This is a genomic window from Flavobacterium sp. GNP011 (assembly GCF_056428925.1).
Window position 1 is genome coordinate 57,672 of the sequence record NZ_JBWJVJ010000014.1, and the last position, 57,110, is coordinate 114,781.

A 57,110-nucleotide genomic window follows, 5' to 3' on the forward strand; every position below is an offset into this window, starting at 1 on the left:
TTGTGTTATAAATACAAAACGGTTGACAAACGAAAAAAAGTAACCAAACTTATTGCGAAAAACGGATTGGTTTTCGAGAGTAAAAAACTATATGAAAACCAAGTAGGCGATTGGATTAAGCGTGTACTCTCTGGCAAAAAATACATGATAGAGCCTAAAGCTGCAGCAATGCTTGTAGAGTTTTTAGGTACTGATTTGAGTAAAATAAACAATGAATTAGAAAAACTACAAATCATTTTACCTGTTGGTAGTACAATAACACCCCAACATATTGAGGATAATATTGGTTTTAGTAAAGATTATAATGTTTTTGAACTTAGAAAAGCACTTGGAGAGCGCAATCAGTTGAAAGCGTATAAAATAGCTGAAAACTTTGCCCAAAACCCAAAGGAAAACCCCATGGTGGTAACCACTAGCTTAATATTTGGTTTTTTCATACAGCTTTTAAAATACCATGGTTTAAAGGATAAAAACCCAAAAAATGTGGCAGCCGTAATAGGTGTAAACCCATTTTTTATGAAAGAATATGATGTTGCTTTGAAAAATTATCCAATGAAAAAAGTGAGTCAAATTGTAGGAGCACTTCGTGATATTGATGTCAAAAGTAAAGGTGTAGGTGCAAATGCAATTTCACAATCGGATTTATTACGAGAGATGCTTTTTAAAATATTCAATTAAAATTATAAAAATTCCGATATTTGCAACTCAAATCGTAACAAAACATTTATAAATAAAGTAAGTAACATGAATAAAAATACAATCTTAGGTTGGGCAACACTCATTATGATTTTAATGGGATTATTGCTTATTGCTCTGGGCGCGTTTCGATATGATGATGTTGCTGGATGGGGATTTGCAGCAGTAGGAATTGGATTTTTAGCAAATGCTTGGGTATTTAGTTCACTCAAAGGCAGGTTGTAAAAGTACAAACACAAAGAGAAAAATAAATAAAAAGATAACTGTAAAACATAAATTATGTCAGACGATAAAAAAGTAATATTCTCAATGCAAAAATTGAGTAAAACCTACCAAGGTGCAGATAAACCAGTACTTAAAAATATTTATTTGAGTTTCTTTTATGGTGCCAAAATAGGTATATTAGGACTTAATGGTTCTGGAAAATCATCACTTTTAAAAATTATTGCAGGTGTTGATAAAAATTATCAAGGAGATGTTGTTTTTCAACCGGGTTATACGGTAGGATACTTAGAGCAAGAACCAATTTTGGACGATTCTAAAACCGTTTTAGAAATTGTTCAAGAAGGCGCAGCAGAAACTATGGCTGTTTTAGCAGAATACAATCAAATTAATGATTTGTTTGGACTTGAAGAAAACTATTCTGATCCAGACAAAATGGACAAATTGATGGATCGTCAAGCGGCTTTGCAAGACAAAATTGATGCGCTGGGAGCCTGGGAAATTGACACTAAATTAGAAATAGCTATGGATGCCTTGCGTACTCCAGATGGTGATACGCCAATTAAAAATCTTTCTGGTGGTGAGCGTCGTCGTGTGGCTTTATGTCGTTTGTTGTTGCAACAACCAGACGTTTTGCTTTTAGATGAGCCTACCAACCACTTGGATGCTGAGAGCGTTCTTTGGTTAGAGCAGCATTTAGCACAATATTCAGGAACAGTAATCGCTGTAACGCACGATAGATATTTCCTTGATAATGTAGCTGGTTGGATTCTAGAGTTGGATAGAGGAGAAGGTATTCCGTGGAAAGGGAATTATTCGTCTTGGTTAGATCAAAAATCTAGCAGAATGGCTCTTGAAGAAAAAGTAGCTTCAAAACGCAGAAAAAACTTAGAGCGTGAGTTGGATTGGGTTCGTCAAGGTGCCAAAGGACGTCAAACTAAGCAAAAAGCACGTTTACAGAACTACGATAAATTGTTAAACGAAGATCAAAAACAATTAGACGAAAACTTGGAGATTTACATTCCAAATGGTCCACGTTTAGGAACCAATGTTATTGAAGCTAAAAATGTAGCTAAAGCTTTTGGAGACAAATTATTATATGATAATTTAAATTTTACGTTGCCACAAGCTGGAATCGTTGGGATTATTGGACCAAACGGAGCTGGTAAGTCTACTATTTTTAAAATGATAATGGGTGAGCAAGCTACAGATAGTGGTTCTTTTTCTGTTGGTGAAACTGTAAAAATTGCTTACGTAGATCAATCGCATTCTAATATTGATCCTAATAAATCTATCTGGGAAAATTTCGCTGATGGTCAGGAACTGATCATGATGGGCGGAAAACAAGTTAATTCTAGAGCATATTTGTCTCGTTTCAACTTTGGTGGTGGAGAACAAAACAAAAAAGTTTCGATGCTTTCAGGTGGAGAACGCAACCGTTTACACTTGGCAATGACTTTGAAGGAAGAAGGAAATGTACTTTTACTGGATGAGCCAACCAATGATTTGGACGTAAATACGTTAAGAGCATTAGAAGAAGGTCTAGAGAATTTTGCTGGTTGTGCTGTGGTAATTTCGCACGATAGATGGTTCTTAGATAGAATTTGTACGCACATTTTAGCTTTTGAAGGCGACTCTGAAGTGTATTATTTCGAAGGAGGTTTTACTGAATATGAAGAAAATAAAAAGAAACGTTTAGGTGGTGATTTAACTCCAAAACGTTTAAAATATAGAAAATTAATTCGCAACTAATTTTCTCCTATTTTATTGAAAAAGGCTGTCTATTTGGACAGCCTTTTTTATTGTAATAAATCTTTATGTAATTAATTAGATGAAGTTGCTTAACTTGTTTAAAATAAAACAATTAAGCGGCGTGTTCTAACTTAAAAATTTTGATTTATGAGCCTCTGTAGGCATCATACAACTTTCTTTTTTACCGTACCATTTGTATCTGTTTTTTGCAACATAATCATAAGCAATATTACTAAATGAAACAGGGAAAAATCCTAAAATACTTGCAAAAGTAAATACTCCTCCTAATTCCTTGGCAATTTCTAATGCTGCTTCTGCTTTGTAATAGTAAGCAACTCCTGGATGATACAAGATGATGCTATCCATTTTTTGCGAATCAATTCCTAAATAATTAGTGATCTCATGGCCTAAAGCAGATTGTAAAGCTACAAACCTAAAAACGTCTTTTGTATCATGCTTAATAATAAGCTGTACCGAGGTATCACACAAATTGCAAACGCCATCAAAGAGTATTATTTTTTTATTTTTTGGAAGATCTTGCATGTTGAAAAATCAGTTAAATTAGATTAATAAAAAATATAGAACAATTATTGTGTTGTTCCGCATGCATTTACTTTTTTCCTGCCTCAACAAATTCTAAAACATCTAAACTTGCTTTTGAAGTAAAAACACCATAATTGACTGTGGCTTTATTTTTTTCGATACTATCAATCGTTCCAATGGCTTTTCCGTCAAACATACGCACTCGATCGCCTACTTTTAGAACTGGTTTTGGCTTTTCAACCACTACTTTTTGTTTTTTCTCTTTCTTTTCTTTTCTGATTTCTTCTACCTGAACGGTTACTTCTTGGATGACTTCTTTCTTTTTTTCAATCTGCGCTTTTGTTTCTTTAGCAGTAGCTTTTTTACGCTTGGAATTTTCAATTTCAATAATTTTCAAAAACTCACCCAATAATTCTTTTTTATTTTTGTTGTTGAAATACTTTTCAGAAATGTCTTCAATCTTTTGTCCAATATAAATAGTCTTTTGATTGCTATCGTACAACTCTTGGTAACTTTCCAGTTTTTGCTTAATTTTTACGTTGATATTTTCCATTTTTTTGCCCTCTTCACGTGCTTTGCTTTCTTCTTCTTTTAGCGTTTGCGAAGTTTTTTCAAGCTTAGAGCGTTCCTTTTGTAAGGTGGCAATGGTTTTATCAAATCGGACTTTCCCAACTTCAATTTTCTTTTTGGCGCGATTAATCAAGCTAAAAGGAATTCCGTTTTTGAGTGCAACCTCAAAAGTAAATGAACTTCCTGCCTGACCCAGCACTAATTTATACAATGGTTCAAGTGTTTTCTCGTCAAAAAGCATGTTGGCATTCGTCGCAAAAGGTAATTCATTAGCAAGAATTTTCAAGTTCGAATAATGGGTTGTGATGATACCAAAAGCTTCTCTGTGGTAGAACTCCTCTAAGAAAATTTCAGCCAAAGCGCCTCCTAATTCAGGATCAGATCCAGTTCCAAATTCATCAATTAAAAACATAGTTTTTCTGTTGCATTTTTTCAGAAAGTAATTCATGTTTTTTAATCGATAACTATACGTACTTAAATGATTTTCAATAGATTGATTATCTCCAATATCAGTAAGGATTCTGTCAAATAAAAAGGTTTCACTGCGCTCGTGTACAGGAATCAACATACCAGATTGCAACATCAATTGTAATAAACCAACTGTTTTTAATGAGATGGTTTTTCCACCAGCATTAGGTCCTGAAATGACAATAATTCTATTTTCTTGTCCTAACTCAATGGTTTGTGGATGCGTTATTTCGTTTTTTTGCTTGTTATTTAGATACAAAATAGGATGAAAAGCATCTCTAAAATACAATCTGCGATCTTCAGTAATCGTTGGTAGAATTCCGTTTATTTTATTGGCATATTTGGCTTTTGCAGCAATAACATCGATGTCACTTAAGAAATCTTGATACTCAACCAATAAAGGCAAAAAAGGTCTGATTTGATTGGATAAAAGTTTTAGAATTCGGGTTATTTCCTCTTTTTCTTCATATTCTAGATTGCTCAATTCTCGGGAATATTGCAAAGTTGCTTCGGGTTCAATATACGCAATACTACCCGTTTTTGAACTGCCCATGATAGAGCCTTTTACTTTACGGCGGTACATGGCCAGAACAGCCAAAACTCTTCTGTTTTGTACAAAACTCTCTCTAATATCATCCAGGTAACCCAACGAATTATAGTGTGTCAGTGCTGTTCCAAAACTCTGATTTACTTTTCCGCGCACCGCATTCATACTCCTACGAATGTTCAATAAATCTGGCGAAGCATTGTCTTTTATTTCGCCGTATTTATCAACCACATCGTCAATCATGGTGATGATGTCTTTGGTCAATTCTACTTGATTAGCTCTATGATTTAAGTTTGGATAGTAGTCTTCGAATTTTTTTAAAAACTGCAATAAAAAATTCACGGTACTCGAAAGGCTTGCAATTTTTCTAAAACTACCTACTTCAAGAAAACTATCTTCAATAGCAAGAAATTTGATTTCGTGTGATATGGCTTCAAAACCGTGATTTGGGATGGCATTGTTATTTTGAAAAGACGAAACATACTCTGAGGTTTGCATTAAGGCTTGCATCAAGGTTTCTTTGTCTTTAAAAGGAGTTATTTCAAGTGCTTTTTCTTTTCCGATATCAGTATTGCAAATAGAAGAAATTGTTTCTAATACAGTTGGAAATTGTAAATCTTGTAATGTTTTTTCGGTAATGGAGATCATTTATGGTTCAGTCTTTTGAACTACAAAAATAGCTAATAGTTAAGACTATTTAACAGACTTTCACAAAGAATTAAATAATGTTTATAGCGTTTTATGGAGCTAGATTTCACGTAATTCAAAGTATCTTTGTGTTTTTAACGAAATCAAATGAAATACGATTTAAACCCTTCCTGGAAAGAAATTTTAAAAGATGAAATAACTAGGCCATACTTTAAAGAATTGATGCGCCATGTGGCATCAGAATACGAACAACATACCTGTTTTCCTCCTAAAGAATTGATTTTTGAGGCTTTTAACCAATGTTCTTTTGATGCTGTAAAAGTGGTAATTATTGGTCAAGATCCCTATCACGGAGTGGGCGAGGCTAATGGACTTTGTTTTTCGGTAGCTGATGGGGTGCGCATACCGCCATCATTAAGAAATATTTTCAGAGAAATGAGTGACGATTTAGGAACTGTCTTTTTGCCTACATCAGGGAACTTAGAGTCGTGGGCTCAACAAGGAGTTTTGTTGCTTAATGCTACTTTAACAGTGAGACAAGATAGCCCTAATAGTCATAAGGATTTAAAATGGAGTCAGTTTACTGATGCAGTAATTGAGTTCATCAATTTTGAAAAAGAAGGTGTTGTATTTGTACTCTGGGGCAGTTTTGCTCAAAAAAAAGGAGTGAAAATAGACCGAAACAAACACTTAGTTTTAACATCGGGTCATCCATCACCATTGAGTGCAAATCAAGGGAAATGGTTTGGCAATAAACATTTTAGTCAAGTGAATGATTATCTAGTAGCGAATAATAAAAAAGCTATTGTTTGGAATACCGAAAATTAGTCTGAGACAAGATGTTTAATTTTATTTGGTTGTTTTGCGTGACTGATGGTAGTGGAGCTCTTTTTAGGCGGGCTTTTTTGCCCGACTAGAAAAGCGGGAACGTACAGCAGGACCCGAAGCTTTTGCGTAGGGGCACGCCCAAAAAATGAATATGCTGAGAAAATTATTTTTTGATGATATCTTCTAGTATAGCTTTGTCACTGTAATTGATGATTTTTAAAACAACTTCTTGATTTTTGATTGTTTTGCCTTCAATGGTGTACATTTTTCCTTTTTTTACAATTAGGTTACTGTTGTCAAAATCAACATCACCGTATTGTAAAGAGTTTTTTATATCAGCGGTATCAATCCATTTTTGCGCTAGTATTGACGATGCTTTATCAGAGTAATAGAAAGGTTTGTTTCTCAAGTCATTTAAGACTCTCGCATTTGGGAAATAGTTGCAACGGGTGTCTTTTCCGCTGAAAACAAGGGCTACAAAAAAAAGTCCGATCACTAAACCAACTAAATAATAAGCAAAACGCTGAAAAAATTTCATAAAATATTTTTGTGCAAAGGTACTTGAAAAATTTCTTAAAAAACTATTAAATTTATATCGCTATGAGGCAAGTCAAACCAGTCTGCAATGGCGCTATTGGTGTGAATACCGTGGTACATATAAACTCCATTTTTTAAGCCTTTATCACAACGAATGGCGCGTTCGATGCCGCCATCTTCGGCAATTTTCATTAAGTAGGGTGAAATAATGTTGCTAATGGACAAGGAAGCCGTTTTTGAGTAACGAGACGGAATGTTAGGTACACAGTAATGCAACACATTATTCTTTATAAAGGTAGGTTTTTCATGTGAAGTCACTTCTGAAGTTTCAAAACAACCTCCAGTATCGATACTGACATCAACAATTACGGCTCCATTTTTCATGTGCTCTACCATTGTTTCTGACACTACCACGGGACATCTGTCTTTGCCTCTCATAGCACCAATGGCTACATCACAACGTCTTAAAGCTTTTAAAAGAGCTTTTGGTTGAATGGTTGAAGTAAAAATACGTTGGTTTAAATTGTTTTGTAATCTTCGCAATTTAGTGATAGAATTGTCAAAAACTTTGACACTAGCTCCAAGACCTATAGCTGTTTTTGCGGCAAATTCGCCAACAGTTCCAGCTCCTAAAATTACAACATCAGTAGGAGGAACTCCTGTAATATTACCAAATAACAAGCCTTTTCCAAGGTCATTAGTGATCATTAATTCGGCAGCAATTAGAATAGAGGCCGTACCGGCAATTTCACTTAATGATTTTACTGCAGGATAGGTGCCATCTTCATCTTTAATGTATTCAAAAGCTAATGCAATGATTTTCTTTTTCGATAAAGCTTCAAAATAGGCTTTTGTTCTCGTTTTAAGTTGAATGGCTGAAATTATGATCGTTTGCGGATTCATCATTTCAATTTCACTAAGTGTGGCAGGTTCAACTTTTAAAATCATGGGACATCCAAAAACTTTTTTGGTATCACTTGTTATTTCGGCACCAGCATTGCTGTATTCTTTGTCAGTATAACTAGAACTAAGCCCAGCTCCAGCTTCAATCATCACGCGATGTCCTTGAAAAGTTAAGGAGTTTACGGCATCGGGTGTAAGGCAAATACGTCGTTCTTGAAAACTAGTTTCTTTTGGAATACCAATAAAAAGTTCACTTCTATGTCTAGCAATCTCTAGCTTTTCTTCTTGTGGTAAAAGCTGCTGTTTGGTGAATGGCGTAGTAGTAATTGACATTTTTTTATGATGAATTAAGCGTCCAATTTACGTAAATTTTGCTAATTAAAGCACTACATTTTAGTAAATTAAAACTCAAATTTAAGCTATTATTTTTTCCATTTTGATATCGGCTCTTTCGTAAATTCCTGATTCGAGGGGAATTTCAGTAAAGCCAAACTTTTCATACAAGTGAATTGCTGATTTCAATTTTCTGTTAGAGTATAAAATGATTTTTTCTATTTCTTTTTCTTTTGCAATAGCAAAACAGTGTAGAATCAATTTTTTTCCTACACCCAATCCTTGCAATCCATCTGTTACCGCCATTTTACTCAATTCATAACAGCTGTTGTCTATTTTGATTAAGGAAACGGTGCCAATTATTGCATCGTTGTACTTGGCATAAAAAATCATTCCTCCTTTGTCAATAATTTCTTTTTTAGGGTCCGAAAGTACAATTTCATCTTTAGGCTCTACCTTAAAATATTTCTGCAACCATTCGAGATTTAAATCCTTTATTGGCGCTGCCAAATCATCAGAAAAAGGAATTATGGAAACCAAGTTATCTTGTAGCATACTTTTTTATGTCAAAGTTAATTTTCTAGTTCCATCTGCTAATGCAACGATATGGATCACAGAATGTGTTTCAGGAATTAAGTTTTCAATCTTTTCAGCCCATTCTATAAAACACCAATGCCCAGAGTACAAGTATTCATCAACACCCATATCAAGAGCTTCCTCTTCTTTGTTTACTCTATAAAAATCAAAATGATAAACTAGTTGATTTTGAGATGCTTCGTATTCATTAACTAAAGAAAAAGTTGGACTACTTGTAGCGCCTTGTACACCTAGTGATGTACAAAGTTGCTTGATTAAAGTAGTTTTTCCAACACCCATTTCACCGTGAAAAAGTATGACTTTATTCGGGTTCTGGGCAATAATTTGTTGTGCTACTTCTTCTAGCTGATCTATAGAAAAAATGATATCCATTCTGATAAAATTATTTAAAGTTGACAATTTAAGCTTCTGGTCTTAGACTGAAAACTGAGACTGATTGCTTTTTTACTTCGGATTAAAAACTAAAAACGGAATAATCATTTCTTCCAGAGAAATTCCTCCGTGTTGATATGTGTTTTTATAATAACTCACATAGTGATTGTAATTGTTAACGTAAGCTAAAAACAAATCACTTTTTGCAAAAATAAACGAACTACTCATATTAATAGCAGGTAAGCCAATATTTTTTGGATCTTTTACAGCATAAACATCTTTGTATTCGTACGTAAGGCTTCTGCCTGTTTTATATCTCAGATTAAGACTCGTATTTTTATCCCCCACAACCTTTGATGGGTTTTTTACATTTATAGTACCGTGGTCTGTAGTGATAATTAATTTGAAGCCCATTTTTTGTGCCTGCTGAATAATTTCTAGCAAAGGCGAATTTTTAAACCAACTTAATGTCAAAGAGCGATAGGCTTTATCATCAGATGCTAATTCTTTCACCACGTCCATTTCTGTTTTGGCATGCGATAGCATATCCACAAAATTATAAACAATGGTAACTAAATCATTGTCTTTTAAAGCTTTGAAACTTTCAGCTAATTTTTTGCCACCAGCAAGACTCGTAATTTTAAAATAATCTTCTTTAATATTAAGTCCTAATCGCTTGATTTGTGCGGTCAAAAATTCGGCTTCAAACAAGTTTTTACCGCCTTCTTCAGGATCGTTTTTCCAATATTGTGGAAACTGTTTTTCCATATCTAACGGCGTTAAACCCGAGAAGATTGCGTTCCTTGCATACTGCGTGGCAGTTGGTAAAATAGAGTAGTAGGGAACCTCTTTTTCTAATTTATAGTAATTACCTACCACCGTTTCAAAGGTTTTCCATTGGTCGTAGCGCAAGTTGTCAATCACAACAAATAAAATAGGCTTGTCTTTTTTCTTTAGTTCCGGTAACACGAGCTCCTTAAATAAGGTATGCGATTGTATTGGTCGGTCAGCATCGGTAACACTGGCGATTTTTTTAGGCATCGGTGCAAACCAATCTTCGTAATTGCGCTCTATAAACTTACCAAACTGCGAGTTGGCTTCCACTTTTTGAGATTCTAAAATTTGAATCATCCCTTGATCATCTATGTTTTCTAACTCAAGTTCCCAAAAAATCAATTTTTTATACAACTCTATCCAATCTTCAAAGGAATTTACCATACCCATTTCCATCGCTATTTTGCGAAACTCTTTTTGATAATCGAGTGTTGTCTTTTGAGAAATCAATCGCGAATGATCTAAGTTTTTCTTCAAACTCAGTAAAATTTGGTTTGGATTTACGGGTTTGATTAAATAATCTGCAATTTTAGACCCAATCGCTTCTTCCATGATATACTCTTCCTCACTTTTTGTAATCATAATCATAGGAATTGCTGATTTCTTTTCTTTCATTTCTGAAAGTGTTTCTAATCCGCTCATTCCAGGCATATTTTCATCCAAAAACACAATGTCAAAATTGTTTTCTTCAAATATAGCAATCGCATCTAATCCATTGTTACAGGTAGTAACCTCGTAGTTTTTCTTTTCTAGAAATAATATATGTGGTTTCAAAAGGTCAATTTCATCATCAACCCAAAGTATTTTTATCGCGTCCATAACTGTGTCAAATTTTGTTGAATAATAGGTAATCAAAGTGCCAAATTACATCATTTTGCCACTCCAATCTACTAATATTTTGATAAAATTTTAAGACATCTACTGGTAAACTAATCCATTCATTTTTTTTCATTTTCTCATTGGGCGTGCCCCCAAGTTCCGTAAACTCCACTTGGGTCAGGCTGTGCGCTGTATCTTTGCTTTTTTAAAGAAAAAAAGCAAAGGATGCCGCTTCCATCCTTCACGCAAATCACATTTTGAAATGAAAAATTTCCATTAATACTACTGAAATACAATATATCTATTCCTTTTTTAGTTAATTGAATTATATAAAGGAAGTTTTTTATGCTAAACTTTAATAAAAAATTAGGACTATCATTGTGTTATTAATACACTTTTGTTTACTAAATTGTAATTAGAAATAATTTTATTTTCAAAAACATTAAATATCACCCTAACTCATTGTTAATTAAAAAAGTACTACCATGACCCAAGATTTTATAACTATCGACAAAGAAGCAATTGCTGCACTTAAATTCCCTAATACTGATGTTTTAGAGGATAATGACCAAATAAAAATGAGAATTAGCGAAGTCAACAGAGCGTTATCATTAGGAAACCTGGAACATTCTAAAATAAAAATATTTTTTGAAGATGTTGAATCAAAGAAAGTAGTTGATACCACGGTTTGGGCTGTAACGGACAAAAATATCATTTTGAAACAAGGAGTTATGATCCCGATTCACAGAATTCATAAATTATTTTAAAAAAAAGAAACTATGCGAAACAAAATTTTTAAAATCTAAAACAAGGTGCTATTAATTTTGTTTCGCGTTTCAATCAATTTGTAAAAAGTTGTTGTAGCGTAAATGATAGTTAATATGTACCTTTGATACTCATTTATGCCAACAAAATTCCTATGAATTCCTCCTTGTTTTACAGTCTTTTACAGAGAAAATTTCCATTTCAGCCCACTTACAAACAAGATGTTTTTTTTCAAAAAATAGCTATTTTTTTGACTGAAACAGAGAATAGAACCATTTTTGTACTCAAAGGATATGCAGGAACAGGAAAAACTACTGTGATATCAACTATTGTTAACAGCTTAATAGACATTAATAAAAAATATGTTTTGCTTGCCCCAACAGGTCGTGCAGCTAAAGTGATTGCTAATTATTCTGAGAAGCCCGCTTTTACAATTCATAAAAAAATCTATTTTCCTAAAAAATCTTCTGGTGGGGGAGTATCTTTTACTTTACAACCCAACAAACACAAAAACACCATTTTCATCGTCGATGAAGCTTCGATGATCTCGGATACGAATTCAGATTCTAAGTTGTATGAAAACGGTTCCTTGTTAGATGATTTGATTTCCTATGTTTATTCAGGTGCGAATTGCAAAATGATTTTATTAGGAGATACGGCTCAGTTGCCTCCGGTGAATTTGGATATCAGCCCAGCCCTTGATATTCGAACGCTTGGAATGAATTACGATAAAGAAGTTGAACATATCGAACTAGACGAAGTCATGCGTCAAGAGGAAAACTCTGGTATTTTATTCAACGCCACAGAATTGCGCGAAGTACTCAAAGAATCTTTTATCACTGATTTTAAATTCGATCTCAAAAAATTCAAAGACATTGTACGTTTGACAGACGGCTACGATATTCAAGACGCCATCAACTCTGCCTACAGTAATTACAGCATTGAAGATACCGCATTTATTGTGCGCTCTAATAAAAGAGCCAATCAATACAACGAACAAATTCGCACCAAAATTCTGGACAAAGAAAGTGAACTATCCACAGGAGATTTTTTAATGGTGGTGAAGAACAATTATTTTTGGCTAAAGGATTCTGACCAGGCAGGTTTTATCGCCAATGGTGATATTATCGAGGTGCTCGAAATTTTTAGCATCAAGGAGTTGTACAGCTTCAAATTTGCCAAAGTAAAAATCAGAATGGTGGATTATCCAGATCAAAAACCAATTGAAACTGTTTTGCTTTTGGACACCATTAAAAGCGAATCTCCTTCGCTTACTTACGAAGAATCAAACCGACTTTATCAAGAAGTTTTGAAGGATTATGAGGGCGAAACTAAATTCAAACAATTCCAAAAAGTAAAAGCCAATGAATATTTTAATGGTTTGCAGGTGAAATTCTCATACGCCATTACATGTCATAAATCACAAGGAGGGCAGTGGAATACTGTTTTTATAGAGCAACCTTATTTGCCAGATGGTATTAACCGTGATTACATTAGATGGTTGTATACGGCCATGACACGTGCCAAAAATAAATTGTACTTAATTGGTTTTAAGGATGATAGTTTTGTGGAGTAAATTCAAAAAGTATGAAACAACGAATTGCACATGTTGCCTTGCTAGTTCCGGATTACGACCGTGCCATCGCTTTTTTTACCCAAAAATTAAACTTTGATTTAATCGAAGATACCGTTTTGAATCCAGAGAAACGATGGGTTTTAGTATCGCCAAAAGGAACTTCTGGTTTTAGTTTGCTTTTAGCGAAAGCCAGTAATCAAATTCAAAAAGACAGCATTGGCAATCAATCTGGTGGTCGTGTATTTTTATTTTTAGAAACAGACGATTTTGAGCGAGATTACCGCAACTTGTGCCAGCACAACATTACAATTGTTAGAGAACCTGTAACTGAAAGCTACGGAAAAGTAGCCGTTTTTGAGGATGATTTTGGTAATTTATGGGATTTGATCGAACGAAAAGTGAACTAAAACAGAGGGAGTAATGAATACTATAAACGATTTACATAAAATTTCAGGCTCTTTTTCAAACACCGAAAAAATGCCAGTGTTGTTTCTTGGTCATGGAAGTCCCATGAATGCTATTGAAGAAAATCAGTTTGTAACAGGATTTCGGAATTTAGCCAAAACACTGCCACAACCCAACGCTATTTTGTGTATTTCGGCGCATTGGTTTACCAACGGAACCAAGGTTACAGCAATGGAAATGCCACGAACAATTCATGATTTTGGAGGTTTTCCGCAAGCACTATTTGATGTACAATATCCCGCTAAGGGTAGTCTTGAATTAGCATTAGATACTAAACAATTATTGACTCCGATAGCGGTTGAACTCGATGAACATTGGGGATTGGATCACGGTGCTTGGAGTGTTATTAAACATTTATATCCACAGGCCAATGTTCCTGTAATTCAGTTAAGTATCGATTATACAAAACCAGCGCAGTACCATTTTGATTTGGCACAAAAATTAAGTGCTTTACGTACGAAAGGAATTTTGATTGTAGGAAGCGGAAATATTATTCACAATTTGAGATTAGTCGATTTTCCAAATTTAGATAAAGATAATTACGGTTACGATTGGGCAATAGAAGCTCGTGAAACTATCAACTCGCATTTATTAGACGGAAATTTTCAACCACTCTTAGATTTTGAAAACCAAAGTAAGGCGCTTCAATTAGCAATCCCAACTCCAGAACATTATTTGCCTTTGATTTATACTTTGGGTTTAAAAGGAAAACAAGAAGAACTCAGTTTGTTCAATGATAAATTATTAGGAGGATCGCTGAGTATGACTTCGGTAAAAATAATGTAACATTGGCAAACCAAACCAATCAAAACCAACTCTAAAATAGCACGAAATAATTTCATCCTTAGTTTCAATGATGTATTTTTGTCGGCAAACATTTACAACCACATGAAAATAATAGCAGTTATTCCCGCACGTTACGCCTCTACACGATTTCCCGCTAAACTGATGCAAGATCTTGGAGGGAGAACCGTAATCCTAAGAACCTATCAAGCAGCCATAAACACGAAATTGTTTGATGATGTATTTGTAGTGACAGATTCCGATTTAATTTATGACGAAATTATTTCTAATGGTGGAAAAGCTATTAAGAGTGTCAAGGAACATGAATCTGGAAGTGATCGAATTGCCGAAGCAGTCGAAAATCTAGATGTTGATATTGTGATTAATGTACAAGGTGACGAACCCTTTATTGATGCCGAACCGCTTGCAAAAGTTATTGAAGTTTTTAAAAACGATTTGGATAAAAAAGTAGATTTAGCTTCGTTAATGCGCGAAATTACTAATCAAGAAGATATCAATAATCCAAATAATGTTAAGGTTGTAGTAGATCAAAACGGATTTGCTTTGTATTTCTCCCGATCTGTAATTCCTTATCCACGAGAACAAAATGTAGGTGTTAGATACATGCAACACATTGGTATTTATGCTTTTAGAAAACAAGCTTTGTTAGATTTTTATAGTCTACCAATGCAATCTTTGGAAGCATCCGAAAAACTAGAGCAATTGCGCTATCTTGAATTTGGCAAACGAATCAAAATGGTCGAGACCACACACGTAGGTATTGGGATTGATACTCTTGAAGATTTAGAAAAAGCCAGAAAAATGCTTTAATATAATGAGTTGCTACGCTAATTTTTCAATTACAATGAGTTCGTTGTGAATTTCAATTCGGGGAATAGTCCTAATTTGAAATTGCGGATGGACAAAATCAGAAATATATTTTTTATTTCTATTATTCTGATCATCGTTCAAAATCATGGTATTAAATAGAATAAAACCTTTTGAATTAATGAGATAACAAAGCCTATTGGTAAAAAAAGTTTCAAATAAAAAATTAGGCATGGTCGTGTCTTGAAATATATCAATGATGATTAAATCGTATTTTTCTTTAGTTTTTAACACAAATTCAAAAGCGTCGTCGATTATAATTTCTAGATTTTCAACTTCATTCAATTTGAAATAGGTATTTGCAATTTGAATAATTTCGGGATCTATCTCAACTCCAGTTAGTTTACCTTTAAATTTTACTTCGTCAACTAATGTTTTAACAACACTTCCTCCTGCAACACCTAGAATTAAAATGCGTTCCATTTTTACTATTTTTTCAAAACCAATACTTTTTAATCCGAGTCTTAAAATACGCTGTAAACTACCATAAGAGTAGTTCGCATTTTTTGAATCTAAAACCAATTCTCCGTTTGCCCAAGTAACTTCAATTGACTTGCTGTAGGTTGATTTTGTTTCAAAAATTTTAACAGGAATTAAATAGCTCAATATTTTTTTGATCATTACGAATGGTTTTAACCAAAAATAAGTTTTTTATCATTTATTTTGTCACAAAATCTAAGTAATGAAAAAAATAATATACCAATTCCTGTTTTTTAAACTAATGGGTTGGAAAATAGTAGGCGGAATAGATCCTAATTTAAAAAAGTGCGTCATGATGGTTATGCCACACACTAGCGCACATGATTTTTACTTGGGCATTTTTACAAGAGGAATTACGGGACTTGAAATGAATTGGGTAGGTAAAAAAGAGCTGTTTCGATTTCCACTCGGAATATATTTTAGATATATGGGCGGGGAACCACTGGATAGAAGTGGAGGGTTGAACAAAGTGGATTCAATAGCTGCCATATTTGATAAAAAAGATACTTTTAGATTAGCTGTGGCACCAGAAGGGACTCGTAAAAAGGTAAGTGAATTAAAAACGGGATTTTATTATATTGCTTTAAAAGCTAATGTTCCTATTGTTCCAGTTTCTTTTGATTTTGGGAGAAAACAAGTTCATTTAGGACAACCGGTTAAGCCGTCTGGCAATATTGAGCAAGACTTAACAATATTGAAAGAACACTACAAAGGAGTTTTGGGTAAAATTCCCGAAAATGGACTTCAATTCTAAATCTAAAATTAGAAATTGATACTAATTTAAAAGATTAAAAAAATAAATGCTTTTCTAGAGTTTCTTGAGAAGCATTTTTATTTTGGAGTATATTGTTTAAAGGTGCCGTTTTTATAAAAAATCATGATTGTTTCAATTTCTTCCTGATCTGAATCAGTTTTACTTTTCGTAGGAAATGGAATTTCTGAAATTATGTTAGGAATAGGAGGTGTAAAGTCAGTAAACAAATCGGCAGTGGAACTATTGCTTTTTACTTCAGTATCAAAATTTGAACTTTTTTTATTTTCTTTAATATTTAAATTAGTTGTATCAACTTCTGGTAATTTAGGAAAACTTCCTTTACCGTTAAGAATCCAATAGAGATCAACTTCGGGAAAAACATCTAAAATTTTTAAGATAAAATCCAAACTGGGTTTGTTTCTTCCAGAGAGGAGGTGAGACAGGCTAGAACGTTGCACACCTATTTTATCTGCAAATGAAGAGGCATTAAGTCCGTAATAATCCAATATAATTTCTAACCTTTTAATAAAATCTTCGATGTTTACCATTGTGAATTACATTTAAATTATATCTATTTACAAATGTAACAAATATAAGTGAATAAAGGGTAAATTAGGTCTAAAAAGAATTCAAAATAACCATTTGTATTAAAGTAATAGTGTTTTAAAAGCAACCTAAGTACTTAATAATATGTATTTTAATAATCTTTAACTAAAGTTAATTCTTTTGTTTACAAACATATCTTATAGGAGTCTTTTTTAAGAAATAAAAGTGTTTACAATATTAAAAATAACTACTTTTTGTTTGTTTACAATTGTAATTTTAAAGATGTTTACTTTTGTAAATTAAATAGTAATTATGAATTTAGAAGCTTTACATAGTCACAACGTAGTTCAATCAATTAAAGGGAGATATATAACACTTGATCAGATTGAACATATCTTAACAGATTTTAATACTTCAAACGAATTGGCCGTTATTGGTAAGTCCGTTTTAGATAAACCTATTTATTCCTATACAATTGGTAGAGGTAAAATTAAAATTTTCCTTTGGTCACAAATGCACGGGAATGAAAGTACAACTACAAAAGCATTGCTTGATTTTTTGTGTTTTTTAAAAAGCGATGACCATTTAGCGTTACAAATGTTAGACAACATCACTTTTTTATGTTTACCGATGTTAAATCCTGATGGAGCGCAGGCGTACACCAGAGAAAATGCAAACGGTATTGATTTAAATAGAGATTCTCAACTTTTATCTCAGCCAGAAAGTATAATTTTGAGAAACGTTTTTGAAGCTTTTAAGCCTGATTATTGTTTTAACCTGCATGATCAAAGAACTATTTTTGGAGTAGATGAAAGTGGTCAGCCAGCTACATTGTCTTTTTTAGCCCCATCTTTTAATGAATCTCGTGAAATCAATGAATGCAGGCTGAAAGCAATTGACTTAATTGCTACTATTAATGAAGGTATGCAGCAGTTTTTGCCGGGTCGAATAGGTAGATTTGACGATTCTTTTAATATCAACTGTATTGGTGATACTTTTCAGTTTTTAGGAGTTCCTACGCTTTTATTTGAAGCAGGTCATTTTCCTAACGACTATGAAAGAGAATTATCACGAAAATTTGTCTTCATGTCTTATGTTTTAAGTTTTAAAGCGCTCAGCGAAAACGATATAGTTAGCAACGGAATTAGTAAATATTTGAATATTCCTCAAAATAAAGTCGTTTTTTATGATTTTATATATAAAAATATCAAAATAAATTATGATGGTATCGAAAAAATAACGAATTTTGCGGCACAATATAAAGAAGAAATTGTTGGTAATCAGCTGTTTTTTAATGCTTATTTTTCTAAAATAGACGAATTGGAAAATTATCATGGTCATTATGAGTATGATGCAAATGGAGCAAAATATTCTGACAATACAGGATTTTTGCCTATTTTGAATCAAAAAGCCGATTTTTATTTAGATAATAACATAAAATTTGTTAATGGAATGATAAATATTTAATATTTTTCTCTTTTTATTGTTTTTATGTATAATTTTATGCTTTGTTAAAGCAATTAATAATGTTAATTAGAGAGTTATGAGTAAATTTCGTTTAGATGAAGTAGATCACCAGATTTTAGATATGTTGATAGACAACACAAGAGTACCTTTTACAGATATTGCAAAAAAACTATTGATATCAGCGGGTACTGTTCATGTTAGAGTAAAAAAAATGGAGGATGCAGGAATCATCATGGGTTCTTCACTTGTGCTGGACTATGATAAGTTAGGCTACTCTTTTATAGCATATGTAGGTGTATTTTTGAACAACACTTCTCAAACAAAATTCGTTTTAGAACGTATAAATGAAATTCCATTTGTAACGGTTGCATCTGTAACTACTGGAAAATTTAATATTTTTTGCAAAATAAGAGCTAAAGATACTAAACATGCTAAGGATGTCATTTTTATGATTGATGATATTGACGGAGTTTACCGTACAGAAACTATGATCTCTCTTGAAGAAAGCATCAATGATAAGAAGCGCTTAATGCATACCATATTCAAAAACATGTAATTCTTGAATGCGCTGTAATTAAATACAACCTCAAGTTTATTCTTGGGGTTTTTTTATGAAAAATTAACTAAACCAACCACTTTAGACTATGTATACTTTACCTAAAATAGAACGTTTTAATCAAGATGTTTTATCTAAATACCATATTTACAATAGTGTTTTTATTACTTTACCTTTTCACTCTATAGATAATACAGGAGTGTTATTACCGCTTTTTACAGATATATGTGATACTGGTTTTAAAAAACAAGAAACTCCTAAAGAAATTGTTGATTTTTTTACGGATCGATACTTACACAATGCCTCTGAGCAAGAGAAAATTGATATTATGTTTCGTTTTATTCAATACATTGAACGACAGATTGTACTTTTTGATGCCATTGAAGACGCTGCATTTCCGGTTGTGAACAACATGGAGGGAATTGGTTCGTTGAGGGATATCAAGGAAAAATCAGATGCGAAGGATAATGAAGATGATTTAGTTGAATTCTTGGAGAATTTTAATGTTAGAACAGTTTTAACGGCTCATCCTACTCAATTTTATCCTGGAGCAGTGCTTGGAATAATTAATGATTTAACCGAAGCTATTCGTAAAAATGATCTTCTTGATATTAAACAATTATTAGCCCAATTAGGAAAAACTCCTTTTATTCAAAAAGACAAACCTAGCCCATTTGATGAAGCTGTAAGTTTGATTTGGTTTTTAGAAAACGTTTTTTATCAAACCTCTGGTGAGATTGTCCAGTACTTGCAAAAAAATATCTTTAATTCTAATTCTATAAAAAATCCTTTAATAAAATTAGGGTTTTGGCCTGGGGGCGACCGTGATGGCAATCCATTTGTAACTACTGAGATTACTTTGAAGGTGGCTGAACGTCTAAGAACTTCTATTTTAAAGTGTTATTACATCGAGATTAGAAATTTAAAAAGAAAGTTAACGTTCTCTGGTGTAGATACTTTGATTACTGAACTTGAACAAAAACTATATCGTTCTGTTTTTTATTCTAAAGGTGATATTTTTATTACGCTTGAGGACTTTAATTCGCAATTGCTAAAAATCAAACAAATAATCATTGAGCAGCACCAATCCTTATATTTGGACGAATTAGATGCTTTGCTGATTAAGTTGAACTTATTTGGTTTTCATTTTGCTACGTTAGACATTAGACAAAATAGTAAAATTCATGATGCTGTTTTTAGTGATATCGTTGATTACTATCATCAAATAGAATCGACTATTTTTCCAAAAAACTACAAAAATCTTTCTGAGACTGAAAAGATTTCAGCTTTAGAAACTATCAAAGGAAATTTAGATTCAAAAGTATTTCAAAATGAAATTACCCAATCTACGTTAGAATCAATTAATGCTATTCGTGTTATACAATCAAATAATGGCGAATTTGGAGCAAACCGTTATATCATAAGTAACAATGAAAGTGCGCTAAATGTTTTAGAAACCTTGGCCATGTTTCGATTGAGTGATTGGGAAAATCCTACTGTTGATATTGTTCCTCTTTTTGAATCAGTTGATGATTTGCAAAATGCTGATGTAATAATGGAAAAATTATACACCAATACCATTTATGCTGAGCATTTGAAAAACAGAAACTATAAGCAAACTATTATGCTTGGTTTTTCTGATGGTACAAAAGACGGTGGTTATTTAATGGCAAATTGGAGTATTTATAAAGCAAAGGAAATGCTTACGGATATTTCGAGAAAATACAATATTAAAGTTATTTTCTTTGACGGTAGAGGCGGACCTCCAGCTCGTGGTGGAGGAAAAACGCATAAGTTTTACGCTTCATTAGGACCAAATATTGAGAACAATGAAATTCAAGTTACTGTTCAAGGTCAGACAATTAGTTCTAATTTTGGAACCTTAGACTCTTGTCGATACAATTTAGAAAACTTATTGAGTGCCGGAGTGAGTAATCAAGTTTTTGATAAAAATCAAAACGAATTATCCATTAATGACAAGGAGATTTTAAATCAATTGGCAAATTTGGGGTACGAAAAATATTTAAGTTTTAAAAATCACCCTCATTTTATTCCTTATTTAGAGGAAATGAGTACGCTAAAATACTATGCTAAGACTAATATAGGGAGTCGTCCAGCTAAGAGAAGTAAATCGGCACAGTTAGATTTTGCAGATTTACGAGCTATTCCGTTTGTAGGTTCTTGGAGCCAATTGAAGCAAAATGTACCTGGTTTTTTCGGAGTAGGTTCTGCATTAAAACACTTTGAAGATTCAAATCAATGGGATAAAGTACAAGATTTATATGACAATTCTTTGTTCTTTAAAACATTACTAGAAAACAGCATGATGGCACTGGCAAAATCGTTTTTTCCTTTAACAGCTTATATGAAAAAGGACCCCAAATTTGGACCTTTTTGGCAAATTATTTATGACGAATTTTTAGAAACAAAACGATTATTATTAAAAATTGCGGGTCATAAAGAGTTAATGGAAAATTACCCTGATGGTAAAGCATCAATTCAAATAAGAGAACGTATTGTACTGCCATTGTTGACAATACAACAATATGCATTATTAAGAATAAATGAATTGAATAAAGAGTCGCAACCAAACGACGCTTTAATTAAAGTATACGAGAAAATAGTAACCCGTTCTTTATTTGGAAATACAAACGCCAGTAGAAACTCAGCTTAAACAATACAGATATGAAATCAACACAATTACCAATTAATGAATATGCAGCCTTTTATGCTCCATACATACAAGCCTTAGGAGAGGTAGATCTTATTGAAGAACTAGAAATTTCATTACATGACTTTATTAAATTTGTTCAAAACATTCCTATGGATAAGTTTGACTACAGGTATGCTGATGGGAAATGGGATATTAAAGAAATTATTCAACATGTAATTGATACGGAACGTATTTTTGCATACAGAGCCTTACGAATCTCTAGAAACGATCAAACGCCTTTACCTGGTTTTGATGAAAATACCTATGTTATCAATACTGAGGCTACCAAAAGAAGCATTCAAGAATTACTTACAGAATTATCGGCAGTGCGCCATTCTAATTTATTGTTTTTTAAAAGCTTAAGTCCTGATCAATTTCAAAGAATTGGAACTGCATCTAACTCAGCAATATCAGTTAGAGCAATTGGGTTCATTATGATTGGTCATCAAAAACACCATCAAAAAGTTTTCGAAGAAAGATATTTATAATGTATTAAAAACAAGTTGACCAAATTTTAAGTTTATTATCAAACGACATAGTATTTGCAGGACTTGTAGAAGGCATCACATAATACGTGATGCCTTTTATTTGTCCAAATTTCTTCAAAAAGTACTTATGACTTTCTTTTCCGTTGAATACAATTGTTGTTATCGATGGAAATTGTGCAAATAAGGTTTCAAAATCATTCATTTCGTGATTCTTTATGTGAATATCCAAACTTCCGTTTCTATCACAACTTTTTAAAACATCCCAAAGCCCTATGTTACTCTCTTGCAGTACTTGTATTTTTTGCTCAAATTCTTCCGTTGCTGGAAAACTATTTAGTACCCTAAACATTATTTTCCAAAAATGATTTCTTTGATTCGCATAATATTCTTGCTTTTCTAATGAAGCTATTCCAGGCATAGTTCCTAGAATTAAAATTTGAGTCTGTGCATTTACAAAAGGCGGGAATGAATGAATCATATAAAATTTTAAAGTACTGAATTTTCTTTTTCTAAAATTGCCAATCCTAATCTGATTTTCCCATAATCTAGTTTTTCTTCAAAGTAATCAAAATAGGGTTTCAATGTACTTGGTGCTTCTAGTTTGGTTTTGGCCACGGCAATTTCTATAACTTCATCATCAGATATAAATGGAGTTAAATCAATGTCCTTGCCGTCAACAAAAAGTTTTGCTAAATGGGACATAATCGTACTTAAACCCAGTTTTCTTTTTTGAGCAATTTCTTCAACTGATAATCCTTGTTGGTACAGATCAAAAGTTTCTTTGTATGTTGTTGCCTCTTTTTTCTTTCTAACCCCTTTGGCTTTTTGAAAATCAAGTATCGCTTGTATAAAAGCAGCACCGTATTTTTCTAATTTAGCTTTACCAACGCCATCTATGGCTAGTAATTCATTCTCACTTGTAGGTCTTTCGGTTTCCATTTGGCGTAAAGCCGCATCACTAAAAATCACATAGGCTGGAACTGATTCTTCTTTAGAAATTTCGTACCGCAATTTCCTTAAATTTTCAAAAAGAGAATTTGCTACAGTTTTGCTTTTACTTACTTTAGTTTCTTGTTTTTCTGCATTTATTTTTTGAACAGCCGTTAATTGTACCTTTTCATTATCGAATAATACTTTTTTTGCCAAAGTGGTAAGTCTAATCTTGTTTTGCTTATGAAATGCAATTTCACAATAGCCCAAGTTGATTAACTGAATTAAGTATTGGTTCCAATCGTACCAAGATTGATCAGAACCTACACCATAGGTTTTCAAATTTTGGTATTCTTTTTCAAAAATATACGCATTTTTGGATCCTCTTAAAAAATCAATAATTACCGGTAAAGGCTCTAATTCTTGCAATCGAACTATAGCAGAAAGTGCTTTTTGAGCCAGAACAGTTCCGTCAAAAAATAATGGTGGATTTTTACAAATATCACAATTTCCACAATTTTCGGATACTAATTCACCAAAATAGGATAATAGTATTTTTCTTCGGCAGCTTAGTGCATCGGCATATTGCTTCATGCGTTCCAGTTTTGCTAGTTGCACTTCGGCGTTTAATCCTTGTGATGCAAATTTTTGAAGTTGAATAACGTCTCCATAGCTTTCAAACATAACTGTTTCTGATGGTAAACCATCTCTACCTGCGCGGCCAATTTCTTGATAATAGCCTTCAATGTTTTTAGGCAAATTATAGTGAATAACCCAGCGCACATTCGATTTGTCAATGCCCATTCCAAATGCAACAGTAGCGCAAATGATATTGCAATCGTCATTTATAAATTCATCTTGTGTTTTAGAACGAACGGAACTATCTAAACCAGCATGATAAGCTTTAGCATGAATGCCATTTTTTTTAAGTTTTTCGGCAAGTTCCTCGGTTGTTTTCCTGCTCAAGCAGTATATTATTCCAGCTTCATTTGGTTTATCTTGTATAAATTCTATAATTTGTTGTACTCGATCAAGAGCGGGACGAACCTCTAAGCTTAAATTTTTCCTATCAAAAGAAGCAACAAACAATTTTGGATTTTTTAAATTTAATTGATTGCTAATGTCTTTTCGAGTTGCTTTATCGGCTGTGGCGGTCAAGGCCAAAATAGGAGTGGAGGGAAACCTGTTTTTTAAATATCCCAAATTAGTATAAGCAGGTCTAAAGTCATGTCCCCATGATGAAATACAATGTGCTTCATCAATTGCAATCAAATTAATAGTTAAGGTATTAAAGAGATTGTCTAAAAAAGACAAGCTTTCCGGTGCAACATAAACCAGTTTAATAGTATTTGATTGCAAACGCTCCGAATAAAAGTTCCTTTCACTTTCTGATTGACTGCTATTAATAAAGCAAGCTTCAATTCCATTAGCTTTTAAACTATCCACTTGATCTTTCATCAAAGCTATCAAAGGTGAGATAACGATTGTAATCCCCGGAAAAAGTAGCGCCGGTAATTGAAAACAAATTGATTTACCGCCACCTGTAGGCATAATTGCTAGCGTATCTTGTCCTGAAAGAATGCTATTAATTATGTCTTCTTGATTTGGTCTAAATTTTTCAAATCCAAAACTTTCTTTTAGTTTAGCGTGTAATACATCTTGGGTCATTTGTTAAAATAGTTACATTCTTATAAGTAATAAAAAAAGGAACTCTTATGTGAGTTCCTTCTGTATCAATAGGTTGAAAATAAGAATTAATTAATCCTCATCTTCTTCATCATCCTCGTCTGCAAAATCTTTAGAATCGATGTCATCTTCATCATCGTCATCACCTAAATCAGTATCTGGCTTGTCAATTACTTCGTCATCATCATCGTCATCGATGTCGTCATCTAGGTCCAAACCTTTTATTGGCTCAACCACGTCATCAATCATCATTTCATCATCTTCATCATAATTTTCAATTCTATCAGCTAGTTTAGTACTTACTTTTACTAAATAGATTGTGTCTTCAGTACGAACTTCTACTGCTTCTACCAATTCATTTTTAGCGTTTCTAAAACTAATAATGTTTGAATCATCATAACCATCTGGAAACTTCTCTACCAAAAGGTTTAAAATTTCATTGGTAAGTTTTGCGTAATCAACTATTACTCTTTTCATAAATATTCTATAGATCTAATAAATAAGCGAAAATTAAAGGTGCTACAATTGTAGCGTCTGACTCGATGATAAATTTAGGAGTTTTAATATCTAGTTTACCCCAAGTAATTTTTTCATTTGGTACTGCTCCTGAATACGATCCGTAACTTGTAGTTGAATCAGAAATTTGACAGAAATAGCTCCAAAAAGGGACATCATGCATTTCCATGTCTTGATATAACATTGGCACCACACATATAGGAAAATCTCCTGCAATACCTCCACCAATTTGAAAAAATCCTATTCCATTTGAACTGTTTTTTGGGTACCAGTCTGATAGGTAAACCATATATTCAATTCCGGATTTCATAGTAGAAGCTTTTAATTCCCCTTTTATAACATATGAAGCAAAAATGTTACCCATAGTACTATCTTCCCAACCTGGAACAATAATAGGTAAGTTTTTTTCGGCAGCAGCATACATCCAGCTGTCTTTTAGATCAATTTCATAGTACTCTTCTAATACTCCAGAAAGTAGCATTTTATACATGAATTCATGCGGAAAATAACGTTCTCCTTTGTCATCGGCATCTTTCCAAATTTTGTAAATATGCTTTTGTAGACGTCTAAAAGCTTCATGTTCTGGTATGCACGTATCCGTAACACGGTTTAGTCCTCTTTCTAATAAATCCCATTCATCTTGAGGAGTTAAATCTCGGTAGTTTGGAACTCTTTCGTAATGAGAATGTGCTACTAGATTCATGATATCCTCTTCAAGATTAGCTCCTGTGCACGAAATGATATGCACTTTATCCTGGCGAATAATTTCAGAAAATATTTTTCCAATCTCGGCAGTACTCATCGCACCAGCCATGCTCACCATCATTTTTGCACCATTGGCTAATTGTTGTTCATATGCCTTAGCCGCGTCAACTAAAGATGCAGAATTGAAATGCAAATAATGCTTTTCTATAAACTGACTGATTGGTCCTTTGCTCATTTTTATTTTTATTTTAATACTGCTTGTAAATTTGTGTCAATTATTTCAAATGTAACGATTTTTTAAATTCGAAAATTGAAAATGTTAATTTTATTTCCGGTCGTATCCTAATATTTTTAGGACATCTTCAGAGGTTTGTTGTTCTGAAAATACTTCGGTTGCTAAGATCCCGTTTTCATCTCTATCTATTAATATATGCTTCGGTTGCGGAATTAAGCAATGGTGTAAACCTCCATAACCGCCAATAGTTTCTTGATAAGCTCCGGTGTTGAAGAACCCTATATACAACGGTTTTTCTTTATTATATTTTGGCAAATAGATAGCATTCATATTTTGCTCAGAGTTATAATAATCATCGCTATCACAAGTCATTCCTCCAAGCAATACCCGCTCATAAGTATCATTCCAACGGTTCACTGCTAACATGATAAACCTTTTGTTAATGGCCCAAGTATCTGGTAAAGTAGTAATAAATGAAGAATCAATCATATTCCACTTTTCTCTATCATTTTGTTGCTTTTGATACAAAACTTGATAGATAGCACCACCGCTTTCACCTACAGTAAATGATCCAAATTCAGTGAAAATATTTGGAACATCAACTTCTGCTTCATCACAAGCAATTTTTATTTGATTAATGATTTCATCAATCATGTATTGGTAATCATATTCAAATGCTAATGAGTTTTTTATTGGAAAACCGCCACCAATATTTAATCCATCAAGGGTAGGGCATTCTTTTTTGAGCGCTACGTAAACCTTAATACATTTTACTAATTCGTTCCAGTAATATGCATTATCATTGATTCCCGTATTGATAAAAAAGTGCAACATTTTCAGTTCCAATTTTTTATTTTCTTTAATCTCTTTTTTGTAAAAAGGAACGATATTTTTGTATCCAATACCAAGTCTAGAGGTATAAAACTCAAATTTAGGTTCTTCTTCAGCTGCAATACGAATACCTATTTTAAACTTATTTTTGATTTGACCTTGTAACAAGTCTAGTTCCTCAAAATTATCAATGATGGGTATAGTATTTTTATGTCCATTATTAATTAAACGAGCAATGTTTTCTATATATTGATCTCTTTTAAAACCATTACAAATTACATAGGTGCTTTTGTTTATTTTCCCTTTTTCCATCAAGTTTTCAACAATGTTAATGTCAAAAGCTGAAGAAGTCTCTATGTGAATGTTATTTTTGAAAGCTTCATTCATAATGTATTCAAAATGAGAGCTTTTAGTACAGTAGCAATAGTAATATTTTGCTTCGTACTTGTTTTTTTCCATTGATTTTCTAAACCAGCTTTTTGCTTTGCTGATGTTATTTGAAATTTGAGGCAAATAGGTAAATTTTAAAGGCGTACCGTATTGCTCTACTAATTTCATTAAATCAATGTTATGAAAAAGTAAATGATCTTTATTTAAAGTAAATTCTTCTTGTGGAAAATAGTATGTTTGATTTATTAAATCAGAATATTTTGTATTCATGGATATGGATTTTGTAGATTAAATATTTAAATAAAATAGATTAATCTATCATTCAAACCCTAATATTAGCATACACAATTTGAAGTTTCTCAGTATCTGATTTCATGTATTGAAAAACATCAAAACTAAAATTTCCCTTTATAGAATAAAAACGTTTTAACATCCTTAAAAAAGACATTTTGTTACTGTTTTTATTAGAGCAATACTTGAATTTGTTTCGACTTTTTTTCATTGGTGCAAATGTAAAAAATAATATATACGTAATGCAATCCTTTTTTATAAAAAATATTTAGTTTTTATAATCTTCAAATGCCTGAAGAATTAATTCATTTTCAATTAATTGATTTATTTTAATTTTTCCTATTCCTTCAATCAATGCAAATTGTATCTCACCGTACTCATTTTTTTTGTCATGAACCAGTAAATCTAAGATAGGGTTTATATCTTCTGGATTAAAAACTATATCTTGATAGATGTGTTTTATACACCCTTTTATTTGAGAATATTCATCTTTTTTTAGTAATCCTTTTTGCCATGAAAGATAACTTTCTAAAATCATTCCAGCTGCTATTGCCTCTCCATGTAGAAGTGTTTTTTTTGAATCGTTTTCCAGAAAATAGCTTTCAATTGCATGGCCTAATGTATGTCCAAAATTAAGAGATTTTCTAATATTATTTTCTGTTGGGTCTTGCATTACAATTTCATTTTTGATTTCAACAGATCGATATATGAGTTTGTCAAAGTCAGCAAAATCAAATGCATCTAGATCGGTAAATGTTTTCCAATAACTTACATCATAAATTAAACCGTGCTTTAACATTTCTGCAAGTCCTGAACGCATTTCATTTTGTGGTACGGTTTCTAAGTATTGTGTATCTATCAATACCATTTTAGGAACATTAATAACTCCAATTTGGTTTTTGAGATTACCTAGGTCAACTCCGTTTTTTCCTCCTACAGATGCATCAACCATAGCTAGTAATGTGGTAGGAATGTGAATAAATTCAATACCTCTTTTGAATGTTGATGCAATAAATCCACCTAAATCAGTAACAACACCACCACCTAGATTGAGAACTAGTGTTTTTCTATCGGCTTTTAATTCCGTTAAAACATTCCATATTTGAACACATGTTTCAATATTTTTATTTTCCTCTCCGGATTCAAATTCAATGATTTCAACCGTTAAATCAGTTTCAAGATTTGATAAAAAATTAGGCAAGCAATGTTCATTTGTATTACTGTCTACAATAATAAAAATATTAGAAAATTTATTATTACTAATATATTCATTAAGAGCTGCATAAGCATTTTCATTGAAGTATATGGGATAGTTATTGGCTTGTATGGTTTGCATTTTATTTTTATTTACAAAGATTATTTAATAGTTCTTTTGACCCAGGAAAATTTTTATTTACTGCTATAGTTAAGTATTTGCAAGAATTTGTTTTGTCTTGCAATTTATAATAACATCCTGAAAGCATATATTCGGTTTTACCATCATTAAGTGTTGGTTCGTTTACTATTTTAAGCAAATAACTAATAGCACTTTCATATTTATTCGAACTAAAGTAACAAACAGCAATATCTTGATATATTACCTTTTTTTCAGGATGTAACGCTAGTTCTTTTTCATAAAGTTCAATAGCTTTATCAAATTGTTTGGCATCTCCCATTTTTTTTGCCTCAATCATATAATTTATTGTTTTTGGGACATTTTCTAGTGTTTCAGATAGATTGTTTTGAATAGTAGAAGTTGGTGTTTCTTGTTTTATTTTTTTAGTTAATGTAGAATCATTAGGATAAATTTTCACCCCTTCCTTAATAAAGGCCTCTATTTTTTGGGGATTGTAACCCACCTGTTTGAGTGCAACTGCTGTATTTTTCCAGTTTGAAGGCATGCTTCGGTATTGACTAAAAAGTTTGTGTAGCTTAAATATTTCGGCGGTATCCTTATGTACAACTGCCATTCTAAGGCCATCTAAATAAAAATTAAGTGTCCTTGGTCTGGCATAAAATGCTGATTTCACATACTCATACGCTTTCTTTTGGTTGCCTTTTAATTTTTCTATTTTATGCAAATACCAGTTTGAAATTCCCATATAAGGATTTATTGTATTTGATAATTTAAAATATTTTTCAGCTTCTACTAATTTATTCTCATTAAACAATGCAATAGCTGCGTTTTGGTAAAATGTTTCTCCATAAATACCTACTCTTGTTATAGTTGGGAATTCATTAAGGATTATATTTGAAGAAACCGGCGTTTTATCATATTTTATTCTGTATTCTAACTGGGCTGCTTTCCAGTCCATAAAAGAGATACAAGTTGTAACTACGCTAACTATAATTAAAAACAAACCTATCTTTTGTGATTTATCATTTAAACCTGAATGCTTGGTTGAATTTAATACTGTAAATACAATCATCAATGCAAAAGCCAGTTGCATTGTAGGTCTATACAACGGAAAGTTAAAAAAGGCATCTATGAAATACCCTGTAAAAAGCATTAAAACAAGTAAAGAAATAGTTTTATCGGTATCGTTTTTTGTGAAAATATTTTTAAGGTTGATGAAAAATATTAAAACAAAAAGGCTCAAATAAACCAAGCCGTTAATAATTCCCGTTTCGGCTGCAATTTCAAGTAAATCGTTGTGAGTATGTGAAGAAATTAATGCTTCATCAATGGTGGTTCTTTCATAAGGAATACTTTCAACTCTCCAATTCCCTAAACCAATACCAGTTATGGGGTCTTTTGAAATCATTTGCGCTGCATTGTTCCAATAATTCAACCTCGCAGATGCAGAAGCTTCATTTGTATCTGCAATTTGCACAATTCTAGTACTTACGGATTCAAACCTTCCAATACTATCACTATTTTTAAAAACGATACTGCTTAAAAAAACAGCCAACGCTATTGGAATTAAAATATAGGTGGTTTGTTCAACTGTTTTTTTTGCGAATGAATGTATTTTAAAATAAACTATGAGGAAGACTATAACTTGAAAAAATAACCCCAAATAAGCAGCTCTGGCACTGATTAAGATTACTGTAAAACTTGCTAAAAACAAACATAGAGCTAAAAACCATTTCTTCCAGTTGTTATAGGGTAAAATTCCTAGTACTAAAAAAGGAATTTTAACATTAAGACTCGCTGCAAAAATATTAACATTTCCTGTATTCCCTTTTAAGTTATTTAAAGCATTAGTTACACTTTCAAAGTCTTGTAATACAGTGCTTAAATGCAATACGGTTTGTAAAAAAACACTTATTCCTACAATTGTAGTAATTTGATAAAGCAAATGCATTTTATTTCTAAATAAAAGAATCAAATTAAGAATCATTACAACAACAATAAGTAATTGAATAATACTATTGATTGACAGTGAAAGATTTTTACTAAAAAATAGGGAGCAACCACAAAGAATAATAAACAAAAAATAGATATTTAAAACTAAACCCTCACTAGAGAAGATTTTAGTCTTTTTAAAAGCTACTTTTTTATTGCTAAAAAGGTAGAGTAATGCAACAATATTAACCACAGCCATGTAAACAAACTGCGTGTTTAATATTTCAATACTTTTAAAATGAGGCAAAAAATCAATCAAAAAATAACAAAAAAGAAAAAATAATGCCATGAAATTTTCATAAAATGAGCTTTGTGCTGTATCGTTTTTAATTTCTGTATTCATTTTAATTTTGGTAAGAATTAGTTTTAATATCTAAAGCAATATGCTAGGTTTACACTATTTTTATTTCAATTCAAAACAATTCAATTTACTCTTTTGTTAATTTAAAAAGGCAATTGATAATTTCGCATTTTTGAATATAAAAAATTTGAATTGTCAAATGTATAAATTTATCAATTCTTAAATTATTTAATACCATAAAAAAGTTCCTATTGCATTTTTCTTTTTTTTGGCATCAAATTTTATAAAAATATTCAAAGTCTGCCTATATTTGTATAAAATTAAAACAGATAATGGAAAAGATATTTGATAACACACAAGTTGCCTTTGCATTAAAAAGCGATACAGAACTTGATCGTGCATATTTTTTATTTAAAATGATAGCTAATCAACCTCTTGTTAGAATAGGAACAGCAGTTACAAATTTTGCAATCAAGGCAAATTTACCAGTAGAAGGATTAATAAGAGCAACGGTTTTTGATCATTTTTGTGGAGGAGTTAACGAAATGGACTGTCTTAGCGTTGTTGATAAAATGTTCACTAAAGGTGTGACTTCTGTATTGGATTATTCAGTAGAAGGAAAAGAAGAAGAAGATCAGTTTGATGCTGCTTTGAAAATGACATTAAAAACAATCGACTTTGCTAAGAAAAGAGACGCTATTCCTTTTGCCGTTTTTAAACCAACTGGTTTTGGACGATTTGAATTGTATGAAAAGTTAGGAAACAATGAGAAATTAAATGAAGAAGAACAAATTGAATGGAATAGAGTGGTAGCTCGATTTGATTTGGTTTGTAAAGAAGCTCATGAAAAAAATGTGTCACTATTAATAGATGGTGAAGAAAGTTGGATGCAAGATGCTGCCGATGATCTTGTTACTCAAATGATGCGCAAGTACAATAAAGAGAAAGCAATTGTTTTTAATACTTTACAAATGTACCGCTGGGACCGATTGGATTACCTGAAAAAATTACATGAGCAAGCTAAAAATGAAGGATTTCATATAGGTATGAAAATAGTTCGTGGAGCGTATATGGAGAAAGAAAATGTACGTGCTCAAGAAAAGGGTTATCCAACACCTATTTGTGCCTCAAAAGCAGCTACAGATATTAATTATGATGCGGCAATTAGTTACATGACTGAAAACCTAGATATTATGTCAATATTTGCAGGTACTCACAATGAGTCTAGCACGTATACACTCATGAATTTAATGCATAAAAAAGGGATTAAATCAAATGATAATAGAATTTGGTTTGGGCAATTATACGGTATGAGTGATAATATCAGCTATAACCTAGCCAATTCAAACTATAATGTTTCTAAATATTTACCTTTTGGTCCAGTAAGAGATGTAATGCCTTATTTAATTCGTCGCGCAGAAGAAAACACATCAGTAGCTGGTCAAACAAGCCGAGAGTTAATGATGATTAAAGCGGAAAGAAATAGAAGAAAAGGAAAATAATAAAACCAAAAAACTCCAATTTGTTATCAAATTGGAGTTTTTTTTGGCTCTAAAAATAATTTAAGAATTGCTAAACTGCAGATTACTTAAATTTTTATAAATTCCATTTTCAAGAACAATTAAATCTTGATGTGTTCCTTGTTCAGCAATTATACCATTATCTAAAACTAATATTTGGTCTGCAGAGCGAATGGTAGAAAGCCTATGTGCAATAATAATACTAGTTCTACCTTCCATCAAAATTTCAAGAGCTTCTTGAACTAATTTTTCACTTTCACTATCAAGAGCTGAAGTTGCTTCATCTAGGATTAAAATACTAGGATTTTTTAATAAAGCTCTAGCAATTGCAATGCGTTGACGTTGTCCGCCTGAAAGTTTTATTCCTCTTTCACCTACTATTGTCTCAAATTTTTCTGGAAAACTTTCTATAAATTGATATGCATTGGCTTGTTTTGCTGCCACTAAAATTTCTTGGTCCGTTGCATTTGGTTTTCCGTAAGCAATATTTTCTTTAATAGTTCCTCCAAAAAGTATAACATCTTGAGGAACGATACTCATGTTTCCTCTTAAATTTTCGAGATCATAATCATAAATACTTTTTCCATCAATTAAAATTTCACCATTATCAATATTATAAAAACGAAGCAGGAGTGAGGCTATTGTAGATTTCCCCGTTCCACTAGGTCCTACAATTGCTATTTTTTGACCAAAACTAGCCGAAAAATTCACGTTTTTCAAAACTTTTATTTCCTTTCTTGATGGATAACTAAATGCAACATTTCTGAATTCTACTATACCCTTAATTTTTTGTATTTCAACTTTTTCTTTGTTAGAGTTTATTTTTTCTGGAGTTTCGTCAAGCAGTTCAAAAACACGTTCTGTAGCTCCTATAGCTTTTTGAATTTGTGCATAAAGCTCTGCTATACCGCCAAAAGATGCGCCTACAAAGGTAGAGTATAATACAAATGAAATCAATTGGCCCACACTCATTTCGCCACTAATGCTCAATTGAACACCGTACCAAACTACGGCCACAATGGCGCCAAAAAGACAGAAAATAATAAAAGAAGCAAAGTAGCCACGGTATTTACCGCCTTTTATTGCAATTGAAACAACTTCTTTGATTTTTAAATTGTAACGAGCAATTTCATACCATTCGTTCGCAAAAGCCTTTACAATACTAATACCTTGCATTGTTTCTTCTACAATAACTTGACTTTCAGCAACTTTATCCTGAACATTTTTAGAATATTTTCTTATAAATCTACCAAATACAACAGCTGCAATTGCAACCAGCGGTACAACAGATAACATTAAAAGTGTGAGCTTTATACTTTCATTAGCTAATAGAAGAACTCCTCCAACAATTAAAATAAACTGGCGTAAAAATTCAGCAATGGTTGATGTAAGTGTGTCTTGTATTTGCGTGATATCTGAGCTAATACGACTATTAAGTTCTCCTACACGTTTTTGGGAGAAGAATGACATAGGTAATTTTACCAAATTTGAATATAGTGCTAATCTAAGATTTGCAAGTGTATTTTCAGTAAAATTCACAAATAAGGACAATCTAAAAAAGGAGAAAATAGATTGAAGAAATAAGATCACAAGCAATCCTCCTGCAATTAGGTTTGCTTGGTCGTTGTCTTTATTCTTAACACAATCAATTAGCATTCCCATCAGCTTAGGAAATGCCAGGGCCGTACCCCCCGTAAAAACTAAAAAAAGTAAACCTACATAAAATTTCCATTGATGCTTTCCAGCAAAACGAAAAATAACAGTTGCTTTTTGCAGAGATGATGCCGTAATTTTCGATTTTGGTAAATCGTTTTCTTTGAACCTAGCCATTGATATTTGTTTATACTGCAAATGTAGGACTAACAGATATCAATACAAAACATATCATGTGTTTCGTTATATTTGTAGAATTCTGTCTGCTAGATTATTACAATTTAATTCAAATTTTTTTTGATTTTTTTCAAAAAGGCCTTGCAGAATCAAATTCTAACACTATATTTGCACTCGCAATCAGGTAATGATAGCAACCTAATAAAACAGGGCGATTAGCTCAGCTGGTTCAGAGCACCTCGTTTACACCGAGGGGGTCGGGGGTTCGAACCCCTCATCGCCCACAAGATAAACTCCATTAGAAATAATGGAGTTTTTTTATGTTTATTTTTTTTATAATAATGGATTACGTATCATGGAATCCAGTATCAGGTGGAAAAGTTGGGAATAAAACAACAAGATTGTATAATCTGAATAATAAGAAATCAATTTTTATTCGACCAAGCTCATTAAATGATTCAAATTTTCAATAGTTGCATCAAGATATTTTGTATTTAAAATGGTTTTATAGGACCCTTTTCTAATCTATAACACCCAAAAAATCATCAATTTATTTAAGGATAATTCAAGATAGTTAAACTACAATACAGCTTGTTTTTTTATTGACTAAGAAAAGCAGGGTGTTACTAATCCATTATTTATAGTCCAAACTGTCAATTAAAACTACAAACCCAATAGCCTCTTTTTTTCTATTTTATACTCATAAAGTATCCGATTAAATTTTCTTTTTGATTTAATTCCAGTTTTTTTCTTAATCGATATCTGGCCAAATCTACTCCTCCCGTTGATATGTTCATGAATTCAGCAATTTCTTTTGTTGACATGTTCATTAATAAATAAGTTGACAGGTCCATTTCTCTTGGAGTAATAGTAGGGTGCTTTTCCTTTAATTTTTTTAGAAAATCAAAGTGGACATTTTTCAGGTGTTTTTCAAGATCCTTCCAGCTTTTATCAGTACTAACTTCCTTGATAATGCTTTTGTTTAATTTAGTAAATTGAGTCTTGGCTGCTTCGTCAAATGAGCTTGTATTGATATCTTTTAGCCTTTGAATAATTCCGTTTAATGTTTTATTTTTTTTAACTACCTGTAACGTGTTGTTTACTAATTCTTTGTCTTTTGACAATAGTTTCATTTGCAACTTGTCATTTTCTAGTTTTTCTATTTCTTTCTCTAATTTATATTGTTCTATCCTGATCTTAGTTTCTTTTTCTAAATATAATCTTCGTTGTTCTAAGGTTTCAGCATATTTGTTTTTCCTTATTTTCATTCTTATTCTAAATCGAATATAGTATACCAAACCAGTAGCTATCAGTAAATAAAATAAGTAAGCTGAATAGTGCCTATACCAAGGAGGAGTCACTCTGAATTCAAAAGAAGTTTCATCTGATTGAATCCTAAAGCTGTTTCGTGCTTTCACTTTCATTTTATAATTGCCCTCTTTTAAATTGGTATATTCTTTAATGGTGTTGTTTGACCAAGCACTCCACTTTTCACCAAAGCCTTCCAGTTGATAAGAGAATTCGATATTTTCAAGATTTTCGTAAGAAGGGGACGAAAATGTAAACTTTACTTGATTTGAATCATAAGGCAACTCATACTTCATACTTTCGTCTTGCTTATTTCCTAAATAAATGGTGTCTCCAGGAAATGTAAAACTTCTTATATGAGCAATCGGTTTTGATATAGATTTGATTTCGAGAGTAGCATCATAGTGTGCCAGACCATCAGTTAATCCTATAAAAGTGTTTTTAGAATCAATAGTATTTATAGACATATAATTGGCTACTAATTTTCCAGTCAAACTTGAAAAAGGAGTTATGACATGTTTATATTTATTGTTTTCCACTTTTATCATCGCTCCCATTGACTCATGATAGAAGTACCAAAGATTTCCATTAGTGTCTTCATTTAATTTTTTAATTTTTGGAATGAACTTAAAGAGATTGGTCATTATTGAATCTTCTTTAAATGTGCCTTGTATTGTTGAATAAGTGTAAAAAATATTATTTGATTGAAAAAAAACTTTATTATTAATTATTTGAAGACTTCCAACGCCTCTATTTTTTTTAGAAAATTGAGTAAAGGTTTTAATGCTCTTGGTTTTTCTTAAATCATTATTCAGAGCAATCTGATGTATATATTGGTCTTTTTTTAGCCATAAATAATCTTTATCAATTTCAAATGAATTGGATGATTTGTCAATGCCTTCTATTTTATTTCTGAATTTCATTCCTGAACTTGTCTTCTCAAAAACAGAAAAACCATTGTAATTTGCTCCTATAAAAAAATTAGGATGATTAGGTACTGATTTGAATCCATAATATCCCTTAGGATCAAGGTTCTTAATCATTTTTCCATTCTGTATGAGTAGAGCTCCTTTGTTACTGGCACATATCAATTCACCATTGATTACCTCTACATTCCAGGCTTGAGTAGTAGTTCCTTGAATAAGCCTAAAGGAGCCTTCTTTAAAATCTGTGTTCCAAGGATGAAAAAAAACACCTTGATTGGTTGCAACATACAAATTACCTTTATGCACAACAGATGAATAAACAGTACCTAAATTATAGCTAAATCCAAAATAGGTTAGAAATGAATTTTCGTTTACATATGCAATTCCATTATCCAATCCCAGCCATAGATTATTGCTTTTGTCTATAAATGAAGTAAGAACTGTATTGTTTTGAAGCCCTTTGGTGCGGTCGATATGTTGTATGATGTTTCCATTTAGATCGCAAACTATGATGCCATCAAGGACTGAATTAATTACAATGTATTTATTTTTATAAAGGACACATCCTAGAGAGCCATTCTTTTTTATAAAAGTATTTGCTTCGGTATTCCATGAAACCGCTTGATTGTTTACTATTATAAAAAGACCTTTATCCAAAGTAGTGGCTAGGATCTTATTTTTTTCTAATTCAACCATGCCCCAAATTTCTGAATTATTTAAAGTGTTTAATCCTTTAAGATAATTCAGTTTGCCATTTTTATATTCTAAAATTCCAGATGAAATATCTTGAATATACAATTTGGAATTGGTTAGAAATGAGAATTGAAATCTTTTTGGTGCATTTATGATTTTAATTTTGTTGTTCTTGTAGATAAAGATTCGGTCGAATGATTGAAAAACAACTTCATCCTTATAGAGATGTATTTTCCAGATAAAGTCAATTATGCCTAATGTTTTTTTATCTAATGAACTGGAAATAGAAAAGTATTTGAGTTTCCCTTTAGAATTGGCTTTAAAATAGCCAAATTCATTGTAGCAGCCTACGTATATTTTTCCGGTTGAATCTACTTTTAAGCATTTAATTGCATCCGAATTTTTTGCTTTGTATTTGTTCCATTTCGATCCGTCAAACTGCAAAAGACCATCATTATTTCCAAAATAGAGATTTCCATTTTTATCTTGGTCAATATCCCAGTTTTGGGTTCCTCCTTGATATTCTGTTCTAGTATAATTTTTTATAAGTGGTAGACCAATTTTTTTTACTTGTCCTAAAAATGATGCTGGTAGGCTTATTAAAATAAAAATCAATATAAGTTTAACCAATTTTATGTCTTGATCTTTTTTATTATTTAGGTTTTGCATATAATTTATTTACTTATTTAAAATGAGATAAAATGCATTTTTAAATGTCTTTTGAGTTGAATTTAAGGCTCTTTTGCAGATTTTGGGCTAAAGTATCTAATTTATAGTAATTGTAATTGTCTTTTTCACCTTATATTTTTTTAAGAAATGTTTTTTAATTTTTAATCTATTTAAAATCAATTAATTATTTTTTTTTTGATAATATTTTGTAATACCAGTATGGTGTTGATGATGTGAATTTGTAGTGATTCTAAATTCTGAATTCCGAAATTTTAAATATAATATTGTATCAAATAACTAACATTTAACCAAAATAATCAGAAAAATGAAATTATTAAAAACATTTATTTTTTGTATTTCATCAATCTTATTCTCAGTTCACGGGCATGCGCAGGAAGCCTCCGTTATGGGGAAAGTGATTGATGATAAAGGGATGCCAATTTCAGGTGCAACCATAGTCTTAAAAGGAACATCTTCATCGGTTACATCAGATTTTGATGGGAAGTTCCAAATAAAAGCTCCAAAAGATGGAGTTTTAACAATTAGTTTTATAGGCTATAAAACTGTTGAGACTGTTATTAATGGTCAAACAGCAGTACAGGTAAAAATGTATGAATCATCACAAGATCTAAATGAAGTTGTGGTAGTAGGATACGGTACCCAAAAGAAGGTTTTGTTAACTGGAGCAATATCTGGAATAAAAGCTGCTCAGCTAAAAGATTTACCTATTAGTAGAGTAGAACAAGCTTTACAAGGCAGAGTTTCTGGAGTTACTATAGCTGCAAATGCTGGACAGCCAGGGTCTTCTTCAACAATTCGTGTAAGGGGTATTACTTCAATTGGTAACAATGATCCTCTTTGGGTAGTTGATGGTGTTGTAGTTGACAATGGAGGTATTGGTTATTTAAACCAAGCAGATATTGAAACTATGGATGTTTTAAAAGATGCTGCATCTCAAGCAATTTATGGCGCGCGTGCTGCAGCGGGAGTAATTCTTATTACTACAAAAAAAGGGAAATCAGGTAAAATGAGTGTATCTTATAATGGATATACTGGTTTTTCTCAAGCGGCTAGAAAGCTAGATTTACTTGATGCTACTCAATACACTACGTTAATGAACGAGCGTTATGCTAATGGTTACGTTCAATCACCTAACAATCCTTATATACTTCCTTATTCATCTACTACGGCATACGGAAAAGGAACTAATTGGCAAGATGCTATTTTTAATGACAGTGCATTGCGTACTGGACATGAATTAAGTTTAAGCGGTGGAACTGATGTTTCTACTTTTTATTTGTCTTTTGGATTATTAGATCAAGAAGGAATTGTTGCGACACAAATTTCTAATTACAATAGAAAGAATATTCGTTTAAATTCTACTCACAAAATTTTAAAAGGATTGACTTTTGGTCAAACATTAGGGTACTCTCATGAGAAAAATATCGGATTAGGGAATACAAATAGTGAATTTGGAGGACCTTTAAGTTCGGCAATTAATCTTGATCCTACAACGCAACTTGTAGTTACTGATCCCGTAGAGGCTAATCTTTACCCGTATGTAAATCAAACAGGGATTTTTAGAGATTCAAATGGAAATCCATATGGAATATCTCAGGTTGTAGGTCAGGAAATGAGTAATCCACTGGCATATATTCAATCTAGATTAGGAAATTATGGATGGTCTGATAATTTTGTTGGAAATGCATATTTAGAGCTGGAAGTGATCAAAGGATTAAAGGTTAAAAGTACCGTGGGTGGTAAATTAGCATATTGGGGTTCAGAAAGTTTTAATCCTGTATCGTACTTTAACTCTTCTACTATAAATTCAGTAAACAGTCTGAGTAGAGGAAGTAATAAAGGTTTTGGATGGAATGTTGAAAATACAATTACGTACAACAAAAAAATTAGCGAACATAATTTTACGGTTTTGGTTGGTCAGGGCGCTTATGTTGATAATATTTCCTCTGGGACTTATGTAACTTATAAAAATATTCCTGCTAATAATTTTGACGATGCCTCCTTTGGTTATGGTGCTATAAAAGATGATATTACTGCAGGTGCTTATAATGGTTATGAACACATTGTGACATCTTTGTTTGCTAGAGCGACTTATGATTATAAAGAAAAATATTTATTTACTGGGAATATTCGTCGTGATGGTTCATCTCGTTTTGGAGCTAACAACAAATATGGTGTTTTTCCATCATTCTCTTTAGGTTGGGTTCCAACAAATGAAGATTTTTGGCCAAAGAACAAAGTCTTAACAAGCCTAAAACTTAGAGGTGGTTATGGAATTGTGGGGAGTGATGCTATAGGTGATTTTAAATATCTAGCTACTATCAGTGGTGGTCGAAATTACACTGTAGGTAACCAAGGTTCAGTTGTAATAGGGAATAGCCCAAACGCTCCAGCCAACCCTGATTTAAAATGGGAAGAGACCAGCCAAGGGAACATTGGATTTGATGCAATATTTTTCAATGGTCTTAACTTTGCAATAGATTTTTACAATAAAAAGACTACTGGAATGCTTCAAGATATTAAGCTCCCTGGTTATGTAGGAACTACTGGAAATCCTTCTGCAAATATTGCTGACATGGAAAACAAGGGTGTCGATATTGAATTAGGGTATAGAAAAAAAATTGGACAAGTTAATTTTAAATTAGGAGGTAATATTTCTTATGTCGAAAATAAAGTAACTTTTTTAGGTAATGATATTAAATTCATTGATGGAAACGCTTCATTTCAAAGTATGGGTACTATTACCAGAACACAAGTTGGTCATCCCATAAATTCATTTTACGGTTATAAAACACAAGGAATTTTTCAGAATCAAAATGAGGTTAATGCCTATACAAATGCTTCTGGAGGTTTAGTGCAACCGAATGCTAAGCCAGGAGATTTTAGATGGCAAGACACAAATGCTGATGGGAAGATTACAGATGATGATAAAACATTCATCGGAAATTCACTTCCAAAATTTACTTATGGTATTACATTAAATGTAGATTTCAAAAATTTCGATTTAGTTGTATTTACCCAAGGAGCTGTTGGAAATAAAATTTTCCAAGGATTGAGAAGGTTAGATGTTGTAAATGCTAATTATCAAACGTCTGCTTTAGGACGTTGGAATGGAGAAGGAACTAGTAATTCTTATCCAAGATTAACAACAGCAGACGGCAATAAAAACTTCACAAATGCATCTGATTTTTATTTAGAAGATGGTGATTACTTACGATTTAAAACGATACAATTTGGCTATAACTTACCGAGCGAGAAAATTGGAAAAATAGGATTATCAAAAACTAGAATCTATTTAACAGGTGAAAACTTGTTCACATTTACTAAATACACAGGTTATGATCCAGAAATTGGGGGTGGTGTAATTGGTGTTGATAAAGGATATTATCCACAGGCAAAATCATTTATGCTCGGAATTAATTTACAATTTTAAAAAATAAAAGTTATGAAATTTAAAAATATAAAATATTTAGGTATTGCAGTTAGTTTACTTTTTACAGCGGGAGCCTGTAATGAAGAATTCTTATATGTTGATCCTAAGGGTCTTGAATTAGTTGAGAATTATTATAAAAACGAAAATCAAGCATACTCTGGATTAATCGCTGTTTATGACATTATAGGCAAACAATCTAAAGGGTTTGATAATATGATCTGTATGATGAATGCAGGTTCTGATGATTTTTTTGCTGGTGGTGGTAACGTTGGAGATGGAGTAGGAATTCATGCATTTGATAATTATACTTTAGATCAAATCAATATGCCAGAAAGCTTTTGGAGTGATTTCTACCAAGGAATTTCACGTGCTAATATTTTAATAGAGAAATTACCAGGAACCAATATGGATGCTGATAAAAAAGCACGCTTTGTAGCAGAGGCTAAAGCACTTCGAGCGTATTATTATTTTGAGTTAGTGCGTACTTTCAAAAATATTCCTTTGATTTTAAAACCTGTTTCACCATCAGAAACTTATAATATAGTACAAGTTTCATCAGGTGTGGTTTATGCTCAAATTGAGAAAGATTTAATAGAAGCGAAATCGGTTTTACCTAATAAGTTGGTAGATATTAAAACTGAAGCAGGTCGTCTAACTAAGGGTTCTGTTCAAGCTTTATTAGGTAAAGTGTACTTGTATGAAAATAAAAATAATCTAGCTGCAACTGAACTTGCAGAAGTAAATGGTACACCAGGAGGTACAAGTGTTTATGGATATAAATTATTAGACAAGTTTGCAGACCTATGGAAAATTAGCAATAAATTTAATTCAGAAGCCATTATTGAAATTATGCATACAGACAAAAGTGATGCTGATTGGGGATTCTGGGGTGGTGGTGCCGATGAAGGAAATAGTATAAATATTATGGTTGGTCCTCGTGGTTATGAAAAAAAGAGCGCTCTTGCTCCAGACTATGTTTCTGGATGGAGTTTCAATACAGTAACACCTGTCTTATATAATGTTTTGAAAGATGACCCTCGTTTTGATGCAACAGTACTAGATATGAAAGCATTGGATGCCGCAGGTGATGCTAAATGGAAACCCCATTATCAAGACACAGGATATTTTTTGAAAAAATTTGCACCATTAAACTCTGATACTTCAACAGGAGGTGGAGCAACAGCATTGAATTACAAACAGGATGTTTATGCTATCCGTTTAGCCGATACATATTTAATGGAGGCAGAGGCACTTGGCGGAACAGGAGCTAGAGCACAAGCATTATTAGATGCGGTTAGAGCGAGAGTAGGATTAGCATCTGTGCCAGTTTCTATTGATGCCATTATGTTAGAAAGAAGAAAAGAACTAGCAGGTGAAGGACATCGCTGGTTTGATTTAGTGCGTACAGGAAAAGCAGCTACAGCTCTTGCTGATAAAGGGTTTGTGGCTGGTAAAAATGAAATTTGGCCAATACCTTACAGTAACTTACCGAATACCAAAATCGTTCAAAATCCTAAATACTAATTGTTAAAATGAAATTTTATGAACTTACATATAATTAAAAAGAAGGGAATAGTACTAATGTTTGCTATGGCTGCCATAGTAAATTTCACAAGTTGTCAGCCCGAGGACTCGTTTACTAACAATGGCTTAACTCCAACAACTGTTGATGCATCATTTAAAGTTACACCAGTTGAAGGTAAAACTAATTTATATAGTGTTGTTGCACAACCAAAAGGAGTGTTAAGATCTATTTGGGATACAGGTTCAGGATTTGCTGATGGGAAAATGAATTTTGAAATTTCATTACCAGACGCTGGAACTTATACTATCTCTCATAAAGCTATAGGTGCTGGCGGTGCAACAGCTTTAGCAACGCAAAATATAATTGTAGCAACCTCAGATCCAGTGAAAGGGAATATCCTTAAAGGAGGAAGATTAACTAATAGTGAGGATTGGTCTAAATGGACAGTTACAAATCCAGCATCTAGTGCTAGTATAACTTTTGGCAGCGGTTCGGCTACTTTGACAGCTACTGGATGGGCTGGTAACGGAATATATCAGGCAATTAATGTTGTCGCAGGTAAAAAATATGTAATTGACATGCTTACTTCTTCAACAACAGGTGGCAGCAATACTTGGTTCGAAGTGTATTGCGGTTATTCTGCACCAGTTACTGGAACTGATTATTCCGAAGGAGGAAAATTAAGAGCTTTAAGTACTTGGGACGGTTGTGCAACAGCTGCTTTTTCAGGAAAAATTTCAGCTGTAGGCTGTAAGGCTGAAAACAATTTAGGAATATTCACTGCTACTAAAACAGGTACGGCGTACCTTGTGATAAGAGGCGTGGTGAAGATATGAAGGCTGGAATTAAAATTCAAGATATTGAAATGAGACTGTCTTTGTAGTAATTTATATTTAAAGAAATTAAGTTTGAGTTTGTTTGAGTTTGTAGAATGGTCCATTCTCCATGATTATGGGCCATTTATTTGATGTAATGTTTTAAATAATAGTAAAAAAATGAAAAAATATTTTTCTAAAATTAATTTGATTATTGTATTGAACTGCTTTCTATTTATTTCCTGTAGCGGTTCAAATTCAGAAGAGCCTATTGTTGATCAAAAACCTGCAAATCTAAAAGTAATAACCGCAATTGTTGGTGCCACTGATCAAAATCCAAACGGAGATGGAAGTGGTATGGTAAATTTTAATTTAACTGCAACAAATGCAACATCTTATAAAATAGTTTTAGGAAATGGAGAAACAAAGGAAATAACAAACGGAAGCTTTTCTTACACCTATACTGCATCGGGTACTACTACTTATACTTTATATGTGTCTGCTTATAATGCTGGTAAATTTGTTAGCACATCATTATCTATTACAGTTTTAGTAGAGCCTAAATTGATATGGTCTGATGAGTTTAATACTGATGGTGCACCTGATCCAAGTAAATGGATTTTCCAAATTTGGGATCCAGGGAGAGTTAACAACGAACTACAGTCCTATACCAATCGGTCCGAAAATACAATTGTTCAAGGCGGTGTTTTGAAAATAAAAGCCATTAGAGAAAAATACGGAAAGGGCGACTTCACTTCTGGAAGATTAGAATCCAATGGAAAATTCGATTTTACGTATGGCAAAGTAGTAATCCGGGCAAAATTGCCTACTGGAGTTGGGACCTGGCCTGCTGTTTGGATGCTGGGTAGTAATATAGGAAGTGTTGGGTGGCCTGCATGTGGGGAAATAGATATTTTAGAATCAGTTGGAAAGGAGTTGAATGTCAATCATTCATCATTACACTCTCCCGGACGTTCCGGAGCAACTCCAGATACAGGAACTATAAACGTGCCTAATGACAATACTGAATTTCATGTTTACACGGCTGATTGGACAGCTAGTTATATAAAATTTTATGTAGATGATAAGTTGTTTTACACTTTTTTGAATTCAGATAAATTCCCATTCAATAAAAACTTTTATCTAATTGTAAACTTAGCAATGGGAGGCGTTTGGGGAGGTCCAGTAGATCCTGGTTTTACCTCTTCTACTTTGGAAGTGGATTATATAAGGGTTTATAAGTAGAAAACAGCAACACTCATAATTTCTACTTGAACGAGATTATTATCTCCAAAGGCTGAAATCGTTGACCGAGGTCCAATTTTAGTTTTTTTTTGAATGATGGCAAAAAAGCAAAATCTTTCCTTTTAGCCCCGATTGCAGTGGAAATCCTTATGACCAGGAGTTAGGGACATAAGATTGTAACAAAAAGCGGGACGATACTTGCTGAAAAAGCCCAATCTTTCTGCTCCAAAAATTAAAAATTATCCTTCAGGTTATCAAGAATAGAAAACCAAATAAAAATAAGTAAGAATCCAAAATAGTACAATTCATTTTTTTGGTATTTACAGAAATTAATTACAAATAAACAATGAAAAAAATACATCAAATAGGAAAGTTAATTTTTATAATAGTTTTTTCAGCCATGAACATCAGTTGTTCCTCTTCTAATGAAGGAGGTGATTCACCAGATCCAACTCCTACGCCAACTCCTACAGCAAAAAATGAAGTTGATTTTTGGCTGACTAAAGGAAATCAAACAGCACTTTTGCAAAAGCAGACAGGTATTTTAGCTTTTGGAAGCAAGGCAAATATTTATCCGAATATTGAAATTAATGAGACTCAAAAGTATCAGACTATTGATGGTTTTGGATTTACATTGACTGGAGGAAGTGCACAAGTGATTAATCAATTGACTGCGCAGAAAAAGAAAGACTTATTGCAGGAATTGTTTGGTTCAGGCGATAATTCAATAGGTTTGAGCTATTTGAGAATCAGTATTGGAGCTTCTGATTTGAGTGCTACTCCTTTTACCTATAATGATATACCGACTGGACAAACAGATGTTAGTTTGACTAATTTTAGTCTGGCTCCTGATAAGATAGATTTGATTCCGTTGTTGAAAGAAATTTTGGCAATCAATCCGAATATCAAAATAATGGGATCACCATGGACCGCACCACTTTGGATGAAAGACAATTCAAGTTTTGTAGGTGGCAGTCTACAGCCTAAATATTATGAAGTATATGCTCAGTATTTTGTAAAATTCATTCAAAAAATGAAAGGGGAAGGAATTATAATTGATGCGATTACTCCTCAAAATGAACCTTTACACGGAGGTAACAATCCTAGTATGGTAATGACTGCCTTACAGCAGGCCGATTTTATAAAAAACAACTTAGGTCCAGCATTTAAATCAAACAACATTACTACAAAGATTATTACTTACGATCATAATTGTGATAATCCCCAATATCCAATAACAATCTTAAAAGATGCTGTAGCTTACCCTTTTGTAACTGGTTCTGCATTTCATTTGTATGGAGGTGATATTAGCGCACTTACAACCGTTCATGATGCATTTCCAAATAAAGAGGTTTATTTCACAGAGCAATACACTTCATCTACAGGATCATTTAACGGAGATTTAAAATGGCAAGTAAAAAATGTAATTATAGGTTCCATGCGAAATTGGAGTAAAAATGCATTACAATGGAATCTTGCTAATGACGGTACTTTTGGTCCTCATACACAAGGAGGATGCACAACGTGTAAGGGAGCAATAACGATAAACAGCACCGAATCATTAACCCGTAATGTTGGTTATTTCATAGCAGCTCATGCTTCTAAGTTCGTGCCTGCGGGTTCTGTTAGAATTGGTAGTGCTATTGTAGGCAATTTACAAAATGTGGCTTTTAAAACTCCTGAAGGAAAAAAAGTCCTATTGGTTCTTAACGAAGGAAGTGCTCCAGAATTATTCAATATTAAATACAATGGAAAATGGATTACTACTTCACTAGAAGCAGGAGCAGTAGGGACATACATCTGGTAATAAAGTATCTATAAAATTAATTTTCACTATTTAAATTATGAAAAAAATAACTGCCACGTTAGTGGTGCTATCCTCATTTTTTGTTTTTTCGCAGCAAAAAAGTAAATCAAAAAATCAAAATTTTAGTTCAATTGGCAAAACAGTTACAGTTTATACGACAGCTGAAAGTACTAATTTAAGATTAACAAAAACGGGTAATCTCACGTTTTCAGAATTAATTCAGCCTACCGAAACACAGATTTGTGTTTTTGTAAATCCAGAGAAAACGTTTCAATCATTTCTGGGAATTGGAGGTGCAGTTACGGATGCCAGTGCCGAAGTTTTTGCCAAATTATCGAGTGACAAAAAGCAAGAATTCTTGAATGCATACTACAGTCAGGACAAAGGAATTGGATATTCTTTAATGCGAACCACAATTCACAGTTCGGATTTTGCTTCTGGGAGTTATACCTACGTAAAGGAAGGCGATACTGAATTGAAAACTTTTTCTATAGAACATGATAGAGAATTTAAAATTCCACTGATCAAAAAAGCAACAGAGACAGCTGGCGGAAAAATGACTTTATACGCAAGTCCATGGAGCCCTCCCGCTTTTATGAAAAGTAATAAACGCATGCTCAAAGGCGGGACACTTTTGCCAGAGTATTTCCAGTCTTGGGCAACGTATTATACCAAGTTTGTAAAAGCCTATGAAAAAGAAGGGATTCCAATTTGGGGTATTTCAATACAAAATGAGCCAATGGCAGTTCAAACTTGGGAATCCTGTGTTTTTACTGCTGAAGCTGAGCGGGATTTCTTGAAGAATTTTCTTGGTCCAACAATGAAAAAAGAAGGCTTAGGAGCTAAAAAAATAATCGTTTGGGACCACAATCGAGATTTGATGGTGCAACGTGCCAATACTATTTTTGGAGATCCAGAAGCGGCCAAATATGCTTGGGGAATGGGATTTCATTGGTATGAAACTTGGGCGGGTGGTTCCCCAATGTTTGATAATGTAGCACGAGTACATGAAGCATATCCTGATAAAAACTTGATGTTTACCGAAGGATGTGTAGAAAAATTTGATGCCAAAAATTACCAACTGTGGGCCAATGGTGAGCGCTATGGAAATTCTATGATAAATGATTTTAATAACGGAACTGTGGGCTGGACTGACTGGAATATTCTTTTGGATGAAAAAGGTGGACCCAATCATGTAGGAAATTTTTGTTTTGCACCCATTCATGCGGACACTACAACGGGTGAATTAATTTATACACCATCGTATTACTATATTGGACATTTTTCAAAATTCATTCGTCCAGAAGCCAAAAGAGTGAGTACTGCTGTGAGCAGAAGTAGTTTGTTGAGTACTTCATTTTTAAATAAAGATGGTAAAATGGTAACTGTTGTAATGAATCAAAGTGAGGCTAGTGTAATTTACAATTTGTGTGTAGGAACTCAAGCTACCCAAATTACTATTTTGCCAAATGCAATTCAGACATTGGTGTATTAAGTTAAGAGATTGATCTTTTTTCTTATTGATTTAAGTATAAAACTAATTACAAAATATAGCCTAAAAGGTCAATAAAACCTTTTAGGATCGCTCCTTAAAGATGATTTTATTAACACTAATTACTTTTATTATTGTCTGGTGAAAAGTATTTTTTTTGATATTAATTCTTTTGCATAACCTTTTATCTAATATTAACTAACCAAAAGTCATGAATAACAATAAACCAAAAGCCAAAAAAAACGAGAAACTTAAATTTCTTCAAAACACTATTTGCACGATGCTTTTATTACTTTGTTTACAAGTAAACTCTCAAAGACTGACTGTTTCTAACACAGGAGCAAAAATACTAAAAGACGGAAACCCAATAACCTTAAGAGGTGTAAATTTTGGAAACTGGCTTGTGTGGGAGGGATATATGATGAACATTGAACCAGGTGGCAATGTGAGAGAAAAATCGCCTACTCAAATTAGAGGATTATTTAAAGACTTATTTGGAAATGATGAAGCGAAAACAGTAAGTTTTGAAAATAATTGGAGAAATTCATACATCACAAATTCTGATTTTGCTCAAGCAAAAGCGCTAGGTTATAACGTTGTTAGAATCCCGTTTGCATACAATATGTTTTGGAATCAAAATACTGGTACTCTTAATAATGACGGATTCATTTGGCTAGATAAAGCAGTTACTTGGGCCAAAAATAATAATATACACGTAATTCTTTGTTTGCATACAGCACCAGGTTATCAAAGTAAAAGCTATACTTGCGACAATCCAAACGGAGGAACACCAAATTTTTGGAACAACTGGAATAATGTTAACATTGCTGCGAGTATTTGGAATCATATAGCAAATCATTATAAAAATTTTATTGGTAATGAGTGGATTGCGGGCTATGATTTGCTTAATGAGCCAGTTTTGGACAATGGAAATGGTCAAAAAAGTAGTTTAATGGCTTCTTATAAAGTAATGACTGCAAGAATTAGAGAGGTCGATTCAAATCATCTCATTTTTGCACAAGGAAATTATTATGGCAGTGATTTTTATGATATGTTACAACGATGGGACTCAAATCTCGTATTCGAAAATCATTATTATGGACCACAAGGGCAGTCAGATCCTAATCCTGATTTGAATTTAATAAAAGGACAAGGTGCCGCATTGAATATTCCTGTATGGGCAGGAGAGTTTGGAGAAAATACGTTGGATTGGATTCGTGATGCTAGAATAGATTATGATGCTGCCAACGTTGGTTGGGCATTTTGGGCTTGGAAAAGACAATACACTGATCGATCTATTTACTCTTTTCCTGGTACTCCAAAATGGGATGCGCTTTGTAATTATGTGAAATTTGGAGGTGCCAAACCTAGTATAGCTGATGCAATAACAGCAACTAATGAAATTTGTAATAAATCTTTATTAGCCAATTGTAATTTAGTCAGCACATTACAAGACAGGCTAAGACCTATTGCTCCTATTGGCAGCCTAATAGCACTCCAGAATAGCGGTAAATATGTTTCTTCAAACAATAGCGTGGGAGTGGTAACTGCAGATAGAGGTACAGCTCAAGGTTGGGAAAAATTTACAGTTGTAAATGCGGGGGACAATAAAATTGCTCTAAAAGACAGTAATGGAAAATATATTAATTCGCAAAACGGAGCTTCACCTGTTACGTCTAATAGTACTGCTGTTAGTGGATGGGAATCATTTGAGTGGATTAATATTGGACAACAAATAGCCTTAAAAGGATTCAATGGAAAATTTCTTTGTTCGGAAGGAGGCGCAGTTTCAGGAATGAATTGTAACAGAGAATCCGTGTCTGGTTGGGAATCTTTTAATTACGCTTCAACTACTGCAAAAATATCGGTTGAAAAGACTGTAGTAAATGAGAATGAGTTTGCCGTTTTTCCAAATCCATTTTCTGATAAATTGAATTTTAGTGTTCCTGAAGGTTTTACCAAATATACTGCACAAATTTTTGACCTTACTGGAAAACAATATTCAATCACAAACATAGATTCAAAAGAAAGTACAAATTCAATAGACACGAATAATTTACCTGATGGAATTTATATTTTACGCTTGGCAAATAACCTCGAAGTTAAATCTGCAATCCTAATAAAGAAAAATCGTTAGAAATGATTTTAGGTACCTTGTTGTATTCTAAATTAAAAAAAATAAAGGGAATTCAATAACCAATCACAGCAAATAATACATACTATAATACTTGCATAAAACTCCCGGAGACCTTGAAAAAGATGCTGCAATATCTAATCACGATGCTTTAAAACCATCGCTCTGGGAGCAAATGCAAAATCAAAGTTGAGCTGTTACAGAAAAATGGATACTATTTATTTGCTAACAAGCTACATTCAAAAAATATAGTTCTAAAACAAGGAATTAATAAAATTCGCGTATAATTCGCAGGAAATTTTAATCTTGATTTTTTGGAGTTTAAAAAAGAAGCTAAATTATATTAGCGATTTGACTCATTGCATATAAAATTTTAATGATGAAGAAAACAATAACATTAGCACTACTTTTCTTTTCAGTTTTTGCCTTTTCGCAACAACAAACCACAGATCAAAAAGTAGAAATTTTGCTAAAGAAAATGACGCTCGAAGAGAAAATTGGACAACTCAATCAATACACAGGAGACAATGCTGCTACGGAACCTATTACGATTAATTCCAACAAGAAAAGTAAAATTAAAAAAGGATTAATTGGTTCGATGTTAAATATTTTAGGAACGAAATATACGCGGCAATACCAAGAATTAGCCATGCAATCCCGATTAAAAATCCCTTTGCTTTTTGGTCAAGATGTGATTCTTTAAAAGATGTAAATTCCACTTATATTATTTCCCAATGGGAAGGCTTGGAGAACAAAGTGGGCAAAAGAACCAAAATTTTGTATGCCAAATGATGCGGAGTAGAAAGCAAAAGCAAAGAAGGTTTTGCAGATGCTTTGTTGGTTGCCAGCCAAGCCGAGGTGATCATTTTGAGTATTGGAGAAAATTTCAATAAAAGTGGGGAAGCCAAAAGAAAAAGTAACCTGCAGTTACCCGGAGTTCATGAAGATTTAATCAAAGAACTTCAAAAAACGGGGAAGCCAATAGTGATTTTGATAAATGCGGGAAGACCACTCGTTTTTGATTGGATTGCCGATAATATGCCGACGATCGTCAATACCTGATGGCTAGGTTCTGGGGTTCAGTAGTACGCCCGATAATCGGGCTAAAAGATTTTCAAAAAATCAGTTTGAACCGAGGTGAAACCAAAACCATTCAGTTTACGATTGACAATCAAAAGTTGTCGTTTTACAACAATGCATTGGAGTTTATTTCGGAACCGGGTGATTTTGATCTGATGATTGGGTCGTCTTCGGCAGATATACGTTTGAAAGACAGTTTTGAACTGGTTAAATGAATTAAATAATTGATTATGAGATATGTTTTAATGCTTTTTCTAGTGCCTTTTTTGCTTTTGGCACAAACTAAAAAAGACACCATCAGGGTGTTTTATTTGGGAGGTCAATCGAACATGCAGGGGTATGGATATGTAAAAGAGCTTCCGGATTCGTTAAATAAAAAGAATAAAAATGTTTTTATTTACCAAGGAAACCCTGTCGGAGATAATGATGCAACAGGAGGATTAGGAAAGTGGGATGTGCTTCAGCCCGGGAACGGAACTGGTTTTGCTTCGGATGGAAAAAACAATACACTTTCGGATCGATTTGGTGTGGAGCTTTCGTTTGCAAAAAAACTACAAGAATTATATCCAAACCAAAAATTGGCCATTATAAAATATGCTAGAAATGGATCATCGATTGATAGTAGCGGGACTGCCTATTTTGGTGCTTGGGAGCCTGATTTTAGCGCAGGAAAAGGAATCAATCAATACGATTATTTTCTAAGAACAGTCAACAATGCCATGGCTGTACAAGACATAAACAGTGATGGAATTGTAGATGTTTTGATTCCAAGCGGTATTATTTGGATGCAAGGAGAAAGTGATGCCGATAAAACAGAACAAATCGCCAATCAATATTATACAAATTTAAAAAGGTTGATGGAACTTATGCGAGCGACTTTTAGAAACAATGATTTACCAATAGTCATCGGAAAAATATCCGATTCAGGCGATGATGTCGATGGAAAAGTTTGGGGTTTTGGAGAATTAGTGCAATATGGTCAAGAAAAATTTGCAGCAACTGAACCCAATGTAGCAATTGTAAGGAGTACTAGCGGTTATAAATATTCAGATAAATATCATTATAGAAGTGACGGTTATATTGATTTGGGAAAAGAATTTGCAAAGGCAGTTTTTCTTCTAAATTAAAATAAATCCCAATAAGACCAGAGGCGAATCTTTTAATAGAATGTTTGATTATAGTCCGTGACATTTCAAAGGATAAACTCCATTAGAAATAATGGAGTTTTTTTATTTTTCATTTGTTTTTTTTTAATTCCAATAAACTATAAAAATAGAAAGTCGCCACTGTACTAAAAAAAAAATCTATTTATCTGTTCAAACATCTTCCCCTTGGTTCATCACCCTCATGAAGCACAATTTCGGAATGCAAAAACTGCGCTGCAGCTGCAGAGTCATTTACTTTTGTAGCACTACGTTCTAACATTTCTAATTCAAACTCGGTTAATACACTTTCCCTTATTCCAACTTTTCTCCATTGCGATAATGGCCTGCAGCCTTTTGTTATTACGCGAGCCAAATAAAGTGCATCCAGTAAAGCTTGATTCGCTCCTTGACCTTTAAATGGACTCATAGGATGAGCTGCATCTCCAATTAAGGTTACTGGTCCGGCTTTCGCCAAAATCTCCGACTTAAGTAATTCTCGGTCATAAACAGGATAGCCAGAAATCTGAGCTTCTGGTGTTGCTAATAAAATTTGAGGAATAGGATTATGCCATAGTGTTCTACGACACGCTTCTTCTTTTAATGCTTGAGCTCCTTGAGCACTCAAAGCCTTAGCTTCTTCTTCGGGCATTGGGAAACTCAATTGCCACATTACCGAGTCTGAATCATAAGGCATAACATAGATTCGTTCTTTGCCATTGGCAGTTTGAAATACAGTAGCCGAATCCAGTAGCGGACTATCGAGACCTTCAAGTGCTTTTAAAGGACAAATGCCTAATATAACAATACAACCTAGATAGCGTAAAGTACTACAATCATCACCAATCAGTAACCTTTGTACCGAACTACGAATGCCATCCGCTCCAACGACAAGATCTGCTTTGAAGCTTTTTATTTTTCCATCCACTTGAAAGTTTAAATCAACACTTTCATCATTACATATTTTAAAATCTGTTAATTGGTGCCCCCAATGTATTACATCATGTCCGCCTAACTGCTCCAGAAGTGCTAAGCGCAAAGATTGTCGTGCAATATGAATGTTGGTGCGTTTTTGAAAAGTTTTCGCATCCGATTGTATCCATTTTCTAATTCCCCATTCGCCAATAACTGTTCCATCAATCGTGTGAACTACATGTCTTGTTGAAACTATTCCTTCATTTAATGAAATGATTCCCAAGCCTTCAATAGCTTTGCTGGCTTGTTGCAAAGTAAGCCCGTAGCCTTGAGATCTGGCTTCAAAGTTGTTATCGCGTTCAAATATTGTAAAAGGAATTCCACGATGTAAACAAGCAACAGCAAGAGCAACTCCGCCAATACCACCGCCAATAATGGCAACATGTGGGTAATTTTCTTTGTCTGCTTTTGGTGGATGTAACGTTTTAACTAAGCCAGATCCGCTGCAGTGTGAGCACGCATACAAGTGTCCTTTGGGTGGGGTTGGAGCTGGCTTATCTTGATTGTTTTTGTTAAAAATCTCTAGTTCAAGTAAATATTTATTTCGGACTTTCTTGCTTAGCCCTTTACTTTTTTTACCACGCCCTTTACATTCGAGACAAAGAGTCCAATATGTTTTTGTGTTTTCCACTATTGTTGTTGCTTTTTTTACTGAAAGAAATTACACTTTTGATTTTACTAATTTTAAAGAATTACAAAAAAGATGTTTGTTTAATCTAATGTCAAGGCTCCCAAAATTTCTTCTGACAAAAAGGGTCCACCCGGATATTGTGCGGTGTAGTCCAAATTCATCCAAATTTGCCCGCGTTCATCAACGTGATAATGTAATTTTTGACTGGCACTTTCCTTAGGGAAAAGGATATTCTTGATTAAAAAATTTACTTTTTCTAAATCGGCTTCAGTTCCAATTAAAATTTCTGGATAAATGTGTCCTGTCGTGTGTATTAGTCTTGGTGTTCCACCAATAGATTTGATAGTTGCTGCCATTAAAATAGAATGATCGTCACAATCTCCTGAAAAATAAAGCAAAGATTCTGATGCAGTTGCAATGTAATCACGCGCTTTTGGGTCGCTTACGTAATTCCAACGGCTATTAATTTCTTTAAAAACGGCAAAACATTGAATAATGGTTCTGTAATCTGAGTAGCCTTTTAAACCTTTAAAATGCTTATTCGTGGCCATTAAGGCAAAATTTCTAATTTTTGGATTTTGATATTCTATTGCGTTGACAATTTTTGATTTGTTTGGAAACGGAAGCAACTTAGCAATAATAATGTCTTGGGGATACGGATTATCAGACATGGTGTAAAGCATGGAATTGTAATCGTCATAAACACTATTAAAACCATAATTACCAATAGTAGAACCGTAAATTAAAGCAAGTAGGTAAACAAATATACAAAGTATGATAATGGTACGTAATAACCTTAAAATTAACTGAATTATTACGACCATAACGATAAAAATCACTACGCGATCAATGTTCAAAAACCAATTGGGATTAATTAAGTTTTGATGTAAAATGATAAAAAGAGGAATAGCAATTAATACATTCAGTACAAAAATAATAACATCGTCCCAAGGTTTTTTGACCTGAAAACGATGTTTAATTCCCTGAAAATTAATTTCTTTTTTTTGTATCATAGTTACAATAAAAACAGTCTCCTATACTGTTTTTACAATGCCCTCAAAAGTACCTTTTTTATCAATAATTCCGAGTTCAAAAAGTTGATTTTGAACTTTGTTTAACATTTGAGGTTCTAATCCTTTTTGAGACCAACGCGTTAATCGCAACCATTCTTGAATATCTCCTATTTTTTGGTGGTAGGCTTCGGCAAGCGTTTTGTCAATGCTTGGTATCTCTTTAAATTCTTGAGTGGTTTGATTGATGATTTCTAATACTTTCGCAACAATTTCGGGTTGTTCTAGCAGTATTTCGTCGCGAACTGCAATTACAAAGCACGGCCAAGGAGTAGGGCAATCTACAACTCGTCTGAAAATGCCTTTGTCTACTAGTGGTTTGGTCATAAAACGTTCCCACATAAAATAATCTGCGGTTCCGGTTGTTAAGGCTTCAACAGCCCCTTCAATGGTATTTACAATTTCAAATTGCAAATTAGTTGTATCCCAATTTTGATTATTTGCGTTTACGTAAGCCATTAATTGTGAGCCAGAACCCAAACGGGAAATAGCGACTTTGGTATTTTGTAAATCTGCTAAGGTTTGAAAACTTGAATTAGCAGCAACGTGAATACCCCAAATTAAAGGACTTTCAACATATACTTGCACTATTTTACTGGGATTTCCAGCTGTGATGTCTTTTAAAATTCCTTCGGTAAGGATCACAGCGATATCAGTTTCGCCATCTCGAAGCATTTGACACATTTTACCGGTTCCCTCAGGAACATCAGTCCATTGCAAGTCTATATATTCATTTTCAAAATCGCCGTTTTCAATGGCTAAATGCCAAGGCAAATTAAAGTGTTCTGGAACTCCTGCTATTTTTATACTTTTCATTATATATTGGGATTTTTTAATTCGTACCAATTCCAAGAAACGCCGTCCTCTAAATAAGTTTCGGTCATTTCTAGTCCAATTTTTTGCAATATTCTGTTTGAAGCGATATTATCGGTATGTGCAGCTGCTTCCATTAATGGGATTTTCATAGTTTGAAAACCATATTCTAACCACGCAAAACTAGCTTCACTAGCATAGCCTTTGCCCCAAAATTTTTCATCTAAGCGATACCCAATATCGAAAAAATTGATTTTGTTATTGACCATTTCCGTATTGAATTTGAGTCCAGCCCAACCAATAAGTTCTTGACTCTCTTTTAAAATAATCACAAAGCGTCCGATATTATTCTGGATGTACTGCTTTTTAACAGACTCAATAGTTGCGTGTACTTCGCTAATATCTATTACAGGTTTGTTCCAAAGATATTGATGCACATTAGGATTTCGATCCATTTCGAATAAAGCTTCGGCATCTGAAAGTTTCATTTCTCGTAAAAGTAATCGGTCAGTTTCTAGAATTAAGTCCATGGTAAATTAATTTGAAGTCTTGAGCAAAAAGCGTTTTAGCCCTGATAGAAGCGGCATCCTCTTGTGGTAGCGCTAGCGAACACAAGAG

General features: G+C 33.0%; 48 protein-coding genes and 1 tRNA gene (1 of these 49 only partly in view). 27 read left to right on the plus strand and 22 right to left on the minus strand.

All coding sequences use genetic code 11. From position 1 onward, the window contains the following. From holA to ettA, 3 genes are all read left to right on the plus strand, one after another. On the plus strand, positions 1-678 hold the 3' portion of the coding sequence (holA, locus tag AC061E_RS11965) for a DNA polymerase III subunit delta (protein WP_478286445.1). The gene continues 327 nt to the left of window position 1, outside the view; the window shows 678 of its 1,005 coding nt (coding positions 328-1,005); its start codon lies off the left edge, out of view; its stop codon occupies positions 676-678. Between the two features lie 66 nt (positions 679-744). Then, entirely contained in the window at positions 745-921 is a 177-nt protein-coding gene (locus AC061E_RS11970; RefSeq protein ID WP_086453741.1) for a CAL67264 family membrane protein, read from the plus strand. 54 nt (positions 922-975) lie between these two features. Further along, positions 976-2,670 carry an energy-dependent translational throttle protein EttA gene (gene ettA / locus AC061E_RS11975; protein WP_158729784.1) on the plus strand — a complete coding sequence of 565 codons (1,695 nt, stop codon included), beginning with the start codon at positions 976-978 and terminating at the stop codon, positions 2,668-2,670. Positions 2,671-2,796: 126 nt separating this feature from the next. Here ettA and AC061E_RS11980 read toward each other — a convergent pair whose 3' ends face one another. After that, complete coding sequence (locus AC061E_RS11980; protein WP_478286446.1) at positions 2,797-3,213, minus strand: thiol-disulfide oxidoreductase DCC family protein; 417 nt, start codon at positions 3,211-3,213, stop codon at positions 2,797-2,799. Positions 3,214-3,280: 67 nt separating this feature from the next. Then, the gene (locus AC061E_RS11985) at positions 3,281-5,446 is read right to left on the minus strand and encodes an endonuclease MutS2 (protein ID WP_478286447.1); all 2,166 of its coding nucleotides are present in this window, start codon (positions 5,444-5,446) and stop codon (positions 3,281-3,283) included. A gap of 147 nt (positions 5,447-5,593) precedes the next feature. Between AC061E_RS11985 and ung the strand changes: the two genes are divergently transcribed. Then, positions 5,594-6,274 carry a uracil-DNA glycosylase gene (gene ung, locus AC061E_RS11990; RefSeq protein WP_478286448.1) on the plus strand — a complete coding sequence of 227 codons (681 nt, stop codon included), beginning with the start codon at positions 5,594-5,596 and terminating at the stop codon, positions 6,272-6,274. Positions 6,275-6,437: 163 nt separating this feature from the next. Here ung and AC061E_RS11995 read toward each other — a convergent pair whose 3' ends face one another. The 5 genes from AC061E_RS11995 to porX form a co-directional block, all read right to left on the minus strand. Beyond that, complete coding sequence (locus tag AC061E_RS11995) at positions 6,438-6,812, minus strand: DUF4258 domain-containing protein (protein WP_478286449.1); 375 nt, start codon at positions 6,810-6,812, stop codon at positions 6,438-6,440. 35 nt (positions 6,813-6,847) lie between these two features. Beyond that, complete coding sequence (locus AC061E_RS12000) at positions 6,848-8,047, minus strand: alanine dehydrogenase (protein WP_478286450.1); 1,200 nt, start codon at positions 8,045-8,047, stop codon at positions 6,848-6,850. Between the two features lie 81 nt (positions 8,048-8,128). Then, complete coding sequence (locus AC061E_RS12005; RefSeq protein ID WP_478286451.1) at positions 8,129-8,602, minus strand: GNAT family N-acetyltransferase; 474 nt, start codon at positions 8,600-8,602, stop codon at positions 8,129-8,131. A 6-nt stretch (positions 8,603-8,608) separates the two neighbouring features. Next, entirely contained in the window at positions 8,609-9,016 is a 408-nt protein-coding gene (gene tsaE, locus AC061E_RS12010) for a tRNA (adenosine(37)-N6)-threonylcarbamoyltransferase complex ATPase subunit type 1 TsaE (RefSeq protein ID WP_158729778.1), read from the minus strand. A 72-nt stretch (positions 9,017-9,088) separates the two neighbouring features. Beyond that, on the minus strand, positions 9,089-10,669 hold the full coding sequence (gene porX, locus AC061E_RS12015) for a T9SS response regulator signal transducer PorX (protein WP_478286452.1): 1,581 nt from the start codon (positions 10,667-10,669) through the stop codon (positions 9,089-9,091). Between the two features lie 485 nt (positions 10,670-11,154). On the opposite strand from porX, the gene AC061E_RS12020 reads away from it, so the two are divergent. The 5 genes from AC061E_RS12020 to kdsB all read left to right on the plus strand — a co-directional run bounded on the left by AC061E_RS12020 (position 11,155) and on the right by kdsB (position 15,089). Then, positions 11,155-11,436, plus strand: a complete 282-nt coding sequence (locus AC061E_RS12020; RefSeq protein WP_478286453.1) for a hypothetical protein — start codon at positions 11,155-11,157, stop codon at positions 11,434-11,436. A 152-nt stretch (positions 11,437-11,588) separates the two neighbouring features. Continuing rightward, positions 11,589-13,010 (plus strand): ATP-dependent DNA helicase, encoded by a 1,422-nt coding sequence (locus AC061E_RS12025; RefSeq protein ID WP_478286454.1) that lies wholly within the window; start codon positions 11,589-11,591, stop codon positions 13,008-13,010. An 11-nt stretch (positions 13,011-13,021) separates the two neighbouring features. Next, positions 13,022-13,417, plus strand: coding sequence for a VOC family protein (locus AC061E_RS12030; RefSeq protein WP_478286455.1), 396 nt, complete (start codon positions 13,022-13,024; stop codon positions 13,415-13,417). 13 nt (positions 13,418-13,430) lie between these two features. Then, entirely contained in the window at positions 13,431-14,261 is an 831-nt protein-coding gene (gene ygiD, locus AC061E_RS12035) for a 4,5-DOPA-extradiol-dioxygenase (RefSeq protein ID WP_478286456.1), read from the plus strand. 102 nt (positions 14,262-14,363) lie between these two features. Further along, positions 14,364-15,089, plus strand: coding sequence for a 3-deoxy-manno-octulosonate cytidylyltransferase (gene kdsB, locus AC061E_RS12040; protein ID WP_478286457.1), 726 nt, complete (start codon positions 14,364-14,366; stop codon positions 15,087-15,089). A gap of 12 nt (positions 15,090-15,101) precedes the next feature. On the opposite strand, the gene AC061E_RS12045 is transcribed toward kdsB, so the two are convergent. Next, positions 15,102-15,767, minus strand: a complete 666-nt coding sequence (locus AC061E_RS12045; RefSeq protein WP_478286458.1) for a spermidine synthase — start codon at positions 15,765-15,767, stop codon at positions 15,102-15,104. Positions 15,768-15,828: 61 nt separating this feature from the next. On the opposite strand from AC061E_RS12045, the gene AC061E_RS12050 reads away from it, so the two are divergent. Next, positions 15,829-16,380, plus strand: coding sequence for a 1-acyl-sn-glycerol-3-phosphate acyltransferase (locus AC061E_RS12050; RefSeq protein WP_478286459.1), 552 nt, complete (start codon positions 15,829-15,831; stop codon positions 16,378-16,380). 77 nt (positions 16,381-16,457) lie between these two features. Here the strand turns inward: AC061E_RS12050 and AC061E_RS12055 are convergent, their stop codons facing one another. Next, a complete protein-coding gene (locus AC061E_RS12055; protein WP_478286460.1) occupies positions 16,458-16,928 on the minus strand; it encodes a helix-turn-helix domain-containing protein in 471 nt (156 codons plus the stop codon). 310 nt (positions 16,929-17,238) lie between these two features. On the opposite strand from AC061E_RS12055, the gene AC061E_RS12060 reads away from it, so the two are divergent. The 4 genes from AC061E_RS12060 to AC061E_RS12075 all read left to right on the plus strand — a co-directional run bounded on the left by AC061E_RS12060 (position 17,239) and on the right by AC061E_RS12075 (position 22,150). Beyond that, a complete protein-coding gene (locus AC061E_RS12060) occupies positions 17,239-18,393 on the plus strand; it encodes a M14 family metallopeptidase (RefSeq protein ID WP_478286461.1) in 1,155 nt (384 codons plus the stop codon). 76 nt (positions 18,394-18,469) lie between these two features. Beyond that, positions 18,470-18,949 carry an Lrp/AsnC family transcriptional regulator gene (locus AC061E_RS12065; protein WP_072943262.1) on the plus strand — a complete coding sequence of 160 codons (480 nt, stop codon included), beginning with the start codon at positions 18,470-18,472 and terminating at the stop codon, positions 18,947-18,949. A gap of 88 nt (positions 18,950-19,037) precedes the next feature. After that, positions 19,038-21,623, plus strand: coding sequence for a phosphoenolpyruvate carboxylase (locus tag AC061E_RS12070; protein WP_478286462.1), 2,586 nt, complete (start codon positions 19,038-19,040; stop codon positions 21,621-21,623). A gap of 11 nt (positions 21,624-21,634) precedes the next feature. Further along, on the plus strand, positions 21,635-22,150 hold the full coding sequence (locus AC061E_RS12075) for a DinB family protein (RefSeq protein ID WP_478286463.1): 516 nt from the start codon (positions 21,635-21,637) through the stop codon (positions 22,148-22,150). A gap of 4 nt (positions 22,151-22,154) precedes the next feature. On the opposite strand, the gene AC061E_RS12080 is transcribed toward AC061E_RS12075, so the two are convergent. The 7 genes from AC061E_RS12080 to AC061E_RS12110 form a co-directional block, all read right to left on the minus strand. Next, positions 22,155-22,628, minus strand: coding sequence for a DNA-deoxyinosine glycosylase (locus tag AC061E_RS12080; RefSeq protein ID WP_478286464.1), 474 nt, complete (start codon positions 22,626-22,628; stop codon positions 22,155-22,157). Positions 22,629-22,636: 8 nt separating this feature from the next. Then, positions 22,637-24,748 carry a DNA helicase RecQ gene (gene recQ / locus AC061E_RS12085; RefSeq protein WP_478286465.1) on the minus strand — a complete coding sequence of 704 codons (2,112 nt, stop codon included), beginning with the start codon at positions 24,746-24,748 and terminating at the stop codon, positions 22,637-22,639. A 90-nt stretch (positions 24,749-24,838) separates the two neighbouring features. Beyond that, complete coding sequence (locus tag AC061E_RS12090) at positions 24,839-25,243, minus strand: DNA primase (RefSeq protein ID WP_478286466.1); 405 nt, start codon at positions 25,241-25,243, stop codon at positions 24,839-24,841. 7 nt (positions 25,244-25,250) lie between these two features. Further along, entirely contained in the window at positions 25,251-26,222 is a 972-nt protein-coding gene (locus AC061E_RS12095) for a deoxyhypusine synthase family protein (protein WP_478286467.1), read from the minus strand. 90 nt (positions 26,223-26,312) lie between these two features. Continuing rightward, complete coding sequence (locus AC061E_RS12100) at positions 26,313-27,713, minus strand: type III PLP-dependent enzyme domain-containing protein (protein ID WP_144890735.1); 1,401 nt, start codon at positions 27,711-27,713, stop codon at positions 26,313-26,315. Between the two features lie 289 nt (positions 27,714-28,002). Beyond that, positions 28,003-29,070 (minus strand): 3-dehydroquinate synthase, encoded by a 1,068-nt coding sequence (gene aroB / locus AC061E_RS12105; protein WP_478286468.1) that lies wholly within the window; start codon positions 29,068-29,070, stop codon positions 28,003-28,005. 7 nt (positions 29,071-29,077) lie between these two features. After that, positions 29,078-31,405: an O-antigen ligase family protein gene (locus AC061E_RS12110; protein ID WP_478286469.1), complete on the minus strand. Its 2,328-nt coding sequence runs from the start codon at positions 31,403-31,405 to the stop codon at positions 29,078-29,080. Between the two features lie 290 nt (positions 31,406-31,695). On the opposite strand from AC061E_RS12110, the gene AC061E_RS12115 reads away from it, so the two are divergent. Then, positions 31,696-32,865: a proline dehydrogenase family protein gene (locus AC061E_RS12115; RefSeq protein ID WP_478286470.1), complete on the plus strand. Its 1,170-nt coding sequence runs from the start codon at positions 31,696-31,698 to the stop codon at positions 32,863-32,865. 60 nt (positions 32,866-32,925) lie between these two features. On the opposite strand, the gene AC061E_RS12120 is transcribed toward AC061E_RS12115, so the two are convergent. Continuing rightward, positions 32,926-34,713 (minus strand): ABC transporter ATP-binding protein, encoded by a 1,788-nt coding sequence (locus AC061E_RS12120; RefSeq protein WP_478286471.1) that lies wholly within the window; start codon positions 34,711-34,713, stop codon positions 32,926-32,928. 209 nt (positions 34,714-34,922) lie between these two features. Between AC061E_RS12120 and AC061E_RS12125 the strand changes: the two genes are divergently transcribed. Then, positions 34,923-34,997, plus strand: a tRNA-Val gene (locus AC061E_RS12125). 405 nt (positions 34,998-35,402) lie between these two features. Here the strand turns inward: AC061E_RS12125 and AC061E_RS12130 are convergent. After that, a complete protein-coding gene (locus AC061E_RS12130; protein ID WP_478286472.1) occupies positions 35,403-38,309 on the minus strand; it encodes a triple tyrosine motif-containing protein in 2,907 nt (968 codons plus the stop codon). 325 nt (positions 38,310-38,634) lie between these two features. On the opposite strand from AC061E_RS12130, the gene AC061E_RS12135 reads away from it, so the two are divergent. From AC061E_RS12135 to AC061E_RS12185, 11 genes are all read left to right on the plus strand, one after another. Further along, positions 38,635-41,763 (plus strand): SusC/RagA family TonB-linked outer membrane protein, encoded by a 3,129-nt coding sequence (locus AC061E_RS12135; protein ID WP_478286473.1) that lies wholly within the window; start codon positions 38,635-38,637, stop codon positions 41,761-41,763. Positions 41,764-41,775: 12 nt separating this feature from the next. Next, entirely contained in the window at positions 41,776-43,287 is a 1,512-nt protein-coding gene (locus tag AC061E_RS12140) for a RagB/SusD family nutrient uptake outer membrane protein (protein WP_478286474.1), read from the plus strand. Positions 43,288-43,305: 18 nt separating this feature from the next. After that, positions 43,306-44,124, plus strand: coding sequence for a hypothetical protein (locus AC061E_RS12145; protein ID WP_478286475.1), 819 nt, complete (start codon positions 43,306-43,308; stop codon positions 44,122-44,124). Between the two features lie 159 nt (positions 44,125-44,283). Then, positions 44,284-45,348: a family 16 glycosylhydrolase gene (locus tag AC061E_RS12150; protein WP_478286476.1), complete on the plus strand. Its 1,065-nt coding sequence runs from the start codon at positions 44,284-44,286 to the stop codon at positions 45,346-45,348. A 346-nt stretch (positions 45,349-45,694) separates the two neighbouring features. Beyond that, the gene (locus AC061E_RS12155; protein ID WP_478286477.1) at positions 45,695-47,155 is read left to right on the plus strand and encodes a glycoside hydrolase family 30 protein; all 1,461 of its coding nucleotides are present in this window, start codon (positions 45,695-45,697) and stop codon (positions 47,153-47,155) included. 37 nt (positions 47,156-47,192) lie between these two features. Beyond that, entirely contained in the window at positions 47,193-48,650 is a 1,458-nt protein-coding gene (locus tag AC061E_RS12160) for a glycoside hydrolase family 30 protein (protein ID WP_478286478.1), read from the plus strand. A 208-nt stretch (positions 48,651-48,858) separates the two neighbouring features. Next, a complete protein-coding gene (locus AC061E_RS12165) occupies positions 48,859-50,784 on the plus strand; it encodes a cellulase family glycosylhydrolase (RefSeq protein WP_478286479.1) in 1,926 nt (641 codons plus the stop codon). Positions 50,785-51,160: 376 nt separating this feature from the next. Further along, complete coding sequence (locus AC061E_RS12170; RefSeq protein ID WP_478286480.1) at positions 51,161-51,484, plus strand: hypothetical protein; 324 nt, start codon at positions 51,161-51,163, stop codon at positions 51,482-51,484. A 155-nt stretch (positions 51,485-51,639) separates the two neighbouring features. Continuing rightward, positions 51,640-51,843, plus strand: coding sequence for a glycoside hydrolase family 3 C-terminal domain-containing protein (locus AC061E_RS12175; protein ID WP_478286488.1), 204 nt, complete (start codon positions 51,640-51,642; stop codon positions 51,841-51,843). After that, on the plus strand, positions 51,843-52,076 hold the full coding sequence (locus AC061E_RS12180; protein WP_478286481.1) for a fibronectin type III-like domain-contianing protein: 234 nt from the start codon (positions 51,843-51,845) through the stop codon (positions 52,074-52,076). The genes AC061E_RS12175 and AC061E_RS12180 overlap by 1 nt, the downstream gene beginning before the upstream one ends. A 15-nt stretch (positions 52,077-52,091) precedes the next feature. Further along, positions 52,092-52,988 (plus strand): sialate O-acetylesterase, encoded by an 897-nt coding sequence (locus AC061E_RS12185; protein ID WP_478286482.1) that lies wholly within the window; start codon positions 52,092-52,094, stop codon positions 52,986-52,988. A gap of 181 nt (positions 52,989-53,169) precedes the next feature. Here the strand turns inward: AC061E_RS12185 and AC061E_RS12190 are convergent, their stop codons facing one another. The 4 genes from AC061E_RS12190 to AC061E_RS12205 form a co-directional block, all read right to left on the minus strand. Beyond that, positions 53,170-54,609, minus strand: a complete 1,440-nt coding sequence (locus AC061E_RS12190; RefSeq protein ID WP_478286483.1) for an FAD-dependent oxidoreductase — start codon at positions 54,607-54,609, stop codon at positions 53,170-53,172. An 80-nt stretch (positions 54,610-54,689) separates the two neighbouring features. Next, positions 54,690-55,622, minus strand: coding sequence for a transglutaminase (locus AC061E_RS12195; protein WP_478286484.1), 933 nt, complete (start codon positions 55,620-55,622; stop codon positions 54,690-54,692). A gap of 21 nt (positions 55,623-55,643) precedes the next feature. Beyond that, positions 55,644-56,495: a substrate-binding domain-containing protein gene (locus AC061E_RS12200; RefSeq protein ID WP_478286485.1), complete on the minus strand. Its 852-nt coding sequence runs from the start codon at positions 56,493-56,495 to the stop codon at positions 55,644-55,646. Then, positions 56,495-57,022, minus strand: a complete 528-nt coding sequence (locus tag AC061E_RS12205; RefSeq protein ID WP_478286486.1) for a GNAT family N-acetyltransferase — start codon at positions 57,020-57,022, stop codon at positions 56,495-56,497. Before AC061E_RS12205 ends, AC061E_RS12200 begins: the two co-directional genes overlap by 1 nt. Between the last annotated feature and the right edge of the window lie 88 nt (positions 57,023-57,110).

Coding starts and splice junctions, on each gene's coding strand:
- AC061E_RS12150 (WP_478286476.1), top strand. CDS start 44,284: ATGAAAAAATATTTTTCTAAAATTAATTTGATTATTGTATTGAACTGC.
- ung (WP_478286448.1), top strand. CDS start 5,594: ATGAAATACGATTTAAACCCTTCCTGGAAAGAAATTTTAAAAGATGAA.
- tsaE (WP_158729778.1), bottom strand. CDS start 9,016: ATGGATATCATTTTTTCTATAGATCAGCTAGAAGAAGTAGCACAACAA.
- AC061E_RS12060 (WP_478286461.1), top strand. CDS start 17,239: ATGAATTTAGAAGCTTTACATAGTCACAACGTAGTTCAATCAATTAAA.
- AC061E_RS12165 (WP_478286479.1), top strand. CDS start 48,859: ATGAATAACAATAAACCAAAAGCCAAAAAAAACGAGAAACTTAAATTT.
- AC061E_RS12170 (WP_478286480.1), top strand. CDS start 51,161: ATGAAGAAAACAATAACATTAGCACTACTTTTCTTTTCAGTTTTTGCC.
- AC061E_RS12050 (WP_478286459.1), top strand. CDS start 15,829: ATGAAAAAAATAATATACCAATTCCTGTTTTTTAAACTAATGGGTTGG.
- AC061E_RS11970 (WP_086453741.1), top strand. CDS start 745: ATGAATAAAAATACAATCTTAGGTTGGGCAACACTCATTATGATTTTA.
- AC061E_RS12130 (WP_478286472.1), bottom strand. CDS start 38,309: ATGCAAAACCTAAATAATAAAAAAGATCAAGACATAAAATTGGTTAAA.
- AC061E_RS12095 (WP_478286467.1), bottom strand. CDS start 26,222: ATGAGCAAAGGACCAATCAGTCAGTTTATAGAAAAGCATTATTTGCAT.
- AC061E_RS12135 (WP_478286473.1), top strand. CDS start 38,635: ATGAAATTATTAAAAACATTTATTTTTTGTATTTCATCAATCTTATTC.
- AC061E_RS12205 (WP_478286486.1), bottom strand. CDS start 57,022: ATGGACTTAATTCTAGAAACTGACCGATTACTTTTACGAGAAATGAAA.
- AC061E_RS12200 (WP_478286485.1), bottom strand. CDS start 56,495: ATGAAAAGTATAAAAATAGCAGGAGTTCCAGAACACTTTAATTTGCCT.
- AC061E_RS12145 (WP_478286475.1), top strand. CDS start 43,306: ATGAACTTACATATAATTAAAAAGAAGGGAATAGTACTAATGTTTGCT.
- AC061E_RS12075 (WP_478286463.1), top strand. CDS start 21,635: ATGAAATCAACACAATTACCAATTAATGAATATGCAGCCTTTTATGCT.
- AC061E_RS12155 (WP_478286477.1), top strand. CDS start 45,695: ATGAAAAAAATACATCAAATAGGAAAGTTAATTTTTATAATAGTTTTT.
- AC061E_RS12120 (WP_478286471.1), bottom strand. CDS start 34,713: ATGGCTAGGTTCAAAGAAAACGATTTACCAAAATCGAAAATTACGGCA.
- AC061E_RS12025 (WP_478286454.1), top strand. CDS start 11,589: ATGAATTCCTCCTTGTTTTACAGTCTTTTACAGAGAAAATTTCCATTT.
- AC061E_RS11980 (WP_478286446.1), bottom strand. CDS start 3,213: ATGCAAGATCTTCCAAAAAATAAAAAAATAATACTCTTTGATGGCGTT.
- AC061E_RS12070 (WP_478286462.1), top strand. CDS start 19,038: ATGTATACTTTACCTAAAATAGAACGTTTTAATCAAGATGTTTTATCT.
- AC061E_RS12090 (WP_478286466.1), bottom strand. CDS start 25,243: ATGAAAAGAGTAATAGTTGATTACGCAAAACTTACCAATGAAATTTTA.
- AC061E_RS12100 (WP_144890735.1), bottom strand. CDS start 27,713: ATGAATACAAAATATTCTGATTTAATAAATCAAACATACTATTTTCCA.
- ygiD (WP_478286456.1), top strand. CDS start 13,431: ATGAATACTATAAACGATTTACATAAAATTTCAGGCTCTTTTTCAAAC.
- AC061E_RS12055 (WP_478286460.1), bottom strand. CDS start 16,928: ATGGTAAACATCGAAGATTTTATTAAAAGGTTAGAAATTATATTGGAT.
- kdsB (WP_478286457.1), top strand. CDS start 14,364: ATGAAAATAATAGCAGTTATTCCCGCACGTTACGCCTCTACACGATTT.
- AC061E_RS12005 (WP_478286451.1), bottom strand. CDS start 8,602: ATGCTACAAGATAACTTGGTTTCCATAATTCCTTTTTCTGATGATTTG.
- AC061E_RS12110 (WP_478286469.1), bottom strand. CDS start 31,405: ATGAATACAGAAATTAAAAACGATACAGCACAAAGCTCATTTTATGAA.
- AC061E_RS12020 (WP_478286453.1), top strand. CDS start 11,155: ATGACCCAAGATTTTATAACTATCGACAAAGAAGCAATTGCTGCACTT.
- AC061E_RS12115 (WP_478286470.1), top strand. CDS start 31,696: ATGGAAAAGATATTTGATAACACACAAGTTGCCTTTGCATTAAAAAGC.
- AC061E_RS12180 (WP_478286481.1), top strand. CDS start 51,843: ATGGCTAGGTTCTGGGGTTCAGTAGTACGCCCGATAATCGGGCTAAAA.
- AC061E_RS12160 (WP_478286478.1), top strand. CDS start 47,193: ATGAAAAAAATAACTGCCACGTTAGTGGTGCTATCCTCATTTTTTGTT.
- recQ (WP_478286465.1), bottom strand. CDS start 24,748: ATGACCCAAGATGTATTACACGCTAAACTAAAAGAAAGTTTTGGATTT.
- AC061E_RS12000 (WP_478286450.1), bottom strand. CDS start 8,047: ATGTCAATTACTACTACGCCATTCACCAAACAGCAGCTTTTACCACAA.
- AC061E_RS12045 (WP_478286458.1), bottom strand. CDS start 15,767: ATGATCAAAAAAATATTGAGCTATTTAATTCCTGTTAAAATTTTTGAA.
- AC061E_RS12065 (WP_072943262.1), top strand. CDS start 18,470: ATGAGTAAATTTCGTTTAGATGAAGTAGATCACCAGATTTTAGATATG.
- porX (WP_478286452.1), bottom strand. CDS start 10,669: ATGGACGCGATAAAAATACTTTGGGTTGATGATGAAATTGACCTTTTG.
- AC061E_RS12195 (WP_478286484.1), bottom strand. CDS start 55,622: ATGATACAAAAAAAAGAAATTAATTTTCAGGGAATTAAACATCGTTTT.
- AC061E_RS12140 (WP_478286474.1), top strand. CDS start 41,776: ATGAAATTTAAAAATATAAAATATTTAGGTATTGCAGTTAGTTTACTT.
- AC061E_RS12080 (WP_478286464.1), bottom strand. CDS start 22,628: ATGATTCATTCATTCCCGCCTTTTGTAAATGCACAGACTCAAATTTTA.
- AC061E_RS11985 (WP_478286447.1), bottom strand. CDS start 5,446: ATGATCTCCATTACCGAAAAAACATTACAAGATTTACAATTTCCAACT.
- AC061E_RS11995 (WP_478286449.1), bottom strand. CDS start 6,812: ATGAAATTTTTTCAGCGTTTTGCTTATTATTTAGTTGGTTTAGTGATC.
- AC061E_RS12185 (WP_478286482.1), top strand. CDS start 52,092: ATGAGATATGTTTTAATGCTTTTTCTAGTGCCTTTTTTGCTTTTGGCA.
- aroB (WP_478286468.1), bottom strand. CDS start 29,070: ATGCAAACCATACAAGCCAATAACTATCCCATATACTTCAATGAAAAT.
- ettA (WP_158729784.1), top strand. CDS start 976: ATGTCAGACGATAAAAAAGTAATATTCTCAATGCAAAAATTGAGTAAA.
- AC061E_RS12030 (WP_478286455.1), top strand. CDS start 13,022: ATGAAACAACGAATTGCACATGTTGCCTTGCTAGTTCCGGATTACGAC.